The sequence below is a fragment of the Acinetobacter sp. NEB149 genome (genome assembly GCF_012516415.1).
Classification (GTDB): Bacteria; Pseudomonadota; Gammaproteobacteria; order Pseudomonadales; family Moraxellaceae; genus Acinetobacter; species Acinetobacter lwoffii_V.
In genome coordinates this window covers 576,714-634,384 of the sequence record NZ_CP051208.1, presented here as the reverse complement: position 1 = coordinate 634,384, position 57,671 = coordinate 576,714, and the positions used below count along the sequence as shown (strand labels likewise).

The window sequence follows — 57,671 nt, the reverse complement described above, 5'->3', positions numbered from 1 at the left end:
AAATCCTGCTCGATGCTGCCCCAGTTGTTATCACGCAGAATCATTCCCGCGGCCGAGGTCACTGCTTTTTTTGGTGGTGCACGAAAGGTTGCCACTTCAACCAGTTCCCGCCCTGAATAGACATGCGCCAGTTCGAAACGTCGTCCGATAATTCGACAACGTCGTCCGAAAACTTCCTTGACCTGAGCCGGGGTTGCATTGGTAACTGCATCGAAATCTTTAGGATTCAAACCTAACATCAGATCTCGAACACCACCACCCACGATATAAGCTTCATAGCCTGCCTTGTTTAAGGCATCAATCACATCGAGAATATAAGAAGGTAATTGAGCGGTTGATAAACCACATTTTGACGCGCGCAAAGTTTGCAAAAGACGCTGTCTCCTACGTCTGAACGTAAAATTCTAAGATGACGCTAATCATATCGCTTACACGCCTAAAGGGCAATTTGATTATGTCAATCCTGCGAGTCAAATCAATCAGCTAGTCATGATCCATGCTGTCGCCTTACAAGGCCAATTTGGCCTTGTTTTTGGCAAACAATGCCGGCCCAATGCCTTTGACCAGCTGGATCTCTTCAATGCTTTTGAATTTTCCGTTTTTTTGCCGATGTTCAATAATGGCTTCAGCCTTTTTTTGACCAATACCATTTAGCTGCTGTAATTGCTCCACAGTTGCATTATTCAAACTGATTTTATCAGCAGCAGAAGATGCCGATAATGCAGGCTTCGCCAGATAGTGATTGCTTTCTGATGAAGCCGTGGAGGCAGCTTTTTTCTTCAGGCGAGCGTCATGTTGCTGTTGCTGGGTCTTCCATTCCATATAATCGGTCGCAGTCGCATGCACAGTTCCGATAGAAATAAAGCCCAGCCAACAACTTAAAAGAAGACTAATCCACGTTGGACCGATTTGATAAGGTATTTTTTTCATGTGCTGCTCTTTGTTTTAATTCTAATTTAGCCTGTTCCCAGAGCTGATCAAGTTCAGCCAGTGACAGCTTTTCCAGGTCTAATTGTTGTCGTTCTGCCTGATCTTCCATTAAGGCAAAGCGGGTCCGGAATTTATGGATCGTCCCCAATAATGCCATCTCGCTGGAGATGCCAAGTTTACGACCAACATTCACCAGAGAAAATAAGCAGTCGCCAAATTCTTCCTGTATTTCATCGGAATTTTGTCCGGCTACCGCTTCTTTTAATTCAGCCAGTTCTTCTTCCAGCTTGGCATAAGCACCCGCCATGTCCGGAAAATCAAAACCAATTTTGGCGACATTTTTTTGAATTTCATCAGCCTGCGCCAAAGCCGGTGCATGTTTAATATCATCCAGACGTGAACGCGGCTTGCCCTGCTTTTCTTGCTGTTTGATTTCTTTCCATAGCTCAGACACATCTTCCGGACTCATTTTTGCAAATTGTTCAGCCTGAAATACATGCGGATGACGGCGAACCAGTTTATCGGTAATGGCCTGCACCACATCCTGAAAATCGAAAGCCCCCTGCTCGCTGTACATTTGCGACTGGAACACCACCTGTAGCAGCAAATCACCTAGCTCATCGCGGACATCGTCGACTTTTCCAGAGCGGACTGCTGCTTCGACTTCATAAGCTTCCTCAATCGCATATTTGGTCAGAGATTCGGGGGTCTGCTGCTGATCCCATGGACATTTTTCACGTAATTCACGCATGACCTTGAGTAGTTGTTCCATATTCAAAAACCTCTTTTTTACCAAATAGTCGCGTCAATCTGCCAGTTCCTTGTTATGCTCAAAAAAAAGACAATAAGGAGATCAGGCACATGCACAGTATATTGATTAGTGGTGCAGCACAAGGAATTGGTGCCGCGACGGCCACCCTATTTTACCAGCACGGCTACAAGGTGGGCATTTATGATGTTCAGGTGGAACAGGCAGAACAACTGGCCCAGCAACTGGGCGAACATGCCAAAGCCGGTTTTCTCGATGTAGCTGACTATGCTTCTTGGGAAACAGCTTTAGCCGAATTTTCAGCTTGGGCAGGTGAAATCAATATTCTGGTCAATAATGCCGGGATCCTATATTCAGGGCCTTTTGAAGATACTACTATTGATGCACATCACCGGACTCTGGATATTAATGTCAAAGGGGTCATGAACGGCTGTCATGCCGCTTTCCCTTATTTAAAAGAATCTTCATTTGCCCGCATCATTAATCTATCTTCCGCTTCGGCGATTTATGGCCAGGCCGATTTAAGCAGTTATTCCACCAGCAAGTTTGCAGTGCGTGGCCTGACTGAAAGTCTGGATATTGAGTGGCAACCCTATGGGATTCGAGTCTTGGATGTCATGCCGCTTTTCGTCAGTACGGCCATGGTCAAAGATATGCAGGCAGAAAGCATCAAAAAGATGGGCGTACATTTAAAAGCAGAAGATGTTGCACAAGATATTCTGAAACTGGCAGAACTCAAAGATTCTATCTGGCAAGCAACGCATCATCTGGTTGGTTTCAAAAGCCAGTTTTTATTTCATTTATCGCGAATGAGTCCGCAATTTGTGAATCGGCTGAGTAACCTGCTCATTTCCAGAAAATAAAAAATATTCGGATTGATTTTGTTTTAGACAGTGTGATGAATCTGGATCACTGGAAATCTCAACCCTTTGCAGGAATGCTCACTTTGCCAGGCCACGGTGAGCATACAGCCAGCAACAGAATAATTTTGATAAGCATAGACGCCAATCTCTGGATGTTCGCAGCGTCCGCCATTTTGTTCAGGATGGATATTGGTATTGAGTTCATTCAGGTTGATCCGGATTCCCAAGCCTGATGCCTTTAACACCGCTTCTTTGGTGGTCCAGACTTTAAACCAGTATTCAGGATCATAATCCAGCACTTGCCACTTTTTAAGTTCTTCGGGATGAAAGGCATGTTGTGCCAAAGCTTCAAAACGGACTTTACGATTCAGTTCTTCAATATCAATTCCTAAGTTCTGAACTTGCTTGCTCGTGGCCAAGGCGTAGAAATTTTGACTATGACTATGATTAAAACTGAAATCCGGATAGTCCTTTAAATAAGGCTTGCCAAAATTCGTCCGCACCACCTGCTGATCACTAACTGACAATTCAAAAGATTGAGATAAAAGCTGATTGCGCAAAAATGCCACTTCGCTTTTCCGTTCGGCAACCTGGGTTTTGCGGTCTGACAATTGATAACAAGTCAGATCAGAAAGTTGATGCAGATGAATTTGAATCAGCCGAGCCACATTAATCCATTAAAAAGATGTCAATTGATTTGAGTGTAAAAGAATTTACACTTTTATTGGGAGAGAAATTCATTATTTTCTCAAAACAAAAAGCCCGCTTTACGCAGGCTTTTTATCCGAAAAATTTAAACTATAAAATTAACGCTTAAATTTCTTCTCGGCTTTTTTGAACTTCTGTACATAACGACGTTTACGTGCAGCTGCACGCTCATCCACTTGAGACTTACGGCCTTCAAACGGGTTTTCAGAAGTTTTAAACTCGATTTTAATCGGTGTACCTTCAAGCTTGTACACTTTACGGAACACATTTTCCAGGTAACGACGATAATCCGCAGGGGTTTTATCCACTTTGTTTCCGTGAATAACGATCGTTGGCGGATTTTGTCCACCCATATGCGCATAACGCATTTTAATACGACGACCCTGAACCATCGGCGGTTGGTGGGCATCTGTCGCATCATTTAAAATCTGGGTGATTTTTGCTGGTGATACTTTCAAACGAGATGAATCATAAGCACGGTGAATCGATGGATAAAGATCGCCCACGCCCGTTCCATGCAATGCAGAAATCAAATGCACTTTGGCCCATGGAATAAAATCGAAGCGACGCTCTACATCAAGCTTACATTGCTTACGATCATATTCAGTCATGTTATCCCATTTATTGACTGCAATAACCATGGCACGACCCGCTTCAAGTGCATAGCCAATCAAATGCAAATCCTGCTCAACAATACCATCACGCGCATCAACCACAACAACAATGACATTAGCATCTTTCATTGCCTGTAAAGTTTTAACAATCGAGAATTTCTCAATCATTTCATCAACTTTACCTTTACGGCGCACCCCGGCAGTATCAATCAGGGTGTATTGACGGCCATCACGCTCGAATGGAATATAAATCGAGTCACGTGTTGTACCCGGCTGGTCAAATGCCACCACACGCTCTTCACCGAGCAAGCGGTTCACCAGCGTTGATTTACCTACGTTCGGACGACCAATAATCGCTAAACGCAGACCCGTATTTTTGTCATGCTCTTCCGGATTTTCATCTTCCGGTACATCAGCAAGTACGTCTTCCAACATCTGCTGAACACCACGACCATGGCTGGCTGCCACTTGTAGCGGCTCGCCCATACCCAGTTTGTAGAATTCAACCAGGGCAGCTTCAGCATGTACGCCATCAACCTTGTTGGCCACCAGAAAGACTTTTTTGCCTAAAGTACGTAATTCACGTGCAATCTGTTCATCGGAAGCCAGTAGTCCGGCACGCGCATCAACCACAAAAATAATAATGTCGGCTTCATGAATGGCAGTCTTGGATTGCTCTGCCATGTAGGAGTCAATCCCACCTTCATTTTCGCCAATACCGCCAGTATCGACCACAATGAAAGATTTATTTTGATAGGTAGCATCGCCATATTTACGGTCGCGTGTCAGACCGGCAAAGTCTGCCACCAATGCGTCACGGCTCTTGGTAATCTGGTTGAACAGCGTTGATTTTCCGACGTTCGGACGACCAATGAGCGCAATTACGGGTTTCATAGAGTAACCTTTATTCAATATCAGGCGTCAAAGTGGCCTGAACATCAGAAAGTATAGGAAGATATAAGGGGGAAATACCCTAAATAAAAACACGGGGCATTGATTTTTCAATCACCCCGCGTTCACAAAAATACGGTTGTGGCTAGTTTAGCATAAGGCTCGTTAAAATTAACGGTTCTGCCAAATGCTTAATGCGCCCTTGCGTGTGGAAACATACAGCTGGTTGTCGATGACGCGTAAGCTACGTACTTCCCCAGAGGTTTTCGAACGACCAGTAATCTGTCCGGTACGCGGATCAATCAGGTGCAAGACACCATCCAGATCGCCGACTACAAGATCAGTACCCAGCATCACCGGATTACTTAACTTGCGATTCAGCAACTGGTCATTTTCCCAAAGCGGTTGACCCGAGGTAATTTCAAAGGCTTTGATTTTGCCATCGGTTTGCGCCACAAATACACCATTGCCCACAACTTCTGGACGCTGGATACTGCTGGCATCTTCACTCCAGACCACCTGTTGTGAAGCTAAATCCAGCACAGTCACCTGACCTTGATAACTGGTGGTCACCACAAACTGGCCTGCAACGACCGGTTCCCCGTCAATATCAACCAGACGCTGGATATCAGAACGCCCATCCGACACTGCGACACGACGCTGTAATTTTGGCACACCACTTAAGGCATCCAGTGCATAGATATAAGCATTGGAAGATGCAATCAGTACATTACGCGCATCTAATGCAACCGGTGCAGCCATACCACGCAGGCTGAATTGTACATTAGGTAAGTCATAAGTCCAAACTTGCGCACCCGTCGCAATTTCATGCGCATATACGGTGCCGTCATTGCTGACACTAATGACCCGCCCTGCATGAATCAGTGAAGGCGCCAGTAAAGCACCCGTCAATTGCGCAGTCCATTTCTGCTCGCCGGTTTGTTGATCTAGCGCAAACAGCTGACCTTTCTGGTTGCCGACGACAACAAGACCTTCGGCAGCTTCAACGCCAGAACTTAAATTGTCTTTGCTGACTTTCTTCTGCCACAGACGCTGTTTGCCTTTAAATGCAGACACTTCGCCTTTCGGGTCAATCGCAAAGACCACGCCATTGTCTGCATCCAGACGTAAACGCAACGGATCAGCAGCATCTGTTGACGCCACACTGGTGGAAAATACAGGGACCAGGGTTTTGGCTTGGGTCAGTTTTGGAAGTGGATTCGGTTTTACTTCTGGAACTTTAGTGGTTTTACCTGCACAGCCAGCCAGTGCAAGCGTTAAAACAGTCAAGGCACAGGTAATTTTGTATTTTCTATTCATGCAGCTTCTTCCGCTTGTGTTTCTATAATTGGGCGTTCGATTTCTGGATCATCGACTAACACGCCTACGCTTTCGAGCTTAATTTGTAAAATCTGACGTTCTTCTTTACGTTCAATCAAAGCATCCCATGCACTTTGATATACTTTTTTCGCATTTTCAATATCATTTTTGGCAACATAGATATCGCCACGTGCTTCATCGGCAGTTGCTTTAAATGCAGGTTCAGTCACTGCTTCTAAAGTTTTCAATGCAGCATCATATTTTTTCTGTGCCAGTTGCGCATAGGCCAGACGAAGTTTAACCACCTGAACCAGGCCTTTATCATCTACTTTCGAGTTTTCAACTTTCTGTAGTGCTTTCTCGGCCGCAGCATAATCTTCTTTGTCATAAGCCAGTTTCGCCATGACTAACTGGGTTTGAATCGCCTGAGCTGAGTCAGGCGCTTCCTTGACAATTTTGTCCGCAGTTTCAGACAGCTTGGCAAAACCATCACCTTTCGATGCCTGTGCATCATCCATCAACTGCTGAACCTTGGCAGTGTGCATTTGCGACTCTGCCAGGTTTTTCTTCTGCCAATATTCCCATCCAAAAAAGGCAATCAGCGCAATTAAAATCCCGGTAATCATCGAAGAACCATATTTCTTCGTAAAGGATTTTAAGCTTTCAAACTGTTCATCACCACTCATTGCGCTCATGAGATTACCCTTTTCCTAATGTTTTATCGATTATTTTGAAGAAATTTTAGTACTAAAAAATGCAACGAAGTCCGTAAATGGTACATTCGATTGCTCTGCGGTTGCCAGCTCTTTCACAGTAAACGCCTGAGCTTCCAGTTCACGTTCACCCAAAATCGCCGCATACAAAGCACCGGCTTGATCAGCCTTTTTCATTTGCGATTTCATTGAACCCTGTGAGCCTACTTTCAAACGAACCTGACTGCCTGCTGCTTCAAGCTGATCACGGATCTGCTCCACAATGACCAAAGCTTTACCTTGAGAAGCCGGTTCAGCCACCAGGAATACTTCACAATCACGTGCCCGGGTATTGTCTTCAACCTGCTCAAGCAAAAGCAATAAACGCTCGATCCCCATGGCAAAACCAACTGCAGGAACAGACTGATCTGCCTTTCCTTTAAGCTGCCCCACCAGGCCGTCATAACGGCCACCGGCACAGACTGTTCCTTGTGAACCCAAATGGGTTGTGGTCCATTCAAAAACAGTTTTGTTGTAATAGTCCAGACCGCGTACCAGTTTTTGATTGATCACGAAGCTCACGCCTGCATCAGTCAAATACTGCTGTAACTGGGCAAAATGCGCCAGAGTTTCTTCACCCATAAAGTCATGCAGTTTCGGTGCATTTTCCAAGATGCTTTGTGTTTTGGCATCTTTAGAATCCAGAATACGCAATGGATTCGTGGTCAGACGGCGCTGAGAATCTTCATCCAGATCCGCTTTATGCGACTCCAGGAATTCAACCAGTGCCGCACGATATGCTGCACGCTCATCCGACTCACCGAGTGTATTTAACTCAAGCTGAACCTTGTCTGCTACACCCATACGTTTCCACAGACGCGCCGTCATCAAAATCAGTTCTGCGTCCATGTCCGGAGTCGCAACACCAAAAGTTTCCACACCAAACTGGTGGAACTGACGGTAGCGGCCTTTTTGCGGTTTTTCATAACGGAACATTGGGCCGATATACCAGACGCGAGGCGTCGCACCGCGCAGCAGGTTATGCTCCAGCATGGCACGTACGCAACCCGCCGTCCCTTCAGGACGCAAAGTCAACGACTCAGGTGGATTGCCTTTGTCGAGGAAAGTATACATCTCTTTTTCAACGATATCGGTTGCATCACCGATCGAACGTTTAAACAAATTAGTCTGTTCTACGATAGGCAAACGGATTTGTTGATAGCCATAGGCATCCATCAAACCGGATAGATGCTGTTCAAGACGTCTCCAAGCTGAGGTTTGCGTTGGGAGAATGTCATTAAAACCTTTGATTGCGACGATTGAACTCATGATCTACTCAGGAAAACTTGTACGAATAATTTCTTTAGATTTAGCTTCTTCAAGCTCGGTAACACGTTGACGAACCATGGTTTCGATTTCATCAACCAATTGATTTGTGTCAATTAAATGGCTCTTTTCACCATTACGGTACACCAGTGAACGTGGTGCTGCACCTACGACACCAATATCCGCTTCTTTAGCTTCGCCCGGCCCATTCACTTTACAGCCAATGACCGAGACATCCATTGGGGTACGAATATCTTCTAAACGCTCTTCAAGTTGCTGCATCACGGAAATCACATTAAATTCCTGACGTGAACAGCTTGGGCAGGCAATGAAGTTAATCCCGTTGGAGCGCAGACCCAGCGATTTCAGAATATCAAAACCAATTTTAATTTCTTCTTCAGGCTCGGCAGCTAAGGAAATACGCATGGTATCCCCGATGCCTTCCATCAGCAGGCCACCCAAAGCGATCGCAGATTTAACCGAACCGGTACGGTAAATACCCGCTTCCGTTACACCTAAATGTAGCGGATTATCAATTTGCTGTGACAACAAACGATACGCATCCATGGTCAGGAACACATTCGAGGCTTTGACTGAAATTTTGAATTCCTGGAAATCCAGACGATCTAAAATATCGATATGGCGCATCGCAGATTCAAGCAATGCCTGACCAGTCGGCTCGCCATATTTCTTTTGAATATCTTTTTCCAGTGAGCCGGCATTGACACCGATCCGCATGGAAATGTCGTTATGACGTGCTGCGGCCACCACTTCACGGATTTTCGCTTCCGAACCGATGTTGCCCGGGTTAATCCGCAGGCAGTCTGCACCCAAATCGGCAACTGCCAAAGCAATTTTATAATCGAAGTGAATATCCGCCACCAAAGGTACATTGACCTGCTTGCGAATTTCACCAAATGCCGCCGCCGCTTCCATGGTAGGCACAGAAACCCGCATGATGTCCGCGCCTGCATCTACACAGCGCTGGATTTGTGCAACCGTAGCTGCCACATCACAGGTTTCAGTATTGGTCATGGACTGGATACTGATTGGTGCATCACCACCCACATAAACTGAACCCACACGAATTTTACGTGTTGGACGACGTTTAATTGGATTTACGATCATCGTTCTGCTCTACTCTTGATCTGTTAAGGTGATAAACGGAATTCTGCTTTTCCGTTCACAGTGTAGGGTGACAATGAAATATTTTCATTATTCAAACTGAGTGATACAGCCGATGCATCATCCAGACGAATCTGGAATGGCGCTTCACCATTCAGTTGCAAGCTCGATGCCTGACGGCCAGTTGCCAGAACATTACCCGCCGAGTCGACAATATGCACCGAAGTCGGACGGTTAAAATCAAGCTTCAGCTGATCACCGGAAAGTGCGGCACCTGTATCCAGATTCAGAATCTCGACATTAGAAGCGCCTACTCCAGAGACTTCACTGCTATTTTGGGAATTACTACTCGACCAGTTCTGAATCATGGCAAACAGTGCGCCCAAAATCAGCAAAAGTACCAGCGTAATAAAAATGCGCTTTAACCACTTACGATTACGGTCACGCTTGGAACCTGGTAATTTCCCCATAATTTTAATTGGAGAATTGTTCAGGGCATGATTCGGCAGCAACCCGGTATCATTGGTATAGATTTCATCAAAACGCTGAATAATACTAGACGCATCTACACCCAGAAATTTGGCATAAGTCCGGTAATAACCTTTGATAAAGGTCGCTTCTGGCAAAGATTTGTATTCATCCTGCTCAAGAGCAGTCAGGGTTTTGACCGGAATATTCAGCTCTTTCGCTACATCTTCCAGATTACGTTGCTGATTGATACGAATCTGGCGCAAGTACTCGCCCGGACGTTGAATATTTCCTAACGCATTTGGAGCTACGCTCGAATGATTCGATGGTGAATTAGGATTTACTTCCATACGGCCTCAGTACTGTACTGTAATTGCAAATAACGTTGGTATTCCTGGCTTTCAGGAAAGAGTGCACGTAACTGGTTGACCAATACCTGCATACCCAACTGATCACCTCCGGCACGCGCAGTGCGAATGCCAATCCAGAGTGCACGGGCACCCTGATTTTTCTGCCCCACACCACGCACAAACTGTTGATACATTTGTGTCGCTGCCGGGAACTGCTGGTTCAAATAAAATATTTCTGCCAACTCTAACATTGAAATATAGGAATCGCGATTGGCTTGTAGCGCCTGTTTGAATGATTTTCAGCATTTGCTGTATCACCCAGTTTCAGGTAAATCCGCCCCATATTTTCCAGTGCGCGGAATCGCTGATCATAACCCAACGTGGCACCAGCAATTTGAAACTGCTCGATCGCATCATTATAGCGTTCAAGCTGATATAAATAAGTGCCGTAATTATTTCGCGCCTGCGCATTTTTCGGATCTGCCGAAATCGCACGCTTGAAATAATGATCTGCTTTTTCGAGATTAAGCTTACTACCTTCCTGTTGCAGTAGCACGCCCATCATCATATTCGCTTGAGAATCACGCGGACTGCTTTCAAGTGCCTGATCCAGCGCACGTTTAGCTGCATCCAGGTCACCTGTTCTCAGATATTCTACCGCCAATTGGGTACGGACTTTGGTGGCCTTTTCAGGGTCTTTCTGACCCAGATCTGGCGTCTGACACGCGACTAAAACCAAAGACACACATACTGTTGAAATCAAAGCAAACTTTGATGTTAGATTTCTCAACTGGCGACCTCTTATTATCCTTGTGAGCGCATGATCTCATTCGATTGCGCAATTTTCTTTTCCACTGTTCCGCACGACGGGTACGGTCAGCAACTTGTCCGACTAACTGTCCGCACGCGGCATCAATGTCATCACCGCGTGTCTGACGAATCGTACACACAAAACCGGCATCAGACAAAGTTTTTTGGAAAGAAATAATCCGGTTGCGGCTTGAGCGGCCATATGGCGCATGCGGGAACGGATTAAAAGGAATCAAATTAATCTTGCTTGGCAAATTCTTCAACAGCTTAATCATTTGCTGAGCATGTTCAGGATGGTCATTCACGCCATCTAACATCACATATTCAATCGTCACATGTTTACGTGAACTTTCATTCCCATCTTTGGCAATATAACGCTGACATGCAGCAATCAGCTGCTCAAGCGGATATTTTTTATTGATCGGCACCAGCTCGTTACGCAGCTCGTCATTGGGCGCATGCAATGAAATAGCCAGCGCCACATCAATATCTTTGACCATCTGATCGATTTTCGGCACCACACCAGAAGTCGATAAAGTCACACGACGTTTTGACATGCCGTATGCAAAGTCATCCAGCATAATGCGCATTGAATTCAATACTGCATCGTAGTTGAGTAATGGCTCGCCCATGCCCATCATCACCACGTTCGTGACTGAACGTTCACGCTCAAGTACAGGCACATCTTCCATATAGGAATAGTTCGCCATCCAGAGCTGACCGATAATTTCTGCCTGGGTCAAATCGCGCTGAAAACCCTGTTTACCGGTCGAACAGAATGAACAGTCCAGTGCACAGCCCACTTGTGAAGAAATACACAAAGTGCGACGTAAACCACTGCGATGTTCAGCAGGAATCAATACGGTTTCGACGAGGGAACCGTCACCGTCGCCAACACGGAATACCCATTTACGGGTTCCATCTTTGGAATAGTTTTTATGCACCACTTCAGGCGCTTTAATTTCACAAATCTTTTCTAATTTTTCACGCAGTTTTCCTGAAATATTGGTCATTTCAGCAAAATCAGTCACAAAAAATTGGTGAATCCATTTCATCACCTGCCCGGCACGAAACTTCTTCTCACCCATGTCCTCAAAGAATTTTTCCATTTGCGGACGTGACATGCCAAGTAAATTCACTTTCTCGACAGTATTTGCCTGTGCTGGAGCGGATGGAGTGTGTTGCTGTGGCTCAGAAACTGCTGATACAGCGACTGCTTCAGTACTCATGTGTATTACCTAAACCATGTCTAAAGATGAAAGGAGAAGCTCAATATGTGAGCAAAGAATTATTCAGAGAATAAAAAAACCAGATAAGTATAATAACACTTATCTGGCTTGAATACTGCGAATTAACGAGTACGTGGAGCAATCTCAGTTTGAGCGAAGAAGTAGTTAACTTCACGATCAGCAGATGCTACAGAGTCAGAACCGTGAGCAGCGTTTTCATCGATGCTTACAGCGAAATCTGCACGGATAGTACCAGGAGCAGCTTCTTTAGGATTCGTCGCACCAAGGATGTCACGGTGAGCAAGAACAGCGTTTTCGCCTTCAAGAACTGAAACAACAACTGGACCAGAAGTCATAAATGCAACTAGGTCAGCAAAGAAACCACGTTCTTTGTGCTCAGCATAGAAGCCTTCAGCTTCAGCTTGAGTCAAATGTTTCATTTTAGTTGCAACAATTTGAAGACCAGCTTTCTCGAAACGAGCAAAGATGTCGCCGATGTGGTTTTTAGCAACTGCGTCTGGTTTAACGATAGATAAAGTACGTTCGATAGCCATGATAGGCTCCTTAAGTCAATTGTTGACATGAAAATTTGGCGCATTATACCGAGATAATGCGCATTTTTCTGCTTTTCATCTGTAAAAAAATGCTTTTTTAAGATGAGGGCTTAGCGTGCCTCATCAATCCATGCCATTTGAATCGCTTCAAGCAGACCTTCAGTCGACTTGGTTGGATCATCTTCAAATTCAGGCAAAGCACATACCCAGGCATGTAAATCAGTAAAACGAATCCACTGCGGGTCCACATCTGGATGCGCTTCGTAGAGTTCAATCGCGATATCGAGAGTGTCAGTCCAACGTAAACCCATCTCTATTTCTCACCATAATTGCTTTGATGCTGTACTTTAACAAATCTGTGAAAATCTGCGAGCCTTTGCTCCGGCTTTCACTTATTTTTACAGCACAATATTCAGATAAGGTGCGGTCAGGACAATAGCAATTGCCATCATGCCACCCAGAATTGCGCCAACTGCCACATCACTTGGATAATGCAATCCCAACACCATTCGGGACACTGCGACCAGAATCGTAAAAGGCAGCATCAGCATCAGTAATAAAGGTGCGACATAACCTAAAACGGTGGTTGCCATCACGGCATGCAAGGTATGCCCCGAGGGAAAACTGAAATGATCCAGTGGATGCTCACCCAGACGGATCACCTGATGCACCTGATAAGGACGTGGCCGTACGGTTTTGATTTTAAGCACCTTGTAAATCATAGTACCTATGGTACTTCCCAAAATCAGATAAACAATCTGCACGGTATAGATCAAGCCTTGCATGATCCAAACCAGTATCAGCATGAAATACCAAAATGCACCATTTCCTAAGCGGCTAATCATTTTAAAAAAAGTGGCAATACGGACTGAATGCGAAAAATGATTCAGATAAACACAGCCTTTCAAATCGATTTCTAAAAATTTAATTTTTACATTCTGGAGTTTCACACTGTTGCTCCTTTCTTGTTTTATATCCTGTATTCCTGATGCTGTACCAGTGAATACAGTGCCTGTTCAAATTGCCGGACCGGATATTGCCAGCCTACTTTTTCGGCTTTTTTACGTGCTTGCGCGCCCATCTGCTGTAATCTTTGCAGATCAGGCAGTCCGAGCATCTGCTGAATCAAACCCCGCTGATGTCCAAGTCTACTCAACCATCCCGTTTCACCATGCTGCACATGCAAGTTTGCACAAGCATAATCATAAGCAATCACTGGCAAGCCACTGGCCATCGCTTCCAATACCACATTTCCAAAGGTTTCAACCTGACTGGCAAAACAGAAGACATCTGCACTGGCATACGCCGCTGACAGTTTTTCTCCTGTCAAGCTACCGGTAAAAACAATACTGCCATCCTGATTCAGTTGTTGCAGTCGAGTGCGATCCGGCCCATCTCCAACCACCACCAAACGTATATCTTGCTGACGAACTTGGCGCAGCACAAAATAGGTTTTGATCAGCACGTCAATTTCCTTTTCAGGAGAAAGCCGTCCGACATACAACATCACCCGGGTCTCGTTTGAAACTCCCCAAGCATAGCGCAAATCTGGTGATCGCCACTTTGGTGAAAATGTATCTGGATCGACGCCTCTGCCCACAACTGCCAAGGGACAAGTCACACCAAACTGATTTAAGGCTTGAGCCGTGCCTCGACTCGGAACACAGGTCAAATCAGTATTATTATGAAACCACTTTAAATAGCCTTGAATTGGCTTCAGTAAAAAAGCCAAATCAAAAAACCGACTAAATTCCTGAAATGATGAGTGGAAACCGCTAGAGACTGGAATTTTATGGAATTTTGCAAGCTGTTGAGCTACCAGACCCAAAGGGCCTTCGGTCACAATGTGAATAATATCAGGTGTAAAAATTTCAACAGCTTGATGGATTTTTAGAAATTGCGGTCTACCAAACTGCAAATTGCTATATTTAGGAAGGCAATGCGCTTTAACCAGACATTCACTATGTGGTTTAAAATCGTTACAGGCTTGTCGTTGTTCTGGACGTATTAATAAAATCTTATGTCCCTGTTTTTGCAATCCTTTACAAAGTTGCAATAAAGCATGGGCAACACCATTGATTTCAGGAGGCCAGGTTTCGGTAACGATGGCAATTTTTAAACGGGACCGTGTCAGATCTTCTAGGACTATTTTGTCATGAATGGCCTGTTTACGTTGTTCTTTTAAATCAAACTGGATTTTGTGAATAACAGGTCTTTGCTCTAATAATTCTGAGATGGAAATTTGTTGCATCTCGCACCTATTCGCTTATATTTTTCACCCAGTATAGAAAGATCTCATGACTATTTGATGAATCATGAAGCTTAAATACAACTCCACAACAATGCTTACCACTTCTCCATTCGACTTAAAAGTAAGTGAATATCTGCTTGTTTAACAGATATTCACTTACTACACACTCCCCTTCAATACTTTCAAATATTTTCAATTATTTATTATAGGACTTACGCATTGACGGATTCAAAAAAGTATTAAAATACTTTATAAAGTATCTGTGATCAGACGAATTAAACATGCTTCTACAGCAACTTGTACATTACCCATTTATATGGGCTTTCTCATGACAGAACCGAACTCTATTAGCTGCACACAACTTGCCGAGACTTATAATATCTCGCATGATAGTGTAAATCGCTTTTTGGAGCGTGAAGACTACACAGCTCACGATCTATATCAAGAAGCAATTCAACACATTGATAATAATAAACTTATAGTCAGTATTGATGATACTGTTTTAGATAAGCCATATAGTCAACATATGGACTTAGTTAGCTATTTTTGGTCAGGTAAACACCACCGATCCGTCAAGGGTATTAATCTCATTACCTTGTATGCGACAGATCAACATGGCAAAAATATTCCAATTAATTTTCGAATTTATGATAAGTCAGAAAGTAAAACCAAGAATGATTACTTTATGGAGATGTTAAGTGAAGTACTCGATTGGGGTGCAAAGATTCAATTCATTACAGGTGATAGTTGGTATTCATCGACTGAAAATCTAAAAACCATAAGAAAACATGGTATTCGATTTATGTTTGGTGTCGACAGTAACCGTAAGGTTTCCCCTGAAAAAGGACAATGGTTTCAACTCCGTTTATTGCCGAATTTTCATCAGGGTCAAGTGGTCTGGCTCAAAGATGTTGGCTTTGTACAATTATTTAAGACTCAGTTAAAAGAACAGCAGAGATTTTATATTGTGCATCAAGATGAAGATGATTTATTGTCCTTTGATGGTTTTTATGAATTACATTCAAGTCATTGGAAAATAGAACAATATCACCGGGTGATTAAACAGGTTTGTCATATTGAAAAGTTTCAAGTAAGACGATCTAAACTGATTTTGAATCATATTTTTTCAGCCTTGATGGCCTACGTTGAGATACAAAAGAACCAGTTTGAGCGGATCTTTGAAAATGTATATCGTTGGCAGAAGAAATTATTTAGACCAGTTATCAAAAACTTCATTGATGACTTTATTCTCGATAAAAATCATCTGCTACCACAGAGAATCTATAAATAATAGTGGGCGAATTCAAACATGAGGTGCGACAGTTTCAAAAGCCTTATGATAATCAACAAGCTGAGCAAACTTCTCTAATGGTGTAAGCCAATCTAACGCTTTTCTAGGACGAGTATTCAGTGACATGGCAACTTGATTTAAATAATGCTGATCTGCCTGATTTAAATCAATCCCTTTAGGTAAATATTGCCTAATTAAACCATTCATATTTTCGCATGTGCCTTTTTGCCATGGTGAATGTGGGTCACAGAAATATACATCTATGCCTAAATCTTCTTCGAGTATTTTATGTTCTGACATCTCACGTCCACGGTCATAGGTCAACGTTTTACGCAGTTCTGCAGGTAAATATTTCAGAGCTTCAGTTAAAGCCTTGCGCACTGATTCTGCCTTTGCATCAGGTAATGTTGCCAAGATACAGAGCCGTGTATTTCGTTCAATAAGTGTTGCTATCGAACTTTTATTGTCTTTACCTTTAATTAAATCGGCCTCCCAATGACCCGGTATTTTTCTTTCTTGAACTTCAGCTGGGCGCTCATGAATAGTTTTAATATCCTGTAATATAGAATCTTTTTTAGGTTCACCGTTAGCTTTTCGCTTTTTATTTTCATGACGCAGACAGGATAATAAGTCCTTTTTCAACTCACCCTTTGGTAATGCTCGTATAGTTGAGTAAATCGTTGTATGGCTTACATTCATTGTTTGATCCAAATCAGGAAATGTCTTTAAACGCTTTGCTATTTGCTGAGGAGACCATAAACAACGGATCGCTTCAACAATAAATCTCCAGAGGATTGAGTCGATTTTGAGTTTTCTGTGACCACGTCTACGTCTAGCGAAGGTGTTATCAGAAGCATATCGAGCTTGATAAACGTCATTGATGCTATTTCTTTTAAGTTCACGATAGATCGTACTAGGATGTCTTTTAATAAGTTCAGCAAATTTTCTGGGTGAAAAGCCTTCTTTTCTTGACTCAAGCATTAATGCAGTACGATCTTCAAAGTTAAGATGATGGTATGACAATTTTATATACTCCATAAACCCTTTAAATTAATTAGGTGGTTTATGTCGCACTTCAAGTTTTACTCTGCCATGTAATAGGCGTAAACCAAGCTGATGATGAACTTCATTACAATGCTTATGGTTTATGGAAAACCAGTGTTGGCAATTTGCAGCTTTCTCATGATGAATATGAGGATCGTCGCAATTCACAGCTTAGTTTTGATGGTGCTTTAGTCTGGCTAGGGAGTAAAGTAGCACTGACTAAATATGCAGATAATGCGTTTGCACTTGTGCACGTGGATCAGCACCCAGACTTAGATATTTACCGTTCGGCTGGACTGGTGGGGAGTACCAATAAAAATGGTTATATGTTCGTTCATAATCTGATTCCTTATATTCATTATGATATTTCTTTTGATCATAATCAGTTAGGCTTAGATGAAACTTTCGAACAATCTTCAAAAAAAATAATTGGACTTGAACAGCGAGGATATCGGTTAAATTTTCCTGTTCACAAAACTAAGCGTATAGCCCTTAGACTCAAAGATATTAAACAAAATAATTTATCACCAGGCTCTGAAGTGGTTGTAGAAGGCATAACTGCAGAACCTTTTTTTGTGGATAGTCAGGGAATGGTTTATTTATACCTCTTCAAAGCCGGTTCATATAGCCTCAAAGTCCAGACTCAAGGAGGCCAACAGTGCCAAGTTCAGTTCACACTTAATGAAAATCAATTCCAGAACTTAGATAAACAAATGCTAGAAGCAATATGCAGATAGGAGTACAAAAAAATGAAAAAACTCTTCATATTTATAACTACCTTACTAATGAGTGGAATCGCGGCAGCTCAGTATTGTTCTATTGATGGATTTACTGATTCAGAATTGCGTCTGGCAAGTTATCAACGTAGCCAAGCTGCAACCTCTTTTAATGTTTCTTGTGATAAAGGTTACTCTATCTTATTCAGTAGCCAAAACTTGATAAATCCGGATGGTACAAGTTATGTATCGAATGGTCCTTATAAATTACGAACCAAATTAAATTTAAGTGGGGCTAACAGTAATCTATGGGGGGTAAAACTTGATCAAAATTCTGGAAAAAGACAAAAATATATTATTTCTGTTCAACTAGTTGATAATCCTTATAGTGGTGTGCCTGCAGGAGACTATCAGGACCAGATCTCAGTCGATATCGATTTTTAAAAATAAAATTTTAAATATCAAAAAGCCTATAATGATAATATAGGACTTACGCACGGCAGAGTAAAACTTGAAGTGCGACATAAACCACCTAATTAATTTAAAGGGTTTATGGAGTATATAAAATTGTCATACCATCATCTTAACTTTGAAGATCGTACTGCATTAATGCTTGAGTCAAGAAAAGAAGGCTTTTCACCCAGAAAATTTGCTGAACTTATTAAAAGACATCCTAGTACGATCTATCGTGAACTTAAAAGAAATAGCATCAATGACGTTTATCAAGCTCGATATGCTTCTGATAACACCTTCGCTAGACGTAGACGTGGTCACAGAAAACTCAAAATCGACTCAATCCTCTGGAGATTTATTGTTGAAGCGATCCGTTGTTTATGGTCTCCTCAGCAAATAGCAAAGCGTTTAAAGACATTTCCTGATTTGGATCAAACAATGAATGTAAGCCATACAACGATTTACTCAACTATACGAGCATTACCAAAGGGTGAGTTGAAAAAGGACTTATTATCCTGTCTGCGTCATGAAAATAAAAAGCGAAAAGCTAACGGTGAACCTAAAAAAGATTCTATATTACAGGATATTAAAACTATTCATGAGCGCCCAGCTGAAGTTCAAGAAAGAAAAATACCGGGTCATTGGGAGGCCGATTTAATTAAAGGTAAAGACAATAAAAGTTCGATAGCAACACTTATTGAACGAAATACACGGCTCTGTATCTTGGCAACATTACCTGATGCAAAGGCAGAATCAGTGCGCAAGGCTTTAACTGAAGCTCTGAAATATTTACCTGCAGAACTGCGTAAAACGTTGACCTATGACCGTGGACGTGAGATGTCAGAACATAAAATACTCGAAGAAGATTTAGGCATAGATGTATATTTCTGTGACCCACATTCACCATGGCAAAAAGGCACATGCGAAAATATGAATGGTTTAATTAGGCAATATTTACCTAAAGGGATTGATTTAAATCAGGCAGATCAGCATTATTTAAATCAAGTTGCCATGTCACTGAATACTCGTCCTAGAAAAGCGTTAGATTGGCTTACACCATTAGAGAAGTTTGCTCAGCTTGTTGATTATCATAAGGCTTTTGAAACTGTCGCACCTCATGTTTGAATTCGCCCATAATCGAAACCATTTTGGGTTGAGGTGGTTCGACTAAAACTTAAAGCTGTTTCATTATCGGCCGTATCATGGTCTAGGGAAATTCGTTTATTTGCTCCCCAATTATAATAAAGAGCAATATTAAATCCTTGATCATCCTCATCACTATAGTCCTTATAAAAACCAAAATTAGTATATAAATTATTTGTTAAAGCCTTAGATGCTCTAATATCAAAAAATTTACGATCTTCGCTTAATAATCCATTATTATTGTAGTAAGATTGATATATATAATTAAAACCCAAATTATCAATAAATTTTAGATTAGAAAAATTAAAATAGAACATCCCCGAATATTTTAGATTAGATTCATATAAATTATTTCCCAGATATTCGTATTCTTCAGAGAAATACTTACCATTTAATCCTACAGACCAATTTCTTAAATTTCGAGTCAGACTAATTTTAGCAGCATAACCTTGATCTCCATCTTTAATTTGACTAGCTGAAAAAGCACTATCAATTAAAAAATATTTACTTATACCTTGCGTCCACAATAAATCAAGATTACTAACATCCTGGTTATATAAAAGATCGACACCTAAAGTAGTAAAAGAGTTAATACCACGACGGAAATAAAACTTAGAAAAAAAGTCACGGTAATCATCATCTACAGAATCATAATTATAACGCAGCTTACCGAATGAGATATTAGACTTCCGTCATAAATCAAAAAACGTACAATTTATTTGATCTTAAATTAATCAGCAAAATTATTTAATTCAAGAGATAATCCTTGGATGAAATTCAAAGATATTCAAAAATTATCAAACGTTAAGTTTCGTAGGCTTACCGGTGTTAGTTGGGCTACATTTAACCTCATGTTGGCCGAGCTAAATAAGCATTTACCTCGTCATATTGGTAAAGGACGACCGCATAAATTACCGTTGGAAGATCGTTTGCTCTTATGTATAGAATATTGGAGAGAATATCGAACATTTTTCCATCTTGGTATGAGTTACGGTGTATCTGAAACGAGTGCAATTCGTATCACACGTGTTATTGAAGATACCTTAATCCGTTCTGGAAAATTTAACTTGCCAAAACAACTTCCTAATCGAGATGAAGTGGATTGGGAAGTTGTTGTGATTGATGCAACTGAAATATTAGTTCAACGTCCAAAAAAAACAGAAGAAATGGTATAGCGGTAAAAAAAAGCGACATACCTTTAAATTTCAGCTATCTATGCACTATACAACAGGTGAAATACTGAGTGTATGTGGAAGTCATGGAAGCATGCATGATTTTAAAATATTTAAAAAAAGTATGAGGAAATTAAAATTTAAGCCCTTTTTTATCGTTGATAAGGGGTATTTAGGGATAAAAAAATTGGGTTTTGGATACCTCATGCCATCTAAAGCAAAGAAAACTGAAAAATTAGATTCTGAATTAAAAAAGTTAAATACAGAGATTGGTCGTAGACGAATTCAAGTAGAGCATGTATTTGGAAGGATGAAATGTTTTAAGATTTTATCTTGTGTATATAGAAATCGTCGTAAAAGATTAAACCTGCGGTTTAATTTACTTGCTGGCATATACAATTTAGATTGGGTGAAAGATAAACAATTAAATTGATTGAAAAATGATTTATGAAGGAAGTCTATTATATTCATTTAGTTTTGGTTTAAGTAATCGACTATTAATAAAAACAGGAAAACTTCTTACAGTACGATTACCTAAAATATCTTCAACTACTATTTGAGCATTCCCAGCTTGACTTAAAACACCTCCAGCTGGAAGGTTATAATATCCCGGAGCAACTGAGTCCCTATAAAGTCTTACACCATTAATGAATAAGTCTACAGTTGAAGGTAGGCTTGCACTTCCTATTAAGTTAGGAGTGTTCCAGTAGATAAAATCTGGTCGATCTGTATAATTTGTTCCAAAACTTAATCCTCCGAAACGAAAAGAACTATTTAATGAATTATAAGTACTTGTAGTATCTCCTATAGTTAATCTTAAATACTTTTCTGGAAATTCAATATCTAGAGTGCTATTTACTCTTAACAAATTTTCTTCAAACTCATCAGGCTCTTTTCGATATAAAAAAGCATTTTTAAATAACCAATAATCTTTAAATATGCCAAATTCTGAAAACGTGTTAAAATCTTGGTCTTCATCATCTCTATTATAAAATAAATTATAATTAACAAAACCTCCAAAGTTTGCTTTTTCAGGAATTTCTATTTGCAGATCATAGTCAGTTCCCACAAAATAATCGACAGGGAAAAATATTTTTATTGCTTGCAAACTATAATCATCTTCGACTTTAATTCCCGGTTGAGTAATAAGACAAAAATCCTTCTTAATTGTATGCCGAGGTGTTTTCTCTACACGAATTCCAATATTTTCCAAAGCCTTACATTCAACAAATCTCTTATCCCCCTCAAAAAAAGTTACTGTTTCCGTGTTATAATCTAAGCCATTCACCCAAATATTAACGATAAGTATTTCTGGGTTTTCTGGCTTTGTTATTCCTTGAATTATTTCTGCATTGATATTTGACAATCCCATCCCACATACAATCATAAGAAGGACTTTTGTGGATCTCATAGTATTATCCTTTTACTTTTTATTATTTAATAACTATACTTTAATAGGAAATTCAAGATATTCTGCTTGGTCCTCTAATTTTATTTTAAGCTTTAACTTCCCATTTACATTAATATCACCCAGATCAACCACAACCTTTTTACCACTTAAAATATATTGAACTATATTTTTTTAACTATTTCTTTATTATTCTGATCTAAAACAATTATTTCTATAAGCTTTGCATGAGAATCAGCCACATTATTAATGTTTAAATAAGATGTATTACTCGTTTTTTGAATATTTACATCCAGCTTAGGAGATACTTGTTTACCAGCAAATAATGGTAAAGAAAAATTAAATAGAAAAGTTAAGTTAGGGCGAATTCAAACATGAGGTGCGACAGTTTCAAAAGCCTTATGATAATCAACAAGCTGAGCAAACTTCTCTAATGGTGTAAGCCAATCTAACGCTTTTCTAGGACGAGTATTCAGTGACATGGCAACTTGATTTAAATAATGCTGATCTGCCTGATTTAAATCAATCCCTTTAGGTAAATATTGCCTAATTAAACCATTCATATTTTCGCATGTGCCTTTTTGCCATGGTGAATGTGGGTCACAGAAATATACATCTATGCCTAAATCTTCTTCGAGTATTTTATGTTCTGACATCTCACGTCCACGGTCATAGGTCAACGTTTTACGCAGTTCTGCAGGTAAATATTTCAGAGCTTCAGTTAAAGCCTTGCGCACTGATTCTGCCTTTGCATCAGGTAATGTTGCCAAGATACAGAGCCGTGTATTTCGTTCAATAAGTGTTGCTATCGAACTTTTATTGTCTTTACCTTTAATTAAATCGGCCTCCCAATGACCCGGTATTTTTCTTTCTTGAACTTCAGCTGGGCGCTCATGAATAGTTTTAATATCCTGTAATATAGAATCTTTTTTAGGTTCACCGTTAGCTTTTCGCTTTTTATTTTCATGACGCAGACAGGATAATAAGTCCTTTTTCAACTCACCCTTTGGTAATGCTCGTATAGTTGAGTAAATCGTTGTATGGCTTACATTCATTGTTTGATCCAAATCAGGAAATGTCTTTAAACGCTTTGCTATTTGCTGAGGAGACCATAAACAACGGATCGCTTCAACAATAAATCTCCAGAGGATTGAGTCGATTTTGAGTTTTCTGTGACCACGTCTACGTCTAGCGAAGGTGTTATCAGAAGCATATCGAGCTTGATAAACGTCATTGATGCTATTTCTTTTAAGTTCACGATAGATCGTACTAGGATGTCTTTTAATAAGTTCAGCAAATTTTCTGGGTGAAAAGCCTTCTTTTCTTGACTCAAGCATTAATGCAGTACGATCTTCAAAGTTAAGATGATGGTATGACAATTTTATATACTCCATAAACCCTTTAAATTAATTAGGTGGTTTATGTCGCACTTCAAGTTTTACTCTGCCTAGATTTATCTACAACAGGCGTAATTTCTTCAAAAATAATTCGCCATGCTTGTTCTTTTTTTAAGTTTGCTGGGGATTGACTAAAACCCATCCGAACCAATTGTTTACTCTCTGGTTTTAATTCAAAAATTTTTGGGTTAAATAACAATGTATCATCCTTTACTAGAATATCTTCCCCTTTATCATTTTGTTCCCACTTAAATGCATTAATTTCATATATTTTGGAAGTAGATATCCCCGTACTTTCAATATTTACAGTTGTACTTTTCTGCCTTTTGAAGTCATCTATATTCATCTGGACAGGTGTAAATTTTATTCCTGCTGATGCATAAAAACCACAAAGAAATAATATAAAAAAGCCTCTGTACACGACAAATTTCACAGAACCCTTATCCTATCAGGGTTCTGCCTTCTTAAAATTGCCAAAATTTCCTTAAACTCTTCTTTTTTCCCAAAACCAATTAAACGCTGAATCGCCATTTGAACATAGTCTAAACCATAGCGAAATAAACTCATTGAGAGTCGTCCATGCTTCTTTATTTTTATCACTTTTTTTTGATCATGTTGCCATTCACCCGTTAAGTAACACCAACAGAAGCTTATAGCTAACACCGCAATCAATTTTTTCACTCGTCTAGGGTCTGTCAAGCGCGTATTTTCAAGATTAAACCCGCGTCCTTTGAGACAACTGAATAAGGTTTCAATTTCCCAGCGTAATGCATAATCCTGAATAGCATTGGCATTAAACTGAGGAGAAACGACGAGTAAAAGCTCTCCATTTTCTAACTGTAGTGGGCTTTGTTGCACAAACCTATCTGTAAAGGCTTTTTCAGCGATATAATTTTCAAATGAAGAAGCCTACACACAAAATCTACCGCACAACCAATTGGCCCGCATATAACCGAGCACTCATGAGTCGCGGAAATATTGCCATTTGGTTTGATCCTGCTACGCAATGGTATGCTCCATCAAAAGGCAAACAAGGGCGAAATCAAACCTACTCCGACGCAGCTATCCAATGCTGCTTAATGATTAAATCCTTATTCCGTCTATCTTTACGTATGGTCACTGGCTTTGTGCAAAGTCTGATTAAACTTTGCGGATTAAATTGGACCGCACCAGATTACAGTACGCTTTGTAGAAGACAAAAGCATATTGATATTGCAATCAGCTACCAAAAAAGTAGCGATGGGCTGCATCTACTCGTAGACTCTACAGGCATGAAGTTTCTAGGTGAGGGCGAATGGAAACGCAAGAAACATGGAGCTGAATATCGTCGCCAATGGCGTAAACTACATATTGGTATAGATGCCAAAACCCTACAAATACGCGCTATTCAGCTCACAACCAATAATGTCAGTGATTCACAGGTGCTTGGTGATTTACTTAATCAGATTCCACAAGATGAGCAGATTGACTCTGTTTATACCGATGGAGCTTATGACACCAAGCAATGCCGTCAGGTCATTGCAGATCGGCAAGCACATGCGGTGATTCCACCTAGAAAAAATGCGAAACCATGGAAAGATACAAAGAGTAGCTCGCTAGAGCGAAATGAATTACTTCGAACAGTTAAACGTTTAGGCAGGACATTATGGAAAAAATGGTCAGGCTATCATCGCCGCAGTTTGGTGGAAACCAAGATGCATTGCATCAAATTATTAGGCGATAAATTAATGGCAAGAAGCTTTCCTAGTCAGGTGAATGAAATTCATGCACGTGTAGCAGTCCTTAACAGATTTACGGAATTAGGTCGACCACTTACCCAAGTTACGCCTTAAATTTGGCTCAATTAGGGGCGCTTTGCATTTCAAATCTTTGTGCAACAAAGCCACTGTAGTGCACTTATATATAGTTTCACCCGACCAACCAAAATCCGTCGTTTACGACATTCAATTTGACCAACTTTAAGATGGCGAAATAAATCACTAATTTTATGATTCTTTCCTAAATGATTGGTGACAATGAAGTTTTTTTAACACGAATGCAGAAGTTGATGTCTTGTTCAATTAACCATGTAAACCACTGCTCACCGATAAACTCTCTGTCTGCGAACACATTCACAATACGGTCTTTACCAAAAATGGCTATAAAGCGTTGAATCAAAGCAATGCGCTCTTTCGTATCTGAATTTCCACGTTTATTAAGCAATGTCCAAAGGATAGGTATCGCTATTCCACGATAAACGATTGCGAGCATCAGGATATTAATATTTCGTTTTCCCCATTTCCAATTGGTTCTATCTAAAGTCAGTTGCACTTGGTCGAATGAAAACATATTGAAAATCAACCGAGAAATTTGACGATAATCAAAATACTGACCTGCAAAGAAGCGCTGCATACGTCGATAAAATGATTGTGGTAAGCACTTGATGGGCAAGGCTTTAGATGCAGAAGAAAGATTACATGTTTGCTTTAAAATAATCACAAGCATGATGAGCGCAAAGCACTTTAAATGTGACTTGTTCCATTTTAGAGATTTGTTTAAGATAAGATATAACTCATTGAGATGTATCATAGTATTCGTCGTTAGAAAACAATTATTGTGACATTATTTCAATGAGTTATCTATTTTTGTCGTGTACAGAGTAAAAAAGCTTAAAATCTTCCCATTCATAACAAAATCCCATATTTTAGCTTAATATTTTTATTAAAAAATAATATTAAAATAGGAGATGTATTAAACATCTCCTATTATTAAGTCATTTATAATTTTTAGAATGCTACTGCAAAAGTATATACGTTACTATAGTCACCGGCACGTGCATCACGATAATCACTACCCGCTACAGTAGCAGTAACATCAAATGTAGCTGAAGTAGTTTCCAATAGATCTCCAGTTGAATAACTTGCACCATTTGCCAAAGTTGCGACTGTTACTGGAACAGAACCTCCAGCACCATTTAATTGTGTAGGTGCTACATAATTCACTCTAAAGAATGAATTGGTATCTACACTAAATGATGTTGAATCCGTCCATACTTCACCACCGCCTGCTGTAGAACGAGCAAGGTTTAATACGGTATCACCCATATCTACATCACAATGTTTATCGACTTTCAAATTAATTTTAATTTTCCCATCACATTTATCCCCACATCCATGCTTTCCTGGCTTATGTGGTTTTGTTGGTTTGGGACCTGGCTTGCCTGCAATTTCTGCATCTGCATAAACTAATGTTGAACCACAGCCAAAGCTCATCACTAATGCTGCCAATGCTGCTTGAGTCATTTTTTTCATGTCTTTCTCCATTTCTTTTTTTAAAGAAGATGTCTATCTATTAGTTTTACGCTTATATTAAAGTTCTCTTTATTATTATGAGCACTTAAGTTATAAGCGCTGAGGCAATTCTATTATCATTATTTAAAAAAAAATCAAAAATGTTATTATTCACAATATATTTTTTTGTTTCAAATAAGATTTTTTTATTTATATAATAAATACTTATATAAAATCACATAACATTACAAATCCGAACATCTTAGAGTTCTCTCTATTCTTACCATTTTTTACTAAAAAAATAAAAACATTAAGTTACTGATTAAAATAAAATTATTAAAATCTATTTTATTAAAACAATAATTTTCACAAAGTCTTACAATTTCCTTATCAGTGCATAAAAAAATGTGATTTATTCCGTTTTTTTTCGTTATTTTTACTACATAGCGATAATTATATTCAATTTTGATCATTAAATTTTTTCTAAATAAAATATTTAAAACAATGGCTTGTATATTTTTAAATAAAAATAAATATTTAAAAACTTATTTTGCAATTTTATTAAAAAATTATTCACATTATTTCCTTAGTAAAATTAAATATAGTTATTAATTTAAATATAACCGAATAAATAACTTTATTATTCAAATAAGCTTTATAAATACTTAATTAACAAATAAATTATTTAATTTCAACTATTTAGTTCAGTTTAAATTTTAAATTTTTAAAAATTAAAGACTTAAAATAATTTAGATATTTTCATTTGAATTTTTCACAAAGATTATTAGTAGAATTTAGGCTTAATAACTCTTTATATAGAAATCATATTTAATAAATAAGAAATCCTTCTTCTGATAAACTATTTATTCATTATTAATATTTTTAAATTAAAAAAATCAACTTGATTCTTGATTAGAATTATTCTGCTTGAATACATGCTACAAAAAAAGAGGAAAAAACTGCTTTCCTGTTTTTTTTGCAAGGCACGTAACTTTAGTTCTTTTCCTTATTTACAGTTTTGTTCACTTGAATCTAAGATACGAAAAAAATGGAAGCAGTGCTTCCATTTTTGAGCCACGTAAACATAGAAATAAAAAACCCACTCAAATTAAGTGGGTTTTCGCATTCAAATCAATTGATTCGAGAAATTAGTTTTTCTCTTTATCTACGATTTTGTTCGCTTGAATCCAAGGCATCATCGCACGTAACTTGTTACCAGTAACTTCGATACCATGAGCAGCATTTTGACGACGACGGGCAGTCATAGATGGGTAGTTCAACGCACCTTCTTGAATAAACATCTTCGCGTATTCGCCAGATTGAATACGTTTAAGCGCATTACGCATTGCTTCACGAGACTGTTCGTTGATTACTTCAGTACCCGTTACATATTCGCCGTATTCAGCGTTGTTTGACACTGAGTAGTTCATGTCCGCGATACCGCCTTCGAACATTAAGTCAACGATCAATTTAAGTTCGTGTAGACATTCGAAATACGCCATTTCTGGTGCATAACCAGCTTCAACCAGAGTTTCGAAGCCCATTTTAACCAATTCAACAGCACCACCACAAAGAACTGCTTGCTCACCGAAAAGGTCAGTTTCAGTTTCTTCACGGAATGAAGTTTCGATGATACCTGTACGGCCGCCACCTACGCCTGAAGCGTAAGAAAGAGCAACGTTACGCGCATTACCAGAAGCATCTTGGTGAATCGCGATAAGGTCAGGAACACCTGAACCACGTTGGTATTCAGAACGTACGGTGTGACCAGGAGCTTTAGGTGCAACCATGATTACGTCTAAGTCAGCACGTGGAACAACTTGGTTATAAAGAATCGAGAAACCATGAGCAAATGCTAAAGTAGCGCCTTGCTTGATGTTTGGCTCAATTACGTCACGGTAAAGTTGAGATTGGAACTCATCTGGAGTCAAAATCATCACTACGTCAGCTTGTGCTACAGCAGCAGGAACTTCAGCAACTTTAAGACCTGAATTTTCAGCTTTCTTCCAAGAAGCAGAGTTCGCACGTAAACCTACAGTTACGTCAACACCAGAATCTTTCAGGTTAAGCGCATGCGCGTGGCCTTGTGAACCGTAACCAATGATCGCTACTTTCTTAGATTGGATGATAGATAAGTCACAGTCTTTATCGTAAAAAATTTGCATTGCTGTCTCCGCTTAAATGCTTGTTTGTCCGTTAAATCAGGCAATGACCCTTAAATTTACATTGCCTGATACCCTCTTCTTATTCAGATGAGGAAATACTTAAAATTTAGATGGTGAGTACTTTTTCGCCGCGTGCGATACCTGATACACCTGAACGAACCACTTCTAAAATCGTGTGTTCTGCAAGTGCATCAATAAACGCATCCACTTTTTCAGTGGTACCCGCGATTTGAATGGTATAGGTCGTTGGTGTTACATCGACAATCTGACCACGGAAAATATCTGCCGTACGTTTGATTTCGTCACGCGATGAACCCAATGCTTTGACTTTAATCAGCATCAATTCACGCTCAATATGTGCACCTTCAGACAGGTCAACCACTTTCACCACTTCAACCAACTTGTTAAGCTGTTTGGTAATTTGCTCAATCTTGTGATCATCACCATAAGTGGTCAATGTCAAACGTGAAAGCGTTGGATCTTCAGTCGGAGCAACATTCAATGTTTCGATATTGTAGCCACGCTGTGAGAACAAACCCACTAAACGGGAAAGCGCGCCTGATTCGTTTTCTACGAGTACAGAGATAATATGTCTCATTTCGTGCGCTCCCCTTTAGCCAACCACATATCCTGCATCGACTGACCCGCAATCAACATCGGGTAAACGTGCTCGGTACGATCTACCATAACGTTAATAAATACGCACTTGTCGTTAATCGCCATCGCTTCTGCAAGCTTAGACTCTAGCTCATCGGCATGATTAATCTGAATGCCAACATGACCATAAGCTTCCATCAGTTTGGCAAAGTCAGGTAATGAATCTACATAAGAACTTGAATGACGTCCTTCATAGTTCATATCTTGCCATTGTTTTACCATGCCTAAAGACTGGTTATTCAGGCACAGGATTTTTACATTCAGGCCATATTGCTTACAGGTCGACAGTTCCTGGATACACATCTGAATCGATGCTTCACCGGTGATACACACTACTTGCTGTTCCGGGTATGCAAGCTTCGCAGCCATTGCATACGGCAAGCCGACACCCATGGTGCCTAGACCACCTGAGTTGATCCATTGACGTGGACGTTTGTATTTGTAATACATCGCACCAAACATCTGATGCTGACCGACGTCAGAAGTAATGATCGCTTCACCATTGGTCACTTTGTCCAGTGCCTGAACCACTTGTTGTGGCTTCATTACACCATCAACACCTGCTTCAAAACGACCGCCATGAACCTTGCGCCATTCATTGATCTGTTTCCACCATGCCGCAATCGCTTCAGGATTTGGCTTAGAAACATTAAGCTGTTTCAACTGATTCAACATCTCATTCAATACAGGCTCTACAGCACCGACAATTGGAATGTGCGCCATAATGGTTTTTGAAATTGTCGCTGGGTCGATATCAATATGAATCACTTTGGCATTCGGACAGAATTTCGCAGGGTTATTGGTCACACGGTCATCAAAACGCGCACCCACACACAGAATTACATCTGCATTGTGCATGGTCATGTTAGCTTCATAAGTACCGTGCATACCCAACATACCGATGAACTGTTCATCATCACCCGGGAATGCGCCAAGACCCATCAAGGTATTGGTCACTGGATAACCCAATAGATGCGCAAGCTCTGTCAATTGTGCTGAAGCATTGCCTTGAACCACACCACCGCCCGAGTAAATCACAGGACGTTTGGCATGGATCAGTTCTTCAATCGCTTTACGAATTTGACCTGAGTGACCACGGAACGGTGGCTGATACGAACGCATCTTCACTTTTTCTGGGTATTCGTAAGCAAATTTCTCTGCAGGATTGGTCGCATCCTTTGGAATATCAATCACTACAGGACCTGGACGACCTGAAGACGCAATATAGAAGGCTTTCTTGATAATCGCAGGAATTTCGCTGGCATGACGCACCTGGAAGCTATGTTTCACGATAGGACGTGAAATACCGACCATATCGGTTTCCTGAAATGCATCTTCACCAATCAGATGACTCGCAACCTGACCTGACAAAATCACCATCGGGATTGAGTCCATATAGGCCGTTGCAATTGGGGTCACCGTGTTGGTTGCGCCCGGACCTGAAGTCACCAGCACAACACCGGTCTTGCCTGTCACGCGTGAGTAAGCATCGGCCATGTGACCAGCAGCCTGTTCGTGACGTACGAGATAATGATTGATTCTGTCTTGTTGAAATAGCGCATCATAAATATGAAGAACTGCGCCGCCTGGGTATCCAAAAACATGTTCAACGCCTTCGTCCGCTAATGCGCGAACAAGCATTTCACCACCAGATAGAAGTTCCAACGTGATTCACCCTAATATTATTCACTGCACAAATGGGAGGCATTTGCAGTGTTTCGTTTGTTAACTGTCTGCACTGTTATAGCACACAAATTTCATAGTTTTCAAAGCAATAGGAAAAAAATCTGATCTCTTCACTGTTCGAGCAATACGGGATCTAAAACATGTTGGGATAAACATATTTTGCTTAGCTTTGTTCAATTTCTCGGCTAGAAAAATCGCCCACTGCATGAAATGACACTTAGTCGAAGGGTGATCGATCTAAGGCATATAAAACTATTGCAGCATTCTTGTGTTTTCAGGCTTTAAAGTCAAGTTTAAAAAACAGACAATCCATACTTACTAGTGCCTAGATCTGCTGTTTTTAACAGCAATATCAGCTCATAGCCATGCATTGACTGTCTTGTATATTCATCTAATCCAATAAAATTCATAGAGTTAATGGTTTAATTTTATAAATTTTTAATATGTCTTATATAAAAAAATGAATGAATTTTTATTAAATGAAAGGAAATTGTTTATCAATAAATTTTGTATACGAAGATTTGTCTCTGATTTCTTATACGCTAGATTGAGCTTATTTAAGCAGTTAGCTTTGAATAAAGCAGATAAAAATCCATCATTTTTACTGAAAATATCACTACAATAATTGCAGTATTCCATGCCTAGCAAGCCGAGGCCCAAGAACAATGAAAATATCTTTTTTAACCGCCTTCAGTTTGAGTTGCGCAGTTGTTTTGAGCATCTGTAGCACCAGCGCTTCCGCGATCCAGTATCATAAATGGGTCGATGCGAAAGGTGTCACGCATTATACCAAGACGCCACCACCAAAATCTGCGAAAAAAGCCACCACAGTGGATACTTATGGCTGGAAAAATTCAGCACCGGCATCTCCAAGAACAGCTGAAACTGAAGTTCAAACCGAGAACACACCTCAAGAACAACAGCAACAAGCCCCTCAAGTTCCTGCGAATCAGGACCAGCAACAACGTGAAGCCAACGAAGCCTTGCAGCAATCTAAAAATCGTGCAGTTGCTTTATAAGACACCTCTATATAGAACAGCGTGTTTTTTCTTCGGGAAATGCCGGCGCAAAATTCACTTTTAGGTGCATTTTGCGCTATGCTGTGCAACAGACTTTTTTCACCGTAATTCACTGATACGTTTATGACTACTCACATTGATTCCGAATATCAAGCCAGTGCGATTGAGCCTCAAGTCCAACAGGATTGGGAATATCGCAAAGCCTTTAAAGTTGCCGACAAAGTAGAAGGTCCACGTCGTTATATTCTCTCGATGTTCCCTTACCCAAGTGGCAAGCTACATATGGGTCATGTGCGTAACTATACGATTGGTGACGTGATCAGCCGTTTCCATCGCTTAAAAGGTGAAACTGTCCTGCAACCGATGGGTTGGGATGCTTTCGGTCTGCCTGCTGAAAACGCAGCGATTGCACACCAGGTTGCACCGGCAAAATGGACATTTGAAAATATTGCTTACATGCGTGACCAGTTGAAAAAACTCGGTCTAGCCGTAGATTGGGATCGTGAATTTGCGACCTGTACCCCTGAATACTATCGTTGGGAACAATGGCTATTTGTTCAGCTTTATAAAAAAGGCTTGATCTACCGTAAGCTTTCAACCGTGAATTGGGATCCGGTCGATCAGACTGTTCTTGCCAACGAACAGGTTGAAAATGGTCGTGGCTGGCGTTCAGGTGCATTGGTAGAAAAGCGTGATATTCCAATGTACTACTTCCGCATCACTGATTATGCGCAAGAGTTACTTGACGATTTAGACACGCTTAAAGATGGCTGGCCACAACAAGTGTTGACCATGCAGCGTAACTGGATTGGCCGCTCACAAGGGATGGACATCACTTTCCCTTCAGCAAATCCTGACGTGTATGCAGATGGTTTAACGGTATTTACTACCCGTGCCGATACCTTGATGGGCGTAACGTATGTTGCAGTTGCAGCAGAACACCCGATGGCGCTGAAAGCGGCTGAAACAAACCCAGAATTGGCTGCATTCATTGAAGAATGCCGTATGGGTTCTGTGGCAGAAGCGGATCTTGCGACTGCCGAGAAGAAAGGCATGGCAACCGGTCTTTCTGTGAAGCATCCTGTGACTGGCGAAGAAGTTCCGGTTTGGATCGCCAACTATGTATTGATGTCTTATGGTTCAGGTGCAGTGATGGCAGTTCCATCACACGATGAACGTGACTTCGAATTTGCCAATAAATATGGCTTGACCATCAAGCAAGTGATTGATGCTAAAGGCGCAGATGATGCTGACTTTGATGCGACTCAATGGCAAGAATGGTATGGCTCGAAAGAAGGTAAACTGGTCAATTCAGCCGAATTTGACGGTCTAGATTTCCAAGGTGCATACGATGCATTCCTTGCTAAATTAGAACCAACAGGCCTAGCAAGTTCTAAAGTTCAATTCCGTCTACGTGACTGGGGGGTTTCCCGTCAGCGTTATTGGGGTTGTCCAATTCCAATGATTAACTGTCCATCATGTGGTCAAGTGCCAGTACCTGAAGAGCAGCTTCCTGTGGTTCTTCCGACTGACGTTGTTCCAGATGGTTCAGGTAACCCACTGAACAAAATGCCTGAGTTCTATGAAACGACTTGTCCAAGCTGTGGTGGCGACGCACGTCGTGAAACAGATACGCTTGATACATTCGTAGAATCGTCTTGGTACTATGCACGTTATGCATCTCCAGACTTTACGGGTGGCATGGTGAAACCTGAAGCAGGTCAAACCTGGCTTCCTGTCAACCAATACATCGGTGGTGTTGAACACGCGATTCTGCACTTACTTTATGCACGCTTCTTCCACAAATTGATGCGTGATGAAGGCGTGGTACAAGGCAATGAACCATTCACTAACTTGTTAACGCAAGGGATGGTGCTAGCAGATACCTTCTATCGTGAAGCAGACTCAGGTAAGAAAACCTGGTTTAATCCGGCAGATATCGAGCTTGAAAAAGACGAAAAAGGCCGTGTGCTTTCTGCCAAATATAAAGAAGATGGCCAAGACGTTATCGTTGGTGGTCAGGAAAAAATGTCGAAATCGAAAAATAACGGTATCGACCCGCAATCGATTATTGACCAGTACGGCGCAGATACGGCACGTGTGTTCATGATGTTCGCGGCTCCACCTGATCAATCACTTGAATGGTCTGATGCCGGTGTTGAGGGTGCAAACCGCTTCCTGAAACGTGTATGGCGTTTAGCAACAGGCTTCCTTGAAAAAGGTAACGGTGCATCAAACATCGACAAAGCGGCACTGTCTACGGCTGCACAAGACTTGCGTCGTAAGACACACGAAACCATCCAAAAAGTCGGTGATGATATTGAACGTCGTCATGCATTTAACACTGCCATTGCTGCATTGATGGAACTTTTAAATGCTAACAACAAATTTGAAGCTCAAGATGACAATGACGTTGCTGTCGCACGTGAATCGATTACCACGCTGTTAACTTTACTTGCACCATTTGCACCGCATTTAAGCCAGACTTTATTGGCTGAATTTGGGATTGAATTGAATTCAACTTTATTCCCTGCGGTAGATGAATCTGCGCTGACACGTAATACGCAAACCATCGTGGTTCAAGTCAACGGTAAGCTTCGTGGCAAGTTAGAAGTATCTGTAGATGCCTCTAAAGATGACATCTTGGCTCAAGCCAAAGCATTGCCTGAAGTTCAGCAATTCTTGACGGGTCCAACCAAGAAAGAAATTGTGGTACCGAATAAATTAGTGAATTTGGTGGTTTAAATCCTTAAGTTCCCTCTCCTCTCAGGAGAGGGCTAGGGAGAGGTAAATATATAACCCCTCATCCTAACCTTCTCCCAGAGGGAGAAGGAACTTTCTGAAGGATTTCACAATTCCCAAACAAAGCCCGTTGCCAGCCAACGGGCTTTGACTTTACAATCCAGTTCAGGATTTCAAATATTCCCCTTCGGGAAGCATAGAGGGCAACACATGCATTTGGGCAAACATTTAGCAGCAATTGTTTTAACTTGTGGTCTGAGTGCAGGCTTAGTCGGCTGTGGCTTTCATCTGAAAGGAACCAATCCGAGCTCCGCCCCTGTTGCTTACTCTGTCATGAGCCTGTCTTTACCGCCCAATACTGAAGAACTGCAAGAGAAACTGGCAGTTTACCTCGGTGCTGCAGGCGTACAGCTGAGTAATGCACCCAATGCTTATGTGTTACGTGTCCTGGATTACACCCCTCGCCGTCTGGAACTGAACGGTAAACTAGTTGAAACCTTGTTACGTTTAAACGTGACTTTCCGGATTGAAGATGCACAAGGCAATCCGATCACTGAACCACGCACTGTCGTGGCAACACGTACGTATCAATATGATATTGAAACGGTCAACACCGATGACCAGGAACAAAAATATCTGAATCAGGTCATTATTGATGATGTGGCGCAGCAGATTGCACGTCAGATTTCATCGAACCGCTTACCCTTAGCCAAACAAAATACCTCAGCGCAACCTGCTCAATAAGACCTCTTTATGAAACTTGATTATCTACAAGCCCTGAAACGTGTCGATGAAGCTCGCGGTGCTTGGGTCTTGCATGGTCAAGAGCCTTTGCTGGAACAGAATTTAATTGATGCCTTTCGGGCCAGCTGGCAAAAGCAGGACATCGAACGTCAACGCTATGACATTAGTTCGGTCGCCGACTGGAAAACCGTCTTTAATGCCTTGAACAGCTTGTCGCTGTTTTCAACCCAGTTGGCGATTGAAGTACATGGCAATATCAAACCGGATGCCAGCGCAATCAAGTTACTGAAAAACTATTTGCAGCATAATGAACAAAACCTGCTGTTGGTGGTGATGCCCAAACAGGATAGTAATAGCCTGAAATCCAGTTTCTTTCAGCTGATTGATGCCAATGGTGTGAATGTTTCGCTGGTGGCCAATTATCCAAAAGACCGGCAGCAGATTCTGGGTATTGAAGCTGAAAAACTCGGCATTCGTTTAGCCAATGATGCCTGGCAATGGCTGGAACAACATCATGAGCACAACCTGCTTGCAGCAAAGAACAGCCTGATGCGGGTTAGCGATACCTTTGCTGAAGTCGATATCATTCAGGTTGATCATTTATATGCATGTTTACAAGATCAGTCACGTTATAGCACCTATGATTTGAGCGATGCCCTGCTACAAGGTAATCTTTCCCAGTCGATCAAAATTTTTCAGTATCTAGTCGTTTCAGATGAACCGATGAGCCTGATTTTATGGAGTCTCAGCAAGGAAATGCGTCTGTTGATGCAGCTGTTTGAACAACCGCAAAATGCCTTGCAAATCGGGATCTGGAAAACCAAAGTCGGGTTATATCAACAAGCCTTGCGCCGTCTCAGCCCACAGACTTTTCTGGCCTGGCCGGGGTTATTATTAAGAATTGATGCCTCAATTAAAGGACTCGGACATGAAAATCCGGAGCATTTGGTACTACAGGCGATTTCCATTATCTGTGGCAAGCCCCTATTTCACTAAGTCTTTGTCAAAATTCGAAAAATAAAATAATAATCATTCCCATTAGTTTAAAAAATACACGATTTATCCTAATTTCGCTTTTATAATCGTTCACAATTCTCTGATTTTGAACCGATATTGATCATGCCAAAAATAAAACCGACGAAATTGATTATGGCCGCCGTGATTGCCATTGCGCTCATCGCTGCGGGGTGGTACTTCCTCAAACCCAAAGAACAGCCTCCGCAATATATTACGGCTGAAGTCACCCAAGGCGATATCGAAAGCTCTGTACTGGCGACTGGTATTCTGGAAGCGACCAAGATGGTCAGCGTGGGGGCGCAGGTTTCGGGTCAGGTCAGAAAAATGTATGTAGAACTGGGCGATCAGGTCAAGCAAGGTCAGCTGATTGCGCGGATTGACTCCGTTCGTCAGGAAAATGATTTAAAAACCGCTGAAGCCAGCATTAAAAATCAGATGGCACAACTTGCAGTAAGACAGGCGAATTTGGCCAAAGTTGAAGCTGAATACAACCGTCAGAAAGCCATGTATGCACAGGATGCCACTTCTCGCTCAGAGCTGGAATCGGCATTTGCGAACTATAAAACGGCGCAAGCGGATATCACCGCTATCAATGCACAGATTGAACAGTCGCGTTTGACGCTGGCGACTGCCAAAGAAGATCTTGGCTATACCCAGATTGTAGCCCCGATGGATGGCACGATTGTGGCGATTGTGACTGAAGAAGGTCAAACCGTGAATGCCAACCAGAGTGCGCCGACCATTGTTAAACTGGCCAAACTCGACACCATGACCATTAAAGCTGAAATTTCTGAAGCGGATGTCATGAAAGTTGAAGAAGGTCAGACGGTTTATTTCACTACGTTAGGCAATAACGAGAAAAAGATTTACGCCAAACTGCGTCAGGTTGAGCCTGCACCCAATTCAATTAATACCGATGGCAATACCTCAAGCTCATCGTCAAGTTCTGCGGTGTATTACAACGCATTGTTCGATGTCCCGAATGAAGATGGAAAATTGCGTATTGATATGACTGCGCAAGTTTATATCGTACTGGATGAAGCTAAAAATGTGCTGACCATTCCTGCTGCGGCCATTCAAGGTTCAAACCGTCCTCCACGTGCCAATCGTGGTGAAGCGCGTGGTGAGGGTTCTCTCGGTGAAGGCGGCTCGGCATCACGTCCTGAAGGCGATTCGGCTCAAGGTAACCGCCCTGCCGGTGAACGTCCAGCGCGTCTAAACCTGTCTGAAGCAGAACTTGCGCTGATTGAGCAAGGTAAAGCACAGCGTGGCGTGGTTCGTGTCTTGCAAGCCGATGGTACTGCGAAACCAACCCCTGTATTAATCGGCTTGAATAACCGTGCCACTGCGCAAGTGCTGAAAGGTTTAAAACGTGGTGATCAGGTGGTGATTGCCGATGGTTCTGATACCTCCAATGATGCGGCAAAACGCGGTGGCAATAGCCGTGGCCCAATGAGAATGTAAGCATGAATTCACAACAACAGCCTCTCCTCGAGGTGAAAAATCTGGTTCGTGAATTCCCTACGGGTGAAAGTACGGTCCAGATTTTAAAAGGGGTGAATCTGGAGATTTATCCGGGTGAACTGGTGGCGATTGTCGGTCAGTCCGGTTCCGGTAAATCGACCCTGATGAACATTCTGGGTTGTCTGGACAAACCGACCACGGGTAGCTACAAGGTCAAAGGCCGTGAAACCCGGGAACTGGAAGCGGATGAACTGGCGCAATTACGCCGTGAATATTTCGGCTTTATTTTTCAGCGTTATCATCTGCTGGGCGATTTAAATGCAGCAGGCAATGTCGAAGTCCCTGCGATTTATGCCGGTGCAGATTCATCTGAACGACATGCGCGAGCCGTCAAGATTCTGACCGATCTGGGTCTGGGTGAAAAAACCCAGAATCGTCCGAGCCAGCTCTCTGGTGGTCAGCAGCAACGTGTCTCGATTGCCCGTGCGCTAATGAATGGCGGTGATGTGATTTTGGCGGATGAACCGACCGGTGCATTGGACAAGAACAGCGGTATTGAAGTGATGCGCATTTTGCGTGAACTGAATGCCAAAGGTCATACCATCATTCTGGTCACGCATGATCATAATGTAGCGAAAAATGCGACGCGGATTATCGAGATCTCGGACGGCAATATTATTTCCGATCAGCCCAATGTTCCTGAAGTCGAAGAGCATCTGGAAAAACAGCCGCTAATCCGCAGTGAACAAAAGAAGATTTCTTCATGGCGTTCTGCGGTTGACCGTCTCGGTGAAGCTTTCCGTATGGCCTTGCTGGCCATGAATGCGCATCGCATGCGGACTTTCCTGACCATGCTCGGAATCATTATCGGTATTGCTTCGGTGGTCTCGGTGGTGGCACTCGGTAATGGCTCACAAAAGCAGATTCTGGAAAATATCAGCAGTCTGGGGACCAATACCATTACCGTATTTCAGGGTCGAGGCTTTGGGGATAATTCCAGATCTTCACAGTCCAAAACCCTGATTCCGGCCGATGCCGATGCGCTGGCTGAACAACCGTATGTCGATGGCGTCAGTCCGTCGGTGAATAGCAGTGTCACCGGCCGTTATAAAGAAATCGAAGCTTCAACCACGGTCAACGGCGTCAGTGAGGATTTCTTCTATGTGCGTGGCATGACCTTCCAGTCCGGTCAGCCCTTTGACCGCAGTAGCGTCATGCAACAGGCACAAGATGTGGTCATTGACACCAATACCAAAAACACCTTCTTTAAGGATGGCACCAATCCGGTGGGTCAGGTAATTTTACTCGGGAGCGTACCGAGCCGGATTATCGGGGTGATCGACGCGCAAAAAGGCATGATGGGCAATAATGACAGCCTGAATGTCTATCTGCCATATTCCACCGTGATGAGCCGTATGCTGGGGCAATCCAATGTGCGTAGCATCATTGTGCGGATCAAGGATGAATACCCAAGTGTGGCGGCTGAAAATGCGATTCTGAATCTGCTGGTACAGCGCCATGGCGCGCAGGATGTGTTTACCCAGAATGCCGACAGTATCCGTGAAACCATTCAGCAAACCACGGCGACCATGACCCTGCTGATTTCAGCAATTGCGGTAATTTCACTGGTGGTCGGCGGGATTGGCGTAATGAATATCATGCTGGTATCGGTAACCGAACGTACTCAGGAAATTGGTGTGCGTATGGCGGTGGGTGCCCGTCAAAGTGATATTTTGCAGCAATTCCTGATTGAAGCCGTTCTGGTCTGTATCTTGGGTGGTATTTTGGGTGTGCTGCTTTCCCTCGGGATTGGCCAATTAATTACCCATTTTGCCGGCGGTACTTTCCAGATGGCGTATTCAACCACTTCGATTGTAGCGGCCTTTGTCTGCTCAAGCCTGATCGGGATGGTGTTTGGCTTTATCCCGGCACGTAACGCTGCTCGTCTGAATCCAGTCGATGCGCTCTCTCGCGAATAAGGAATCTGATATGCAAATGAATTTAACCAAGCTTGCCAGTGCCCTGTTGCTGGGAAGCTCGCTGGTCGGTTGTGCCGCAGTGGTGAAAACCCCCTATGAACAGCCTGCGATCAATATGCCGGGTAGCTTTCAAAACAATAAGGTGCTTAGTCAGCAGATTCATGCTGATATTTTGGCAGATCAATGGTGGACTTTATTTAAAGATCCGCAATTAAATAATTTGGTGAATGAAGTATTGGCGCAGAATACCGATCTGGCAGTGGCCGGCATCAGTTTACAACAGGCCCGTATTCAAGCCAGACAAGCTCAAAGTCAGCAAGGCGTTCGCGTCGGTGATGCAAGAATTTCAACGGGCCATCGTTTTAGCCTAGATGGTGGCGGCGATTCTTCGACGGGTCTTTCACTGGGTTATCCGGGCTTAAGCTATGAACTGGATCTGTTTGGCAAACTGGCCAATCAAACCGAAGCCGCTCGCTGGGAGGCCTTAGCCTCTGAAGAAGACTTGCAGGCAACTGCTCAGAGCCTGATCGGCACCACAGCGCAACTCTATTGGCAACTGGCTTATCTGAATGAACGTTATAGCGTGGTACAGCAAAATCTGGCGACCGCGCAAAAAACCTATGATCTGGTGCGAGTGCAATATCGTGCCGGCGCAGTATCCGGTCTGGATTTAACCCAGGCGGAACAGGCGATTCAAAGCCAACAGGCAACCTTAAGCCAGATTGAACAACAACGTGTGGAAACACGTACCGGACTCGCGGTATTGCTGCACATGCCGGTTCAACAGCTCGCGATTCAAGAGCCAAGCCGTTTACCGAATATTCAATTGCCGAGTATTCAGGCTGACTTACCGGCGAGTTTATTGTCACGTCGTCCTGATCTTCGAGCGACTGAACTGCGCTTGCGTAAGGCACTGGCCAATAAAGATGCCAACAAAGCCAGCTACTATCCATCCATTAGTTTGACCGGCAATCTGACCACCGGTATTGGCAGCAGTACGTCCCTCTCGAATGCACTGAAAAATCCGGTTGCAACTTTAGGTGCAGGTCTGACCTTGCCTTTCCTGCAATGGAATGACATGAAACGTGATCTGCAAGTCAATGAGCTGGAATATGAAAAAGCCATTATCCAGTATCGCCAGACCATGTACGAAGCCTTTGCCGATGTGGAAAATGCCTTGTCGAATCGTACTGAGCTCACTAAGCAGGTTGCATTACAGCAACGCAATGTTGAGCTGACAGAAAGAACTGAACGCTTGACTGAAGTGCGTTATCGTAATGGTGCAGTGGCCTTGAAAAACCTGCTGGATGCACAGGAAACTACGCGCAATGCGCGGCTGTCTTTGGTGCAAACCAGACAGAACCAGTACAATGCTTATGTCACCTTGATGCAGGCATTGGGTGGTAGCCCGATTAAACAATTACCTTAACAAAGCTTGATCCATAAAAAAACCGCTGTCAGACAGCGGTTTTTAGCTCATATGATTTGAGTCAGTTTATTTCATTTGCAAATACGCATTCACATTTTTCAATAATTCAGTGGATCGCTCATGTCCGAGTAAACTGCCTTTTTCCAGCCAGTCCCGTGCGATTCTGATATCACGCTCCACGCCAATTCCCTTGGTATATAAACGTCCAAGATGGCTATAAGCATCCGCATTTACCTGCGCTGCCGCCTGCTGATAATACTGTACGGCTTGCTCAATATTGCTCTCAACACCTTGACCCTGTTCATATGCTTCACCCAGAGCATTCAGTGCTACACCATTCTGCTGAGCGGCTGCTTTTTGCAGATAGCTCAAGCCTAAGGCAATATCCTGCGCAATCTGTTGGCCTTTAAGATATTTCAAGCCCAATTCTGCCTGTGCTTGGGCATGACCCAATTGCGCAGCCTGATGCAGATAACGATTTGCTAGCTCTAAATTGTTCACAAAGACAGGATAAATGCCTGACAGAGCTTGGTACAGGAACCATGCCGCCTCTTTCGAACCTTTCGCAACCGCCTGATTCAGATACTGGATAGCTTTGTCACGTGTCGGTAAAGGATATTCAGCTAGACTATAAAACCGGCCGACGCTATAAATTAAATCCGCTTCAGATTGAGCTTCAATCAGCCAATACTGCTGTGCCGCGCTCTGAATCATTTGTGTGGCTTTGGCAATGTCTTTTACTGTACCGACACCATTTAAATAACACAGCGCTAGCCCCATCTGTGCAGACACATCATCAGGACTAAGCTGATAGGCAGCCTGATATAACTCAAATGCTTTTTGCGGTTCGTTGGCCACCAGGTGCTGCTCAAAATACAGCGCAGCAATCATGCATAATGCAGGCGCATGCTGACTGTTGGCCGCTTCCGACCAGTAACGAAATGCCATGGTTTCATTTTTATCAACATACCAGCCATGAAAATAAGCCAGCCCGATTAAAGTCTTGGCTTGTGCATCGGCATGCTCTTTGGACTGCTGCAATAAATGCTGGAACACGCGTTGACGCTGGTCGGTATCGATACGGCCTTGTAACACACCGGCATAATAATCATAGAGACCTTTCTGGTCACCGAGACTGATACAGCGTTTAATAAATTGCAGCGATTGCATCAGGTCTTGGGGGAGAATCTGTCCATGCCCATAATCATCGGCGATCTGCTGATTAGCGGCCAAATGATCTTGTTGTGCCGCCAGAAACAGATAATGAATTCCTTGCACTAAATCTTGGGTTGTTGAATCTGCCAAATAATACTGAGCCAACTGATACTGCGAATTGGCATGACCCTGCCCGGCATTTTGAATTAATAATGCCAGACGCTGTTTTTCTGCAGTCATCTCGTTTTGAGGCTGGCCTTCGGTAGAAGAAAGTTCAGTGATGCGATACTGGGCATCCAGATTGCCACGTGCTACGGCATGTCGGTACCAGTACAGGGCTTTTTCCGGGTCAGCCTGTTGATACGCCTCCCCTTCATGAATCTGCCCCAAATGATAAGCCGCTTCATCACTGCCCAAGCGAAAGGCTTTGTCTAGGTAGCTAATGGCTTTTTCAGTATTTTGCTCATGTCCCAGACCTTGCAGATGCATCAGACCCATGCCTACATAGGCTTGTGGGATTTCCTGTTGCTGGGCCAGCCCCTGATAAATCTGATAGACACGTTCATAATTCGGATATTCCGGATCTGAACTCAAACGTGCTGCGTGTTTCAGTTGAGCATCAATCTGCTCAATCCATAAATCATGTTGTACAGCCTTCGCCTGATCACGTTTCACCGGATCCGGACGTTTCCACATCCAGATCGCCAACGCCCCTATCCCCAAAATCAGTACCAGCAAGAACCACATAGCTGCTCCAAAACATTATTTTTGTTCTGCAAATGAATCCTTTCATTCTAAACGCCAGTTTAAAAAAAGCACATAGATTGTGCTTTTTATTTTTAAATCAGGCTTTTGCTCTTTTACTATCGAGCTTTTTCAAGCCTTCTGCCACGGCGACCATGGCAAAGCTTGAAGTCACCACCACGGCAGAGCCATAACCACCACAGCGTAAGCCGGCACTGGCGCAGACATCGGCACTCGAAAATGGATTATCGATGGAATAGACACAGGTAATACCGAATTTTTCTTTGGGCTTTTTACAGATGCCTTTAGCACGTAACTGGACACGTAATTTGGCCAGCATCGGGTCCTGTTCGGTTTTAGATAAATCTGCAACACGAATTTTCAGTGGATCCAGTTTGCCACCTGCCCCGCCCGATACAATTAAAGGAATCTTGTTAAAGCGACAATGTAGCATCAGGGCAAATTTGGCTTTGACATCATCGATGCAATCTAAAATCAGATCCGGTGTCGGAGCTAAAATTTCTTTGATATTCTCAGGCGTCAGATAATCATCAATTAGATTGATTTTAATCCGTGGATTAATTGCACGACACCGCTCGGCCATAACTTCAATTTTTTCATGACCCAAGGTGGTACTCATGGCAGGTAACTGGCGGTTGATATTTGATGCCGCCACCACATCCATATCGACCAAGGTCAGTTCGCCAATTCCGCTACGTGCCAGAGCTTCTACTGCCCATGAACCGACACCACCGATGCCAATCACCATCACATGACTTTTTTCATAATGGTTAAAGCTGTCTTCTCCATAAATTTTGGCAACACCAGCAAAACGGCGGTCATATTCATCATCTTGAAGCAGGTCAGTCATAGGTCATCTATAGCAATAAAAATACCGGATCATTTTAGCAAAATCCGCTTTTCTTTACCGCCACTAAATTTTTGATCGATTTAAATGACATTCAGATTGGATGAGAGCGACAACCGACTCGCGATTGATTAAAATATCAACAAATTAATTCTATGTCATTTGGCCAAAAGGAGTGGAATGTCATGCTATTTAACACCCTTTTGGGTTTGAACATTGTTTGTATCGGGCTTTATTTTTATGTTCTGATCAGCCAAAAGAACAAAAATTATTATCTCAGCATTCTCATTCGTTTAATGACTTTAGGATTATTTGGCTTAGTTATTTTCGATCGTTATGAAACACAGAATCATCTGATTGTGTTATTACTCTTGTGGGTAGGCTTTGAAAGCATGGAGCAGTTTTACACTAGAAAAAATCCAGTTCAGTAAAATAAAAAAGAGGCTTTCGCCTCTTTTTCATCTATCGGAATTAATCTTTATTCATGATGAAAAAATATTCACGATAGTATTTCAATTCCGCAATCGAATCACGAATGTCATCCATCGCCAGATGCGAGGCATTTTTCTTGAGACCGCTCATGATTTCCGGGCGCCAGCGTTTGGCCAGTTCTTTCACTGAAGATACATCCAGATTACGGTAATGGAAATACTGCTCCAGTTCAGGCATCAGGCGGTGCAAGAAACGGCGATCCTGACAGATCGAGTTACCACACATCGGTGAAGATTTTGGATTGACCCATTTTTTCAGGAATTCAATAGTTTGCTGTTCGGCATCCTGAGCGGTCAGTTTACTGCGACGTACACGTTCAATCAGACCAGACTGGCCATGCTGGCGAGTGTTCCACTCATCCATGGCATTTAACAGACGTGCAGGCTGATGTACCGCAAGCACAGGACCTTCTGCCAAAATATTCAAATTGTCATCGGTTACAATTGTTGCAATTTCAATAATTTGATCATTGTCTGTGTCTAGACCTGTCATTTCAAGGTCAATCCAAATCAGGCGGGTATCAGCGGTGCTGCTCATAAATGTGCAATCTTATTGGGTTTAAAAACAACTATAGTAGCAAATTAATTACATCTTGGGTGTCATTCGGGGGCTGCTTCATGCTATTTTTGCCATCTGATTTACACGGTTTTTTTAGGATATGAATGGCCTTAATACGTAAGCGTCGTCTGACAGAGCAACAACAGCGCCGCATTCAGAAACAACAGAAAACACGTCAAGAAGATCTCGATACCTCCAGTGATCTTGAAGGTTTAGTGGTGCAACATTATGGCCGCCAACTTGAAGTGCAAGCTTTGTCTCGCCCTGACATTCACCCTGAAAAACCTGTGGTCGCCGATGGTGAGCCTGAACCTTTCTGGAAAGAGATTGAACTGGACAGCGTCTGGCGCTGTCATACTCGAACCAATCTGGATTTATTGGTCACGGGTGACCGGGTCAAATGGCAAGCCGATCCGAATACCGGTTTAGGAATTATCACCGCGATTCATCCCCGAAAATCCTTATTGACACGCCCCGACCGCTATCACAAGGTTAAACCGGTAGCGGCCAACATTTCACTGATTGTGATCGTGTTTGCACCATTGCCTGAGCCAGCGCCGGGCCTGATCGACCGTTATCTGGTGGCCTGTGCCGATGCCGATATTCCTGCATTGCTGGTGATGAATAAAGCCGATTTGTTAAAAGAAAACGATCCGATTCTGACTCTGCTGCAAGAATATCAAGATCTCGGTTATGAAGTGATGCAGACCCAATCCGATGGCGACCTGACTGCACTGTCTAATCGTCTGGAAAATGAAACGGTGGCTTTCGTCGGTCAATCTGGTGTGGGTAAAAGCACGCTGATTAATGCGATCGTGCCGGATGCCGCACAGAAAACCAATATTATTTCGGAAAACTCGGCACTTGGTCAGCACACTACGACATCAACGCGCTTGATCGGTTTTGGTCAAGGTGCCGCCCTGATTGACTCTCCGGGAATTCGTGAATTTGGCCTGTGGCATCTGACTTTAGATAAGGTACAAAGCGGCTTTCCTGAAATTGAAAACCTGCTCGGCCATTGTCAGTTCCGTAACTGTACCCATAAGCATGAAAAACAATGTGCTTTGCGTCAGGCTGCTGCCGCAGGTGAAATTTTACCGCGCCGACTGGACAGCTATTTACGTTTAATCGACGAAATCACTGAAGCACAGCAAAAAAATTAATTTTCTTAACCCTTGGCCCTTGAAGCGGTGATTTTGATCACCATATTTATGAGCTATACTCTTGGCAATTTTAAAATTGTAATTAGGTGAATTGTGGAACGTTGGTTCGAGTTTATGGGGAATCACCCCTTCTTATTTGGAACACTCGCGGTATTAGTGGTTTTGTTCTTCATTATCGAAGGTCAACGTAACGGTCGCAAAATTTCTCCGCAATCGCTGGGAATTTTAGTCAAAGCAAAAAATGCCATGCTGATTGATTTACGTGATGCCAAAGACTTCCGTGAAGGTCATATCAGCGGCAGCCGTAATATTCCATATAGCCAGATTACAAAACATGTTGAAGAGCTGAAAGCATCTGATCGCCCTTTGGTGTTCATTTGTAACCTTGGACAGGTGGCTGGTGCTGCATTACAGCAGGTTGGTCATGCCGATGCCTACCGTCTTGATGGCGGCGTCAGCAACTGGAAAGCTCAAGGTTTACCTTTGGTGAAAAGCAAATAATCCACGAACAGGAGATTGATCATGGCTGAAGTTACTATTTACTCGACGACAGTGTGTCCTTATTGCGTGCGTGCAAAACAGCTACTGGAACGTAAGGGTGTGGCATATAAAGAGATTAACTTGTCTCAAGAAGCGCCTGAAGTACGTCTTGAATTGATGCAGCGTACCAATCACCGTACCGTGCCACAAATTTTTATTAATGATCAGTTCATCGGCGGTTTTGACCAGCTTTATGCTTTAGAGCGTGAAGGCAAACTTGATGAATTGCTGGCTTAACCTTACTAAAATTATCACTTCATATTAAGGATCAAAAAATGAGTGAAGAACAACAAGCTCAACCACAATTGGCATTAGAGCGTATTTATACCAAAGATATTTCTTTTGAAGTTCCTGGGGCGCAAGTTTTTACCAAGCAATGGCAACCTGAGTTAAACATCAATCTTTCTTCTTCTGCAGAAAAAATTGATGAAACTCATTTTGAAGTAGCTTTGAAAGTCGTGGTTCAAGCGACCAACGAAGGTGATACCGCGTTTATCGTTGATGTCACTCAAGCTGGTATTTTCCTGGTGGATGGCGTTGAAGAAGAGCGTCTTCCATACATCCTAGGCGCATACTGCCCGAACATCCTGTTCCCGTTCCTACGTGAAGCAGTGAATGATATGGTGACTAAAGGTAGCTTCCCACAATTGCTATTGACTCCAATCAACTTCGATGCTGAATTTGAAGCCAATATGCAACGTGCGCAAACCGCCGCTGTGGATGGTCAAGCTTAATCGCTGTCCTTCAAATCTAAAAAAGACCGCTTATGCGGTCTTTTTTATTGGTAACTTCCCTCTCCTCACAGAAGATGAGAAACGCTGTTTCGCAAGGGGGAGAGGTAAATAAAAATCCCCTCATCCCGGCCTTCTCCCAAAGGAAGAAGGTGAAAAGTAGGGTTTTACTCTGCATCCGCCATCAAATCAGCGCTCATCCCAACAGTGTTAAAGCCGGCATCAACATACAGGATTTCACCAGTGATTCCGTTAGCCCATGGCGAGCACAGGAATAATGCGGCATTACCGACATCTTCAATTGTCACATTACGTTTTAATGGTGCAACTTTCTCATTCAGGTCAAGCATTTTACGGAATGATTTAATACCGGAAGCTGCCAAAGTACGGATTGGACCCGCAGAGATCGCATTCACGCGAATACCTTCCTGACCCAAGCTAGACGCCAAATAACGTACGCCAGCTTCTAAAGAGGCTTTGGCCATACCCATCACGTTATAGTTTGGCATTACACGCTCAGAACCTTGGTAGGTTAATGTTAGCAAACAACCTTGACGGACTTGTAGCAAAGGTTTTGCCGCGCGTGCCATTGCGATAAAGCTATAGGCACTGATGTCATGCGCAATATTAAAGCCTTCACGATCCGTGATCTCGGTGAAGTCACCGTCCAGCGTATGTGCCGGTGCAAAACCGATAGAATGCACCACGCCGTCCAGACCATCCCAGTGTTTAGCCAGTTCAGCGAATGCATGGTCAATTTCAGCATCGACTGCCACATCACAAGGAAAAACCAGTTTCGAACCAAACTGTTCAGCAAAGTCATCTACCCGCTTTTTCAGCTTTTCATTTGGATAAGTAAAAGCCAATTCAGCACCTTCACGATGCAATGCTTGAGCAATACCAAAAGCAATCGATAATTTACTCGCAATGCCCGCGATCAAGAAGCGCTTACCCGCCAAAAGTCCTTGTGCCATGTGAATCTCACCTAAAAAAATGTATATGGCATGATGCCAAGTCTGGAGCATTTTAGAAATTGCATAATGCACCTTTTTTTCTATTTATGATGAACTGGGAATTTAAGACCGAGTTAAGAGCGTTAACTTAAATGGCCAGATGCAGGGCCTGATGAGTATTTTGCCAGAGCTGTTCAGCCAGTTCCTCTTTGTGCATATGCAGGCTCTTTGCCAGTCCTTGCAGCACATAAGGTAAATTTGCAGGGGTATTTCGGGTACGTTGCTCGGTCGAGCTTTGACAACAGAGTGGTGTCATATCCGGACAGTCAGTTTCTACTACCAGATGTTCCGGTCCGACATACTGCACCACTTGATGCAGTTTTTTGGCATTTGGATTGGTGATTTGCCCGGTGATGCCCAGTTTGAATCCCAGTTTGATAAAGGCTTTGGCTTCCTCAACCCCACCACCAAAGGCATGCGCAATGCCGCCCTGTTTAAACTGCTGCTGTTTTAAAATCTGCAAAACCTCCGCATGTGACTTACGGATATGCAGCAAAACCGGCTTATCGAATTGCTGTGCCAGTTCAAGCTGTGCAGCAAAAAAATCTTTTTGTTTCTGGAAAATTTCAGCCTGTTTGTGCTGTTTAAAAAAGGTATCCAGTCCGATTTCACCAATGGCAATACAGTGCTCATTTTTAAGCAGCTGTTCCAGCTCCTGTAAATGATCAGTCTGATGCTGTTCAATATAAAATGGATGCAAGCCCGGTGCTAAATGACTTTGCGGTGCATTTTCCAGGTCATTGATAAAGTCGTGAGTTCCTAACAGATCAGCAAAACGGTTTTGTAAAAAACCAATTAGAACCAGATGCTCGACACCTGCCGCTTTGGCCGCATACGCCAACTGTTCCCGATCAGGATCAAAATCGGGAACATCAAAATGGGTATGCGTATCAAACAGTTTTAAGGTCATTTGGCTTTTGCAGCAGATGCTGGCTGTGCCTCAGAGGCAGCTTTTTCAGTTTTAGGCAGATATTCAGGTTTCAGTACACCTTGTAGCTGCTCATAAGGAATCATTAAACGTGGCAAGCCAACCACATATGGCCCAATTTCATATTCGGCATATTGCAAGACCAGACCTTGTTGAGCCAGATAGAAATTATCGGTGAGTTTGAACTTCCAGGCCTGTTCATATTCCGCCACATCTTTGGCCAGCTTGGATTCTACCACCCAGTTTTTAAACGCATCATAAGCACGCGCTTCCAGTTGGGCTTTCTGTTTGGCCGCAATAATGTCATCCAGCTTAACCAGTTTTTTCTGCTCCAGATCAAAATTATAATAAGTCTGTGCAGATGCGCCGTGTGCGCCTCCCAAATAGTAACTACTGTTCAGAACCACGGTCGCCAATGGATCTCCTGAAGTCAGAATCTTGGGCTTAATCATCAGGCTAATACTATGACTGGCACTCAGGGCCTTAAGCTCCTTATCCAGATTCAAGAAAGTCTGCATATAAGGCTGGGTTTGCTGTTCAAGCTGCTGTTTCGGTGTGGTCACTGTGGCCAAAGCCGCTTTAGGTTCAGAGGCGGCAACGTCTGCTTCGCTGGCAGCGCTCACTTTTGCCGGTTCAATCGCATCCACAGACAGGATACTTTTCAACTGTTGCAGAATCTGCTGGTCGATCCATTCATCAATAAAGCTCTGATTACTGTTCAGACGTTCGATCGAAATTTCCGGACAGCTTTTGTCTTCACATTCTGGAATCGCCAGCTTGAGCTTTTCGGTATCGCCGCTGAGTTTAAGTGCTTCAGCTTCGGCTTGTAGCACCTCGGAAGCACTTGATTCTTCCGGCTCATTACTCTTCGGCTGACAGGCACTCAGCAAGATCGCTGACGCCAGTATGGATAGACAAAAGATATTCTTGTATTTTGGCATTCATTCACCTTTTTGGAACCTGTACGCTTGCAGGATCATGAGCTTTAAAACATATGCTGATAGATATCAGCTTTCAAGACCTGTTGTGTTTGTTGTTTTGTTAAATAAATATCCAGTTGTTTGGCATCTTTGCTAATTTCATGGCTGCGAAAATGCAGCCCAATGCCTTCCTGATCAAAGAACCAGTCAGCCTGTCCCCAATACAGTTTTTTCGGCGCTTTCTGCTGAACTTGCTGATCGTTTTCTTTGAGCCATGTATCATAGGCTTGCTGAATAATCTGATCCATTACTAACTGTTGCTTAGGATCGACAATATCCAGTGGGGTTAGCATTTTCTGCTGGCGACGATCAGCCACAAAAAAATAATAGCGCTCATGCACGCTGACATTTTCCTGTTTGGTATCGACCCCAATCTGCATCAATACATATTGATTGCGTTGGTAAGGAATACGGGTATATAGCGATAACTCATAAGCCTTGTTCAGATTAAGCTGCGCCTGCCAGGCATCCGATTTTTTTACATAGGCATTGATCGCCTGCTGTAAATTCATGTCCTGTTTCAAGCCGATTTGATCCTGAATCACTTTGGCCTGCTGCTTTTCAATCCATTGGTTCATCCATGGATCAACCGTATGCAAGGTCTGAATATCCAGATTGATACAGTTTTTATTTTCACAAAATGGCAAGGCAATCTTGGCCGGCTGCTCTTGAATATTCAGATAAGGCAAAACATCTGCGGTCTGCTGAGCTGCGGTGATTTGCTCATTTTCCGGAGTATTAACAGGCTCTTTTTCGCTTTGATCACAGCCACTCAGGACAAGACTTAAACCAATCACAGAACCGAGGACGACTTCCTTGCTGAGCTTCATTCTCTTTGCTATATCTATCGAGTTATTAATTGCTTAAATGTAGCATAAAATAAAACAGCTTCCGGAGAAGCTGTTTGATATTTTTAAACTTTAGCTGCGGAACGTTAAAGTTTAGTGTTCACGCGTATTGTGGAACACGATGTCCGGATAACGTTCTTGCATCAGCTGCAAATTCACGCGGCTTGGTGCGAGATATGTCAAATGACCACCACCATCGACAGACAACTGGTCATGAGCTTTTTTCTTGAATTCGTTGAATTTCTTCTCATCATCGCAAGACACCCAACGTACTGTGTTGATGCTGACCGGTTCGTAAACACAATCAACTTTGTATTCTTCTTTCAGACGGTAAGCCACCACTTCAAACTGTAGCACACCCACCGCACCCACGATCAGGTCGTTGTTATTCTGTGGCATGAATACCTGGGTTGCCCCTTCTTCAGAAAGCTCTTTCAGACCTTTTTGCAATTGCTTGGATTTTAGTGGATCTTTCAAGCGGACACGACGGAACATTTCAGGCGCAAAGTGAGGAATACCGGTGAACTGAAGTTTCTCACCCGAGGTAAATGTATCACCGATCTGAATGGTGCCATGGTTATGCAAACCAATAATATCACCCGGCCAGGCTTCTTCAAGATGCTGACGATCGCCAGCCAAGAAAGTTAAGGCATCGCTGATACGCACATCTTTATCCAGACGTACATGCTTCATCTTCAAGCCTTTTTCATACTTTCCTGAACAGATTCGCATGAAGGCAATACGGTCACGGTGTTTCGGATCCATATTGGCCTGAATCTTGAAGACGAAACCGGTGAAGCCTTCTTCATCTGCTTCTACAACACGATCTTGAGTCGGATGGGCTTTAGGAGATGGCGCATATTGACTGAATGCATCCAAAACATGGTCGACACCAAAGTTACCCAGGGCTGTACCGAACAACACAGGCGTTTGACGACCGGCCAGGAATTCTTCACGGTCTAAAGGCTCATTGGCCATTTGTACCAGTTCCAGCGATTCTTCAAATGCTGCCCAAGCCAGTTCACCCACTTTCTCACGAAGATCAGGATAGTCATAACCATCACGCACTTCGATCTCAGTAATCACTGAACCGAAACCGGCTTTATACACGTAGAATTTTTCTTCGATTAAATTAAATACACCGGCAAAATCACGGCCTGTACCGAGTGGCCAGGTGATCGGGACACATTTAATTTTTAGAACGTTTTCGATTTCATCCAGAAGCTCAAGCGGCTCACGGATTTCACGGTCCATTTTATTGACGAATGAAATGATCGGAGTATCGCGCATCCGACACACTTCCATTAGTTTAATGGTTCGGTCTTCGACACCTTTTGCCCCGTCAATCACCATCAGCGCCGAGTCTACCGCGGTTAGGGTACGGTAGGTATCTTCCGAGAAGTCTTCATGTCCCGGGGTGTCCAGAAGATTGATCATCTTGTCTTTGAAAGGGAACTGCATTACCGAGGTAGTAATCGAAATGCCACGCTCTTTTTCCATTTCCATCCAGTCCGATGTTGCGGCCCGGTCAGATTTACGGCTTTTTACCATCCCGGCCACCTGAATGGCCTGACCCCATAACAGCAATTTTTCTGTCATGGTGGTTTTACCGGCATCGGGGTGGGAAATAATAGCGAACGTACGTCGCTGGGCGACTTGTGCCGCCAGTTCTTGCTTAAAGCTCATGAAATATACCTACTGCTCAATACACAGCATTCGAGATCAAATTCGATCAATATGAAAAAAATTGGCGATATTGTAGCAGAGTTTCAGGGTGGAGTTCCGTGAGCCATGTTGTCTATCCTGACGCTCAATGAATTAGAGCGCTATTCATGGAATTGTAAGTTTTCTAGTCGTTGTTCATCTACCGGCAAGCCCAGTAAAAAGCCTTGTAACTGTTCACAACCGAGCAGGGTTAAAATTTCCGCTTGCGCTTCTGTTTCAACACCTTCGGCGGTTACCACCAAGCCCAGTTTCATGGCCAGCTGAATAATGCTTTCCAGAATCATTTCTTCTTTGGAGCCGACTGCCAGATTTTTGATAAATTCACGGTCAATTTTTAATTCATCTACGGCGAAATTCTTTAAATAGAGAAAGCTTGAATGCCCTGTACCAAAATCATCAATGGCTAGACGGATGCCCATTTGTCTTAAACGCTTAAAGCTGCGCATACTCACATCAATATGATGCATGGCAGTCGATTCAGTAATCTCGATCATTAAATGCTGAGGACTGATTTTATATTGTGCAAATAACTTTTCTAAAGTACTAAACAGATGCTTATGTTCAAATTGTACCGCAGACAAATTGACCGCGATAGGGAAAAATTCAGTATGTGTCCGTTGCCATTTTTGAATCTGCTGACAGGCCAGTTCCAATGCCCAATAGCCCATTTGAATAATCAGTCCGGTTTTTTCAGCTGCATTGATAAACAGATTCGGACCGAGCAGCCCAAAGTGGGGATGGTTCCAGCGGATTAATGCTTCTACCCCACACAAGCTACGATCCTTAGTCCGAAACTTGGGCTGATAAAACAGCACAAACTGCTGCTCTTCCACGGCTTTATATAGGTCATTAATCAGTGTGCTCTGGCTTTTACTTTTATCCTGGTCGGTAGAGTAATTAAAGACTGAATAGGTATTGCGTCCCTGATACTTGGAACTCAGCATAGCGGCATCGGCATTGACCAGCAAATCCTGTAAATTTTTGCCGTGTTCGGGATACATGGCAATGCCAATACTGCCCGAGATATGAATACTCTTGCCTTCAATCAGGAAACTTTCCTGAATCAGTTCAAGAATCTGTTCTGACATTTTTGCAGCTTTGGCGACTGAAGTATTTTCCAGTACCAGCAGAAATTCATCCCCACCGATTCTGAGCAGCTTGGAATGATGGCCTAATAACAGATGAATCCGCGTGGTCAATTGAATCAGCAACTGATCGCCGACCAGATGGCCAAACACATCATTGACTGCCTTAAAACGATCCAGATCGATATATAAAAAAGCAATTTCATGCTGCTGTTCGGACTGACCTGAAAACAGCAGATTTGCATATTCAGCCAGATACAAACGGTTAGGTAATTTGGTCAGATTGTCCTGAATGGTCTGATTTTCAATTTGTTGATTGGCCCATGCAAGCTGACGGTTGCGTAATCCCACACGCAGTTCGGATACGACGATACACATCAGCGTCACCAACAACAATCCGCTCATAAGTACCACGGCCAGAAACAGCTGATCATGAGCCTGAACTAATTCCGGTGACTGTTGCACATGGGCGGCAGTAAAATTGAATGCCATCATGCTAATAGAGTGCATGCCAAAGATGCCGAGTGCGATCACACCTAATACGAGAACTGATCGGAAAAATGACCAAGTACTTCTGGTACTTAACCAGAGGATAAACATAGAGGCAATGCATATCACCAGAACAGACAGGAGCAGCATCCCCCAATCCAGCTCGTATTTATTCAGCACAAAACTTGCTGTCAGCCCAATAAAATGGATCAACCAGATGAATAGACCCAATAGCATGGCGGTTAGCATTAAATTGAAGGTTTTAAAGTTTGGCTGTGAAGCGCCTGAAGCAATTTTTTTAATCCGTGCGATGAGATAGCAGGCGACCAATGCAGAAAGAACGGACCCGATGAGCAGACCAATATCATGCTGAATATCAATCATATAAAATGTTCCCCAGCGGTGATCATTTTTATTATGCTCTGCACTGATATTTCCATTTTCACCCGGTCAAATTTGAGCTCAGTAAAATCTCAAGACTGACCATCTATGCAAGCCAATTGGTCTGCAACAACATCAGTCTTAACTAAAATTTAGAATTTATATTTCTTTCTTTTGAAGTTGAGAATTGCCTCAAAAATAAGACTCAACAGAAAAATAAAATACAACTTATATATTAGAAGTGTTTCAAATTTAAGCAAATATTTAGCTTCATTTTTTTAGCTCATTTATTCGATCACCATCACAATTTTTTTCTTTTTATTTAGACAGATGGTACTTCATAGCAAAATTTTATTTGTTCTTTCGTGCAGATTTGCAAAATAAAAAAATAGCCTGTCGAAACAGGCTATTTTTATCAACGACCAATGAGGCTAAAACTTAGGGTTTTGCTTGTAATTTGGCATAGTCCAGTAACACATTTGCCGCTTCAATCACAAACGCTTCTTCTTCAGGCAGAGCCGGACGTTCTTTGGCCTTCATCTTGGCACGTGTTTCAATCAAGGCATCCAGTGAAGCCTGATAACTTTCCCAGTTTGGATAAGGTTTCAGACCTGTTGCAGCACGACGAGTGTTTTCTGCGTCCAGCGTTTTTTGCTCCATGGCAATCAACTCAGCTTTACGCTGTTGCAAGTCCAGTACCTGACGTTTCTCTTCTTCAGCTTTCTTCATCACGGCTTTACGCTGTTCTAAATACTTGAACTGAGAATCCAGTGTGACCCGTTGCTGAGAAAGTTTAGCCAATTCAGGAACGTATTTCTGTACTGCACCTTCGCGTTTAAATGGTGCCGTTGGAATAGTATCCCACTGCAGGGCATTTTTGGCCTTACGCTCACCAAACTCCTCGTTATAAATATCGACCAGTTTAATGTCCGGAACGACCCCTTTATTCTGGGTACTGCCACCGGTCACACGGTAGAATTTACGCTGCGTCAATGTCGCCTGACCATGCGCCAGACTATCCAATTGTACTTGTGCTGTACCTTTACCGGTGGTAGTACTGCCAATCACAATCCCGCGTTCATAATCCTGAATCGCAGCAGAGTAAATTTCACTGGCCGATGCAGAGGCAAGATTCACCATCACTGCCAGTGGACCTGCATAGGTTTGTGCGCCGCCATCATCATCCTCAAAGACGCTGACATTGCCATTGCCATCACGGATCTGTACCACTGGACCAGACTTGATTACCTGCCCCAACATACGTGCCACTTCTTCCAGTGAACCGCCCGGGTTATTCCGCAAATCGACAATAATTCCGGCAACATTCTTCGCTGCCAGCTCTTTCAAGGCTTTGTTGGTATCTTCAGACACCGAACGATAATCGGTACCGGCACGGCGTGCGCGATAGTTCAGGTAGAACGACGGAATTTCGATCACACCATATTGATATTTTTTACCGTCACGTTGAATGTCGACTACACGTGTACGTACACCAGCATCTTCTTCCTGAATCACGTCACGGGTAATAGTCACATTACGTGCCTGCCCCATGGCAGCACCCGCACCGAGTAAGCGTAAAGTGACTTTCGTGCCACGTTTACCACGAATCAGACCGACAATTTCATTACTTGGCCAGCCAATGACATCGACCATCTGTTCGCCGTCTTGGGCCACACCAATGATACGATCACCTGATTTCACCTGACCAGATTTGCTGGCCGGACCACCTTCAACGATGGTTTCAATCTTGGTGTAATCTTCATTACCACGTTCCGGACGAATCGATACGCCGACGCCTTCAAGCTGTAAAGTCGTCTGGCGATTCAGCTCCATCGCATCGACAGGCGGGAAGTAATTACTGTGCGGATCATAAGTCAGCATCATCGCGTTCAGTGTCTTGTCAAGCACATCATCGCTCTTGATGCGGCTGAGACGTTCCAGCTGACGGGTATAACGCTTGGTTAAGGTTTGCGCAGGCGTCAGATCTTCAGGACCCGTGAGGTCTTGTCCATTGGCCAATTCCGGATTGGCTTTCAGAGCTTTCTGCTTGGCCAATTCCTCTTCTTTACTGATGGTCAGATTGATCAGCTGAGACACCAGCATTTTTGACCAGTGCGCGCGCTGTTCAGCTTCAGTTTTAAAGAACGGTGCTTTTTCACGATCCGTTTCGATATAAACATTTGGCTGATTCAGATTCTGCGGTTTTTTCAGCTCATTCAACATGTAGGTGTAGAACTGGTGCAATCGCTGTTGATATTGCGCATGCATTTCATAAG

At 42.6% G+C, this 57,671-nt stretch carries 51 protein-coding genes and 6 pseudogenes (2 of these 57 cut by a window edge); 20 read left to right on the top strand and 37 right to left on the bottom strand.

Annotated elements, in window-relative coordinates:
• From pcnB to mazG, 3 genes are all read right to left on the bottom strand, one after another.
• Nucleotides 1-371, bottom strand: partial view of a polynucleotide adenylyltransferase PcnB gene (gene pcnB, locus HGD77_RS02965; RefSeq protein WP_004647477.1) — the start only. It extends 1,102 nt beyond the left edge of the window; 371 of the gene's 1,473 nt are visible here — the first part of the coding sequence; it begins with the start codon at nucleotides 369-371; its stop codon lies beyond the left edge, outside the window.
• A 136-nt stretch (nucleotides 372-507) separates the two neighbouring features.
• Entirely contained in the window at nucleotides 508-930 is a 423-nt protein-coding gene (locus HGD77_RS02960) for a ComEA family DNA-binding protein (protein WP_005103262.1), read from the bottom strand.
• Nucleotides 890-1,702: a nucleoside triphosphate pyrophosphohydrolase gene (mazG, locus tag HGD77_RS02955; RefSeq protein ID WP_005103258.1), complete on the bottom strand. Its 813-nt coding sequence runs from the start codon at nucleotides 1,700-1,702 to the stop codon at nucleotides 890-892. The genes HGD77_RS02960 and mazG overlap by 41 nt, the downstream gene beginning before the upstream one ends.
• A gap of 89 nt (nucleotides 1,703-1,791) precedes the next feature.
• Here mazG and HGD77_RS02950 point away from each other — a divergent pair, with 89 nt between their 5' ends.
• Nucleotides 1,792-2,562: an SDR family oxidoreductase gene (locus HGD77_RS02950; protein WP_005250754.1), complete on the top strand. Its 771-nt coding sequence runs from the start codon at nucleotides 1,792-1,794 to the stop codon at nucleotides 2,560-2,562.
• A 23-nt stretch (nucleotides 2,563-2,585) separates the two neighbouring features.
• Here HGD77_RS02950 and HGD77_RS02945 read toward each other — a convergent pair whose 3' ends face one another.
• From HGD77_RS02945 to HGD77_RS02885, 13 genes and pseudogenes are all read right to left on the bottom strand, one after another.
• Nucleotides 2,586-3,230, bottom strand: coding sequence for a 4'-phosphopantetheinyl transferase family protein (locus HGD77_RS02945; RefSeq protein ID WP_005103255.1), 645 nt, complete (start codon nucleotides 3,228-3,230; stop codon nucleotides 2,586-2,588).
• 138 nt (nucleotides 3,231-3,368) lie between these two features.
• Complete coding sequence (der, locus tag HGD77_RS02940; RefSeq protein ID WP_004278348.1) at nucleotides 3,369-4,778, bottom strand: ribosome biogenesis GTPase Der; 1,410 nt, start codon at nucleotides 4,776-4,778, stop codon at nucleotides 3,369-3,371.
• Between the two features lie 168 nt (nucleotides 4,779-4,946).
• Complete coding sequence (gene bamB / locus HGD77_RS02935) at nucleotides 4,947-6,095, bottom strand: outer membrane protein assembly factor BamB (protein WP_168730663.1); 1,149 nt, start codon at nucleotides 6,093-6,095, stop codon at nucleotides 4,947-4,949.
• Complete coding sequence (locus HGD77_RS02930) at nucleotides 6,092-6,790, bottom strand: YfgM family protein (protein ID WP_005103250.1); 699 nt, start codon at nucleotides 6,788-6,790, stop codon at nucleotides 6,092-6,094. The genes bamB and HGD77_RS02930 overlap by 4 nt, the downstream gene beginning before the upstream one ends.
• 30 nt (nucleotides 6,791-6,820) lie before the next feature.
• A complete protein-coding gene (hisS, locus tag HGD77_RS02925; RefSeq protein ID WP_168730662.1) occupies nucleotides 6,821-8,116 on the bottom strand; it encodes a histidine--tRNA ligase in 1,296 nt (431 codons plus the stop codon).
• A gap of 3 nt (nucleotides 8,117-8,119) precedes the next feature.
• On the bottom strand, nucleotides 8,120-9,241 hold the full coding sequence (gene ispG, locus HGD77_RS02920; protein ID WP_004278355.1) for a flavodoxin-dependent (E)-4-hydroxy-3-methylbut-2-enyl-diphosphate synthase: 1,122 nt from the start codon (nucleotides 9,239-9,241) through the stop codon (nucleotides 8,120-8,122).
• A gap of 23 nt (nucleotides 9,242-9,264) precedes the next feature.
• Nucleotides 9,265-10,056, bottom strand: coding sequence for a helix-turn-helix domain-containing protein (locus HGD77_RS02915; protein ID WP_004647463.1), 792 nt, complete (start codon nucleotides 10,054-10,056; stop codon nucleotides 9,265-9,267).
• Nucleotides 10,047-10,846, bottom strand: a pseudogene (gene pilW / locus HGD77_RS02910) (type IV pilus biogenesis/stability protein PilW). The gene HGD77_RS02915 and the pseudogene pilW overlap by 10 nt, the downstream one beginning before the upstream one ends.
• A 14-nt stretch (nucleotides 10,847-10,860) precedes the next feature.
• A pseudogene (gene rlmN / locus HGD77_RS02905) lies at nucleotides 10,861-12,095 on the bottom strand (23S rRNA (adenine(2503)-C(2))-methyltransferase RlmN).
• Between the two features lie 122 nt (nucleotides 12,096-12,217).
• Entirely contained in the window at nucleotides 12,218-12,649 is a 432-nt protein-coding gene (ndk, locus tag HGD77_RS02900) for a nucleoside-diphosphate kinase (RefSeq protein WP_004647460.1), read from the bottom strand.
• A gap of 110 nt (nucleotides 12,650-12,759) precedes the next feature.
• Entirely contained in the window at nucleotides 12,760-12,960 is a 201-nt protein-coding gene (gene iscX, locus HGD77_RS02895; protein ID WP_004278360.1) for a Fe-S cluster assembly protein IscX, read from the bottom strand.
• A gap of 87 nt (nucleotides 12,961-13,047) precedes the next feature.
• Nucleotides 13,048-13,599 (bottom strand): phosphatase PAP2 family protein, encoded by a 552-nt coding sequence (locus tag HGD77_RS02890; protein WP_168730661.1) that lies wholly within the window; start codon nucleotides 13,597-13,599, stop codon nucleotides 13,048-13,050.
• Between the two features lie 20 nt (nucleotides 13,600-13,619).
• Nucleotides 13,620-14,900, bottom strand: a complete 1,281-nt coding sequence (locus HGD77_RS02885) for a glycosyltransferase family 4 protein (protein ID WP_004733049.1) — start codon at nucleotides 14,898-14,900, stop codon at nucleotides 13,620-13,622.
• A gap of 262 nt (nucleotides 14,901-15,162) precedes the next feature.
• Between HGD77_RS02885 and HGD77_RS02880 the strand changes: the two genes are divergently transcribed.
• A complete protein-coding gene (locus tag HGD77_RS02880) occupies nucleotides 15,163-16,191 on the top strand; it encodes a transposase (protein ID WP_168730660.1) in 1,029 nt (342 codons plus the stop codon).
• A 12-nt stretch (nucleotides 16,192-16,203) separates the two neighbouring features.
• Here the strand turns inward: HGD77_RS02880 and HGD77_RS02875 are convergent, their stop codons facing one another.
• A complete protein-coding gene (locus tag HGD77_RS02875) occupies nucleotides 16,204-17,172 on the bottom strand; it encodes an IS30 family transposase (protein WP_228761474.1) in 969 nt (322 codons plus the stop codon).
• Nucleotides 17,173-17,249: 77 nt separating this feature from the next.
• Here HGD77_RS02875 and HGD77_RS02870 point away from each other — a divergent pair, with 77 nt between their 5' ends.
• The 3 genes from HGD77_RS02870 (at nucleotide 17,250) to HGD77_RS02860 (ending at nucleotide 19,529) form a co-directional block, all read left to right on the top strand.
• A complete protein-coding gene (locus HGD77_RS02870; RefSeq protein ID WP_228761458.1) occupies nucleotides 17,250-17,972 on the top strand; it encodes a fimbria/pilus outer membrane usher protein in 723 nt (240 codons plus the stop codon).
• Between the two features lie 12 nt (nucleotides 17,973-17,984).
• Nucleotides 17,985-18,395: a hypothetical protein gene (locus HGD77_RS02865; protein WP_005103244.1), complete on the top strand. Its 411-nt coding sequence runs from the start codon at nucleotides 17,985-17,987 to the stop codon at nucleotides 18,393-18,395.
• A 165-nt stretch (nucleotides 18,396-18,560) separates the two neighbouring features.
• A complete protein-coding gene (locus HGD77_RS02860) occupies nucleotides 18,561-19,529 on the top strand; it encodes an IS30 family transposase (protein ID WP_228761474.1) in 969 nt (322 codons plus the stop codon).
• Here the strand turns inward: HGD77_RS02860 and HGD77_RS02855 are convergent.
• Complete coding sequence (locus HGD77_RS02855) at nucleotides 19,520-20,074, bottom strand: hypothetical protein (RefSeq protein ID WP_228761457.1); 555 nt, start codon at nucleotides 20,072-20,074, stop codon at nucleotides 19,520-19,522. The two genes, HGD77_RS02860 and HGD77_RS02855, sit on opposite strands and share 10 nt — an antisense overlap.
• Nucleotides 20,075-20,398: 324 nt before the next feature.
• Between HGD77_RS02855 and HGD77_RS02850 the strand changes: the two genes are divergently transcribed.
• Nucleotides 20,399-20,722 carry an IS5 family transposase gene (locus HGD77_RS02850; protein ID WP_032031561.1) on the top strand — a complete coding sequence of 108 codons (324 nt, stop codon included), beginning with the start codon at nucleotides 20,399-20,401 and terminating at the stop codon, nucleotides 20,720-20,722.
• Nucleotides 20,723-20,759: 37 nt separating this feature from the next.
• Nucleotides 20,760-21,152, top strand: a pseudogene (locus HGD77_RS02845) (transposase family protein); the annotation flags it as partial.
• Between the two features lie 12 nt (nucleotides 21,153-21,164).
• On the opposite strand, the gene HGD77_RS02840 reads toward HGD77_RS02845, so the two are convergent.
• The 4 genes and pseudogenes from HGD77_RS02840 to HGD77_RS02820 form a co-directional block, all read right to left on the bottom strand.
• Entirely contained in the window at nucleotides 21,165-22,130 is a 966-nt protein-coding gene (locus HGD77_RS02840) for a hypothetical protein (RefSeq protein WP_228761456.1), read from the bottom strand.
• A gap of 365 nt (nucleotides 22,131-22,495) precedes the next feature.
• Nucleotides 22,496-23,464, bottom strand: a complete 969-nt coding sequence (locus HGD77_RS02830; protein ID WP_228761474.1) for an IS30 family transposase — start codon at nucleotides 23,462-23,464, stop codon at nucleotides 22,496-22,498.
• A 112-nt stretch (nucleotides 23,465-23,576) separates the two neighbouring features.
• Nucleotides 23,577-23,870, bottom strand: a pseudogene (locus HGD77_RS02825) (fimbria/pilus periplasmic chaperone); the annotation flags it as partial.
• A gap of 83 nt (nucleotides 23,871-23,953) precedes the next feature.
• Nucleotides 23,954-24,373 (bottom strand): annotated as a pseudogene (locus HGD77_RS02820) (transposase); the annotation flags it as partial.
• A gap of 50 nt (nucleotides 24,374-24,423) precedes the next feature.
• Between HGD77_RS02820 and HGD77_RS02815 the strand changes: the two are divergent.
• Nucleotides 24,424-25,356: an IS5-like element IS17 family transposase gene (locus HGD77_RS02815; protein ID WP_000743272.1), complete on the top strand. Its 933-nt coding sequence runs from the start codon at nucleotides 24,424-24,426 to the stop codon at nucleotides 25,354-25,356.
• A 53-nt stretch (nucleotides 25,357-25,409) separates the two neighbouring features.
• On the opposite strand, the pseudogene HGD77_RS02810 reads toward HGD77_RS02815, so the two are convergent.
• From HGD77_RS02810 to HGD77_RS02790, 5 genes and pseudogenes are all read right to left on the bottom strand, one after another.
• Nucleotides 25,410-26,092 (bottom strand): annotated as a pseudogene (locus HGD77_RS02810) (IS4-like element ISAba1 family transposase); the annotation flags it as partial.
• A 197-nt stretch (nucleotides 26,093-26,289) separates the two neighbouring features.
• Nucleotides 26,290-26,814, bottom strand: a complete 525-nt coding sequence (locus HGD77_RS02805; RefSeq protein ID WP_005103231.1) for a hypothetical protein — start codon at nucleotides 26,812-26,814, stop codon at nucleotides 26,290-26,292.
• A 1,127-nt stretch (nucleotides 26,815-27,941) separates the two neighbouring features.
• Entirely contained in the window at nucleotides 27,942-28,958 is a 1,017-nt protein-coding gene (gene ilvC / locus HGD77_RS02800; RefSeq protein ID WP_004278368.1) for a ketol-acid reductoisomerase, read from the bottom strand.
• Between the two features lie 106 nt (nucleotides 28,959-29,064).
• Nucleotides 29,065-29,556 (bottom strand): acetolactate synthase small subunit, encoded by a 492-nt coding sequence (ilvN, locus tag HGD77_RS02795; RefSeq protein ID WP_004278369.1) that lies wholly within the window; start codon nucleotides 29,554-29,556, stop codon nucleotides 29,065-29,067.
• Nucleotides 29,553-31,280 (bottom strand): acetolactate synthase 3 large subunit, encoded by a 1,728-nt coding sequence (locus tag HGD77_RS02790; RefSeq protein WP_004278370.1) that lies wholly within the window; start codon nucleotides 31,278-31,280, stop codon nucleotides 29,553-29,555. Before HGD77_RS02790 ends, ilvN begins: the two co-directional genes overlap by 4 nt.
• A 686-nt stretch (nucleotides 31,281-31,966) precedes the next feature.
• Between HGD77_RS02790 and HGD77_RS02785 the strand changes: the two genes are divergently transcribed.
• The 7 genes from HGD77_RS02785 (at nucleotide 31,967) to HGD77_RS02755 (ending at nucleotide 41,695) form a co-directional block, all read left to right on the top strand.
• The gene (locus tag HGD77_RS02785; protein WP_005103228.1) at nucleotides 31,967-32,320 is read left to right on the top strand and encodes a DUF4124 domain-containing protein; all 354 of its coding nucleotides are present in this window, start codon (nucleotides 31,967-31,969) and stop codon (nucleotides 32,318-32,320) included.
• Between the two features lie 123 nt (nucleotides 32,321-32,443).
• On the top strand, nucleotides 32,444-35,065 hold the full coding sequence (leuS, locus tag HGD77_RS02780) for a leucine--tRNA ligase (RefSeq protein ID WP_114542000.1): 2,622 nt from the start codon (nucleotides 32,444-32,446) through the stop codon (nucleotides 35,063-35,065).
• Between the two features lie 207 nt (nucleotides 35,066-35,272).
• Nucleotides 35,273-35,806, top strand: coding sequence for a hypothetical protein (locus tag HGD77_RS02775; protein ID WP_005103222.1), 534 nt, complete (start codon nucleotides 35,273-35,275; stop codon nucleotides 35,804-35,806).
• Between the two features lie 9 nt (nucleotides 35,807-35,815).
• Complete coding sequence (gene holA / locus HGD77_RS02770; protein WP_138743095.1) at nucleotides 35,816-36,802, top strand: DNA polymerase III subunit delta; 987 nt, start codon at nucleotides 35,816-35,818, stop codon at nucleotides 36,800-36,802.
• A 123-nt stretch (nucleotides 36,803-36,925) separates the two neighbouring features.
• Complete coding sequence (locus tag HGD77_RS02765; RefSeq protein WP_044109941.1) at nucleotides 36,926-38,287, top strand: MacA family efflux pump subunit; 1,362 nt, start codon at nucleotides 36,926-36,928, stop codon at nucleotides 38,285-38,287.
• Between the two features lie 2 nt (nucleotides 38,288-38,289).
• Nucleotides 38,290-40,266, top strand: coding sequence for a MacB family efflux pump subunit (locus HGD77_RS02760; protein WP_138743096.1), 1,977 nt, complete (start codon nucleotides 38,290-38,292; stop codon nucleotides 40,264-40,266).
• A 10-nt stretch (nucleotides 40,267-40,276) separates the two neighbouring features.
• Nucleotides 40,277-41,695, top strand: a complete 1,419-nt coding sequence (locus tag HGD77_RS02755) for an efflux transporter outer membrane subunit (RefSeq protein WP_114542004.1) — start codon at nucleotides 40,277-40,279, stop codon at nucleotides 41,693-41,695.
• 66 nt (nucleotides 41,696-41,761) lie between these two features.
• Here the strand turns inward: HGD77_RS02755 and HGD77_RS02750 are convergent, their stop codons facing one another.
• Both HGD77_RS02750 and HGD77_RS02745 read right to left on the bottom strand, forming a co-directional pair.
• Nucleotides 41,762-43,597 carry a tetratricopeptide repeat protein gene (locus HGD77_RS02750; protein ID WP_138743097.1) on the bottom strand — a complete coding sequence of 612 codons (1,836 nt, stop codon included), beginning with the start codon at nucleotides 43,595-43,597 and terminating at the stop codon, nucleotides 41,762-41,764.
• A gap of 97 nt (nucleotides 43,598-43,694) precedes the next feature.
• Nucleotides 43,695-44,465, bottom strand: a complete 771-nt coding sequence (locus HGD77_RS02745; protein WP_129716334.1) for a ThiF family adenylyltransferase — start codon at nucleotides 44,463-44,465, stop codon at nucleotides 43,695-43,697.
• 182 nt (nucleotides 44,466-44,647) lie between these two features.
• Between HGD77_RS02745 and HGD77_RS02740 the strand changes: the two genes are divergently transcribed.
• Nucleotides 44,648-44,893 carry a hypothetical protein gene (locus HGD77_RS02740; protein ID WP_005107898.1) on the top strand — a complete coding sequence of 82 codons (246 nt, stop codon included), beginning with the start codon at nucleotides 44,648-44,650 and terminating at the stop codon, nucleotides 44,891-44,893.
• Nucleotides 44,894-44,933: 40 nt separating this feature from the next.
• Here the strand turns inward: HGD77_RS02740 and orn are convergent, their stop codons facing one another.
• Entirely contained in the window at nucleotides 44,934-45,491 is a 558-nt protein-coding gene (orn, locus tag HGD77_RS02735; protein WP_005107901.1) for an oligoribonuclease, read from the bottom strand.
• A gap of 125 nt (nucleotides 45,492-45,616) precedes the next feature.
• Here orn and rsgA point away from each other — a divergent pair, with 125 nt between their 5' ends.
• From rsgA to secB, 4 genes are all read left to right on the top strand, one after another.
• Nucleotides 45,617-46,675, top strand: coding sequence for a ribosome small subunit-dependent GTPase A (rsgA, locus tag HGD77_RS02730; protein WP_168730659.1), 1,059 nt, complete (start codon nucleotides 45,617-45,619; stop codon nucleotides 46,673-46,675).
• Between the two features lie 93 nt (nucleotides 46,676-46,768).
• Complete coding sequence (locus HGD77_RS02725; protein ID WP_138743098.1) at nucleotides 46,769-47,176, top strand: rhodanese-like domain-containing protein; 408 nt, start codon at nucleotides 46,769-46,771, stop codon at nucleotides 47,174-47,176.
• A gap of 21 nt (nucleotides 47,177-47,197) precedes the next feature.
• A complete protein-coding gene (gene grxC / locus HGD77_RS02720) occupies nucleotides 47,198-47,452 on the top strand; it encodes a glutaredoxin 3 (protein ID WP_004278388.1) in 255 nt (84 codons plus the stop codon).
• 38 nt (nucleotides 47,453-47,490) lie between these two features.
• Entirely contained in the window at nucleotides 47,491-47,949 is a 459-nt protein-coding gene (gene secB / locus HGD77_RS02715; protein WP_004278389.1) for a protein-export chaperone SecB, read from the top strand.
• A gap of 164 nt (nucleotides 47,950-48,113) precedes the next feature.
• Here the strand turns inward: secB and HGD77_RS02710 are convergent, their stop codons facing one another.
• The 7 genes from HGD77_RS02710 to HGD77_RS02680 form a co-directional block, all read right to left on the bottom strand.
• Nucleotides 48,114-48,920 carry an enoyl-ACP reductase gene (locus tag HGD77_RS02710; protein ID WP_004647438.1) on the bottom strand — a complete coding sequence of 269 codons (807 nt, stop codon included), beginning with the start codon at nucleotides 48,918-48,920 and terminating at the stop codon, nucleotides 48,114-48,116.
• A gap of 127 nt (nucleotides 48,921-49,047) precedes the next feature.
• Nucleotides 49,048-49,869 carry a TatD family hydrolase gene (locus tag HGD77_RS02705; RefSeq protein WP_138743099.1) on the bottom strand — a complete coding sequence of 274 codons (822 nt, stop codon included), beginning with the start codon at nucleotides 49,867-49,869 and terminating at the stop codon, nucleotides 49,048-49,050.
• Nucleotides 49,866-50,828: an RsiV family protein gene (locus HGD77_RS02700; protein WP_138743100.1), complete on the bottom strand. Its 963-nt coding sequence runs from the start codon at nucleotides 50,826-50,828 to the stop codon at nucleotides 49,866-49,868. Before HGD77_RS02700 ends, HGD77_RS02705 begins: the two co-directional genes overlap by 4 nt.
• Before the next feature lie 44 nt (nucleotides 50,829-50,872).
• Nucleotides 50,873-51,697, bottom strand: coding sequence for a hypothetical protein (locus HGD77_RS02695; protein WP_138743101.1), 825 nt, complete (start codon nucleotides 51,695-51,697; stop codon nucleotides 50,873-50,875).
• 111 nt (nucleotides 51,698-51,808) lie between these two features.
• Complete coding sequence (locus HGD77_RS02690) at nucleotides 51,809-53,401, bottom strand: peptide chain release factor 3 (RefSeq protein ID WP_004647433.1); 1,593 nt, start codon at nucleotides 53,399-53,401, stop codon at nucleotides 51,809-51,811.
• A gap of 140 nt (nucleotides 53,402-53,541) precedes the next feature.
• Complete coding sequence (locus HGD77_RS02685) at nucleotides 53,542-55,398, bottom strand: putative bifunctional diguanylate cyclase/phosphodiesterase (RefSeq protein ID WP_138743102.1); 1,857 nt, start codon at nucleotides 55,396-55,398, stop codon at nucleotides 53,542-53,544.
• Nucleotides 55,399-55,833: 435 nt separating this feature from the next.
• Nucleotides 55,834-57,671, bottom strand: partial view of a carboxy terminal-processing peptidase gene (locus HGD77_RS02680; RefSeq protein ID WP_114542262.1) — the 3' portion only. The gene runs 349 nt beyond the window's last position; the window shows 1,838 of its 2,187 coding nt (coding positions 350-2,187); its start codon lies beyond the right edge, outside the window — the gene reads right to left on this strand; it ends in the stop codon at nucleotides 55,834-55,836.

What these genes read in the sequence shown, in the direction of transcription:
- HGD77_RS02685 (WP_138743102.1), bottom strand. Translation starts at nt 55,398, where the DNA reads ATGATTGATATTCAGCATGATATTGGTCTGCTCATCGGGTCCGTTCTT.
- HGD77_RS02840 (WP_228761456.1), bottom strand. Translation starts at nt 22,130, where the DNA reads ATGAGATCCACAAAAGTCCTTCTTATGATTGTATGTGGGATGGGATTG.
- secB (WP_004278389.1), top strand. Translation starts at nt 47,491, where the DNA reads ATGAGTGAAGAACAACAAGCTCAACCACAATTGGCATTAGAGCGTATT.
- HGD77_RS02915 (WP_004647463.1), bottom strand. Translation starts at nt 10,056, where the DNA reads ATGGAAGTAAATCCTAATTCACCATCGAATCATTCGAGCGTAGCTCCA.
- HGD77_RS02930 (WP_005103250.1), bottom strand. Translation starts at nt 6,790, where the DNA reads ATGAGCGCAATGAGTGGTGATGAACAGTTTGAAAGCTTAAAATCCTTT.
- HGD77_RS02710 (WP_004647438.1), bottom strand. Translation starts at nt 48,920, where the DNA reads ATGGCACAAGGACTTTTGGCGGGTAAGCGCTTCTTGATCGCGGGCATT.
- HGD77_RS02805 (WP_005103231.1), bottom strand. Translation starts at nt 26,814, where the DNA reads ATGAAAAAAATGACTCAAGCAGCATTGGCAGCATTAGTGATGAGCTTT.
- bamB (WP_168730663.1), bottom strand. Translation starts at nt 6,095, where the DNA reads ATGAATAGAAAATACAAAATTACCTGTGCCTTGACTGTTTTAACGCTT.
- HGD77_RS02950 (WP_005250754.1), top strand. Translation starts at nt 1,792, where the DNA reads ATGCACAGTATATTGATTAGTGGTGCAGCACAAGGAATTGGTGCCGCG.
- HGD77_RS02755 (WP_114542004.1), top strand. Translation starts at nt 40,277, where the DNA reads ATGCAAATGAATTTAACCAAGCTTGCCAGTGCCCTGTTGCTGGGAAGC.
- HGD77_RS02745 (WP_129716334.1), bottom strand. Translation starts at nt 44,465, where the DNA reads ATGACTGACCTGCTTCAAGATGATGAATATGACCGCCGTTTTGCTGGT.
- HGD77_RS02960 (WP_005103262.1), bottom strand. Translation starts at nt 930, where the DNA reads ATGAAAAAAATACCTTATCAAATCGGTCCAACGTGGATTAGTCTTCTT.
- ilvN (WP_004278369.1), bottom strand. Translation starts at nt 29,556, where the DNA reads ATGAGACATATTATCTCTGTACTCGTAGAAAACGAATCAGGCGCGCTT.
- HGD77_RS02865 (WP_005103244.1), top strand. Translation starts at nt 17,985, where the DNA reads ATGAAAAAACTCTTCATATTTATAACTACCTTACTAATGAGTGGAATC.
- mazG (WP_005103258.1), bottom strand. Translation starts at nt 1,702, where the DNA reads ATGGAACAACTACTCAAGGTCATGCGTGAATTACGTGAAAAATGTCCA.
- rsgA (WP_168730659.1), top strand. Translation starts at nt 45,617, where the DNA reads ATGGCCTTAATACGTAAGCGTCGTCTGACAGAGCAACAACAGCGCCGC.
- HGD77_RS02760 (WP_138743096.1), top strand. Translation starts at nt 38,290, where the DNA reads ATGAATTCACAACAACAGCCTCTCCTCGAGGTGAAAAATCTGGTTCGT.
- der (WP_004278348.1), bottom strand. Translation starts at nt 4,778, where the DNA reads ATGAAACCCGTAATTGCGCTCATTGGTCGTCCGAACGTCGGAAAATCA.
- HGD77_RS02695 (WP_138743101.1), bottom strand. Translation starts at nt 51,697, where the DNA reads ATGAAGCTCAGCAAGGAAGTCGTCCTCGGTTCTGTGATTGGTTTAAGT.
- orn (WP_005107901.1), bottom strand. Translation starts at nt 45,491, where the DNA reads ATGAGCAGCACCGCTGATACCCGCCTGATTTGGATTGACCTTGAAATG.
- leuS (WP_114542000.1), top strand. Translation starts at nt 32,444, where the DNA reads ATGACTACTCACATTGATTCCGAATATCAAGCCAGTGCGATTGAGCCT.
- HGD77_RS02785 (WP_005103228.1), top strand. Translation starts at nt 31,967, where the DNA reads ATGAAAATATCTTTTTTAACCGCCTTCAGTTTGAGTTGCGCAGTTGTT.
- HGD77_RS02690 (WP_004647433.1), bottom strand. Translation starts at nt 53,401, where the DNA reads ATGAGCTTTAAGCAAGAACTGGCGGCACAAGTCGCCCAGCGACGTACG.
- ndk (WP_004647460.1), bottom strand. Translation starts at nt 12,649, where the DNA reads ATGGCTATCGAACGTACTTTATCTATCGTTAAACCAGACGCAGTTGCT.
- HGD77_RS02750 (WP_138743097.1), bottom strand. Translation starts at nt 43,597, where the DNA reads ATGTGGTTCTTGCTGGTACTGATTTTGGGGATAGGGGCGTTGGCGATC.
- HGD77_RS02775 (WP_005103222.1), top strand. Translation starts at nt 35,273, where the DNA reads ATGCATTTGGGCAAACATTTAGCAGCAATTGTTTTAACTTGTGGTCTG.
- HGD77_RS02850 (WP_032031561.1), top strand. Translation starts at nt 20,399, where the DNA reads ATGTTGGCCGAGCTAAATAAGCATTTACCTCGTCATATTGGTAAAGGA.
- HGD77_RS02765 (WP_044109941.1), top strand. Translation starts at nt 36,926, where the DNA reads ATGCCAAAAATAAAACCGACGAAATTGATTATGGCCGCCGTGATTGCC.
- HGD77_RS02700 (WP_138743100.1), bottom strand. Translation starts at nt 50,828, where the DNA reads ATGCCAAAATACAAGAATATCTTTTGTCTATCCATACTGGCGTCAGCG.
- HGD77_RS02875 (WP_228761474.1), bottom strand. Translation starts at nt 17,172, where the DNA reads ATGCTTGAGTCAAGAAAAGAAGGCTTTTCACCCAGAAAATTTGCTGAA.
- HGD77_RS02705 (WP_138743099.1), bottom strand. Translation starts at nt 49,869, where the DNA reads ATGACCTTAAAACTGTTTGATACGCATACCCATTTTGATGTTCCCGAT.
- HGD77_RS02740 (WP_005107898.1), top strand. Translation starts at nt 44,648, where the DNA reads ATGCTATTTAACACCCTTTTGGGTTTGAACATTGTTTGTATCGGGCTT.
- ispG (WP_004278355.1), bottom strand. Translation starts at nt 9,241, where the DNA reads ATGATCGTAAATCCAATTAAACGTCGTCCAACACGTAAAATTCGTGTG.
- HGD77_RS02815 (WP_000743272.1), top strand. Translation starts at nt 24,424, where the DNA reads ATGAAGAAGCCTACACACAAAATCTACCGCACAACCAATTGGCCCGCA.
- holA (WP_138743095.1), top strand. Translation starts at nt 35,816, where the DNA reads ATGAAACTTGATTATCTACAAGCCCTGAAACGTGTCGATGAAGCTCGC.
- HGD77_RS02885 (WP_004733049.1), bottom strand. Translation starts at nt 14,900, where the DNA reads ATGCAACAAATTTCCATCTCAGAATTATTAGAGCAAAGACCTGTTATT.
- iscX (WP_004278360.1), bottom strand. Translation starts at nt 12,960, where the DNA reads ATGGGTTTACGTTGGACTGACACTCTCGATATCGCGATTGAACTCTAC.
- HGD77_RS02860 (WP_228761474.1), top strand. Translation starts at nt 18,561, where the DNA reads ATGCTTGAGTCAAGAAAAGAAGGCTTTTCACCCAGAAAATTTGCTGAA.
- HGD77_RS02830 (WP_228761474.1), bottom strand. Translation starts at nt 23,464, where the DNA reads ATGCTTGAGTCAAGAAAAGAAGGCTTTTCACCCAGAAAATTTGCTGAA.
- grxC (WP_004278388.1), top strand. Translation starts at nt 47,198, where the DNA reads ATGGCTGAAGTTACTATTTACTCGACGACAGTGTGTCCTTATTGCGTG.
- ilvC (WP_004278368.1), bottom strand. Translation starts at nt 28,958, where the DNA reads ATGCAAATTTTTTACGATAAAGACTGTGACTTATCTATCATCCAATCT.
- hisS (WP_168730662.1), bottom strand. Translation starts at nt 8,116, where the DNA reads ATGAGTTCAATCGTCGCAATCAAAGGTTTTAATGACATTCTCCCAACG.